Consider the following 57,070-nt stretch of genomic DNA (forward strand, 5'->3'; position numbering starts at 1 on the left):
TGCGATGGTTGCTGCTGAAGACGTACCAACCTTTAAACAACCTGCGGGGCAAATTTGCAAGGCGATTGATCCCCAGCGTTTGACACAGTTAGTTAGAAGTTTTCACGCCACTGGTATAAATCTGAGCTGAGTATACTTTTATCTTCCTTAGATAAATGCCACCGGGTGCCTTGATTTAGCCTTTTCAAAATTCAGTCGACTTGAGTTTTTCAATGGGCAAAGCTTGCACAAAGGCCAGAACTTTGGATAATGCCAGCCCTGTTCTACATTTAGAACGTCCCTGCAATTTCTTAGTCTGGAATTATCATGAGTGAGCAAGATCAAAACCCGGCTCCTGAGGCCCCTCAAGAGCAAGCCGAAGACAAACGACTTCGTAAAATTCGTAGCTTTGTAAAACGAGAAGGTCGTTTAACCAAGCGCCAGGAAAATGCGCTCACCGAGTTTTGGCCAACCTTGGGTCTGGATCATCAGGCCGCAAACTATTCGCTGGCGCAGGTATTTGGTCGCGATGCGAAAACTGTACTCGAAATTGGTTTTGGTATGGGCGCCTCTTTGGTGGAGATGGCGAAGCATGCACCTGAGACTAATTTTATTGGCATTGAAGTGCATCGCCCTGGGGTGGGTGCTTGTTTGGCCGATGCGGTGGATGCGCAGATCGACAATCTGCGGGTCTTTGAACACGATGCAGTAGAAGTTTTAAACGATAGTATTCCAGACAACAGCCTCGATACGGTGCAACTGTTCTTTCCCGATCCTTGGCATAAATCACGTCATCACAAACGGCGCATTGTTCAGCCAGAATTTGTTGAATTGCTGCGTAATAAGCTCAAAATTGGCGGTGTATTTCATATGGCGACCGACTGGCAGCATTACGCCGAGCATATGTTAGAAGTGATGCAGGCGGCGCCAGGCTATCGCAATACTTCTGAAACTAACGATTATGTACCGCGTCCGGATTGGCGTCCCTTAACCAAGTTTGAAAACCGCGGCCATCGTTTAGGCCACGGGGTGTGGGATTTGATCTTCGCTCGCGAAGCCTAAAGCCTAATTTAATCGGTAAAGCAATTCAGTAGGTCGTTTAGAAATAAACGGCCTTTTTTTGTGACCTGCCAGCTGGTGGCATTTTCTTCCAGCAAGGTTTGTTGCTTGGCACTGTCGAGTGCGTTTTCCAACGCGCTTAAACTTAAGCCTGTTAAGTTCACAAACTCGCTTTTCGGGATGGCTTCAAACAGGCGCAGCCGATTTAAGAAGTACTCAAAGGCTAAATCTTGGTTTGCCACTGGCCATTGTTTATAGAGAAATTCCCGCTGCGGATCTAAGTAGCCTTTCGGGTGTTTTAGCTTCTCGGTTCTGAATAAATGCTGAGTCTGCAAATCAGTGATTTTGCCGTGCGCTCCGCAACCAATACCTAAGTAATCGCCAAAGCGCCAGTAGTTGAGGTTGTGTTGTGAGCGATCTCCATCGCGGCAATAGGCCGACACTTCGTATTGTGCATAGCCAGCCTGAGCTAATTGCTGCTGTCCCTGCTCGAAAATATCCCACAACAGATCTTCGTTGGGTAAGGCGGGCGGTCGTGATGCAAAGGCGGTATTGGCCTCAATGGTGAGTTGATACCAGGACAGGTGGCTGGGGCCAAGCGCAAAGGCTTGCTGTAGATCTTGCATCGCTTGCTCAAGGCTTTGCTTAGGCAGGCCATGCATTAAATCGAGGTTGATCCGTTTAAAGCCAGCTTGCTGCGCATATTCGAAGGCCCGCAGCGCCTCTTCGCCGCTGTGGATCCGTCCCAGTTTGCTTAAATGGCTTTGTTGAAAGCTTTGTACGCCAATCGACAAACGATTCACGCCCGCTTGAAAGTAGCCTTTAAAGCGGTCTGCTTCGGCGGTGCCCGGGTTGGCCTCCATGGTGACTTCGGTGTCGGGCTCAAGCTGCAAATGTTGCTTGATTCCCTGCAGCAAGCGCGCAATCGCTTCGGCAGACAGCAGGCTTGGTGTGCCGCCACCAATAAAGATACTGTGTAAGGGGCGCCCTTGTAGTGTGGGGAAACGTGCTAAGTCTTGTTCAAGGTCAGCCAGAAGCGCACTGATGTATGCTGCTTCTGGTAAGTCTTGCTTTAAGCCATGGGAGTTGAAGTCACAATAGGGGCATTTTTGAACACACCAAGGGATGTGAACATACAGACTTAATGGCGGCGCAAGACTTAACATACGCAATGATTAAGCTGTGCTAATAATTCTCTAAGGGCTTGGCCTCGGTGACTTAAGGCGTTTTTCTCTGCCTTGCTGAGCTGGGCGGAGGTGGACTGGTGTTCGGCAACCCAAAATACCGGATCATAACCGAAGCCGCCTTCACCGTGGATCTGCTCGGTGATTTGGCCGCGCCATTTACCATGACAAATCAGCGGGGCTGGGTCATCGGCATGGCGTAAATACACCAATACGCAGTGAAACTCTGCACCGCGTTGCGACTCGGGCACGTCTTTTAGTGCTGCGAGTAATTTTAGTACGTTGTCGTGATCACTGGCGTTGCTGCCAGCATAACGTGAAGAATATAGTCCCGGCGCACCATTAAGATAATCCACTGCTAAACCAGAGTCATCGGCAATAGCGGGTAAACCGGTGATTTTTGCCGCATGGCGAGCTTTAATAATGGCATTTTCTACAAAGGTGGTGCCGGTTTCTTCGGCGTCCACAATGGCAAATTCACTTTGCGCCACAATTTGTTTTTGTAAGGGTTTGAGTAACTCGGAAAGTTCGGCAACTTTACCGGGGTTACCGGTGGCCAAGACAACTTTTTGCATGGGAAACCTTTGTCTGTGTCGATGTGAGCCTAAGTGTAATCGAAGGGCTTGCTTGCCAAAAGCCCTAATCGCCTGCTTGATCGATATTGGCTTATTCTACATAAAATTTATGATTGAATTTAAGCCGCTGCTGTTTAGGGCCTTCACTAATCAAGATCTCAAAGCGAAAGGTTTCCTCGTTGCTAAAACGCAGTTGCGCAAGGTAGTAGACTGAATCGCCTTCACGAACTTCTTGGAATTCTAATTGATTTTGATTGCCAATTAAGTTTTGCGCGGTTCCCGATATTTTGACCGCTAGAGCTGGCTTCCCTTTTGCTTTTGCATCTAACACTGTGATGTTAATTAGGCCTTTGTAGCGACTACGTTCCAGTTGGTACACCTTGGCGACTTCGGCGGGAATAAAAGTGGAGTTTAGGGCCATATAGTGGACTTCATAGTCACCTAACAAGACTTTTTGTTCAGCCTGGCTGGGAAAGGCAAACAGTAGCAGGCTACTGACAAAGCTAAACAATAGATACTTACGCATGATGCTAACCTTTTAAAAAACTTTGGTTTTAGTATAGAAATAAAATGTGGGTCATTGCTTACATTAAGTTGGCAATTATTTCAGGAATAATTTGTGGCGATGTTACTTCAATGGTTTTGTGTCGGCCCAAATCACCGCGAATAATGCTTACTTGCGACTTCGCCACCTTGCATTGCTTGGCAATAAATTTACTCAGGTGCTGGTTGGCTTTACCATCGATAGGGGGGGCCGTAATGGCGATTTTAAGTTCTTCGCCATGTAGACCGACGATGGCATCGCGACTCGCTTTGGGTTGCACGTAAACCTGCAAACGCAGGTTTACGCCTTCCATCGACACTGCTGGCATTTACAGCAGGCTCCAAAGCGGGATCCAACCACTAATCAATAAGTTTAAAAAGTTCAAGGCAACAAACAAGACTAAGACCGAGAGATCGAGTCCGCCGATTGCTGGAATAATCCGGCGAATGGGCGAGAGCATCGGTTCTGTGAGTTGCCCTAGTACATATTCTACCGGGCTACGACCTTGGCTCACCCAACTTAAAATCGCGCGGAGTAGCAGCACCCAAAAGATCATATAACCGGCTTCTTTCAGAGTATTGAGTAGCGCAATTAGTGGCAGTTGCGGCCAGCTAATCCCGCCAGACATTTGCATCAAAAGAGCCCATTTCACTGCGGCAACAAATATTGCCAATAATACTGCTGCCCAATCAACACCAGCAAATCCGGGAATAATTCGACGGATGGGGACCACGATAGGGTTGGTGGCTTTAACAATAAACTGGCTCAATGGGTTATAAAAATCAGCACGAGCCATTTGTAGCCAAACTCGCAGCAATACCACCATCAGGTAGAGGTTGAATACAACTTCAATTAAATAACTAAACGCTTGCATAAGATCCTCTGATTAATTAAAACAAACTTTCCATTTCACGCCCACGCGCAATGGCGGCGTCCATGGCTTGACCGACGATACGCGGTAATTGCTGTTCTTCAAACACGCGAATGGCTTCGGCAGTCGTGCCTCCCTTAGATGTAACATTGGCCCGAAGGGTCGTTAAATCAAGGTCTGGATTAGCCGCTACCAGTTCAGCGCTACCTAAAGCCGATTGTTGCACCAATTGGCGCGCCTGCTCAGGACTAAAACCTAAGTGTTCGGCATGTTGTTGCATGGCTTCCATGAACAAGAAAAAATAAGCAGGTGCACTACCAGCTGCGGCAATAATGTGGTTAATTTGATCTTCTTGTTGTACCCAGCAAGTCTCACCAACCGCTTGCATCAGTTGCTCTGCTGCTGCGCTTTGTTGGGCGCTTACATCGCTAGGAGCATACAGTCCAGTCATGCCTCGGCCCACTAAGGCTGGTGTATTCGGCATGGTTCTTACAATGGCGGTTTTTTCACCGAGTAGGTTTTTTAAACGTGCGATACTGATACCCGCCGCGATGGAGATAAATAGTTTGTTGGATAAATCGCCGCTTTGTTTGGCCAGATCTTCACAAACGACGGCCATGAGCTGTGGTTTTACCGCTAAAACAATTACATCACTTTGGGCGGTGGCTTGTGCATTATTGTCGGTCACTGGTATCGCAAACTCTTGTTGCAGCTTCTGCTGTTGTTCAAGGTTTGGGTCACTGGCGGTGATATTACTTGCGTCGGTGCCATTAGCGATCAGGCCGCCAATTAAACTACTGGCCATGTTGCCGCCACCGATAAACGCAATTCGAACTGTCATGTTGTTGTTCCTTGTTGTTTAGCCACGCTGGCCAAATATAGCACTGCCTATACGTACCATGGTACTGCCATGGTTAATCGCATCTTGCATGTCGCCACTCATGCCCATGGAAAGGGTATCGACACTAGCATATTGCTGCTGTAGTTGAGAAAACTTTTCAGCCATTGCTTTAAATTGTTGGTCTAGTCGCTGATCATTATCGAGTTTCTGCGGAATGGCCATTAAGCCTCGTAAAGTCAAATTGGGTAAGCTGGCAACATAAGCTGCCAACTCATCCACTTGCGTGAGGCTTAGTCCCGATTTTGCCGATTCTTGACTAATATTAACTTGTAAGCACACTTGAAGCGGTGCCATTTTGTTGGGACGTTGTGCATTCAGGCGCTCGGCTATTTTGTCCCGCGCTAGGGTTTGCATCCAGTCGAAGTGTTCTGCAACCAAGCGAGTCTTATTTGATTGTAAGGGGCCAATAAAGTGCCACTCTATCGGATCTTTTAGCCAAGTTTGTTGTCGACTTTGAACGATTTTATCGACGCCTTCTTGGACATAGTTTTCACCAAATAAGCGTTGTCCAGCTTGGTAGGCTGCAGCAATGTCGCTCAGCGGTTTGGTTTTACTGACCGCCAGCAAAGCTACACTATTTGGCGGGCGATGTGCTTGAGCTAACGCTTGCTGAATTTCTTGGTTAACAAATTGAAGTGCTTGGGTAATACTGCTCATAGTCTCAACATCGGGGAAATGAATAAATGGATGTTACTGAATTACTAGCCTTTAGTGTAAAACATAACGCGTCTGATCTACACCTATCTGCGGAATTACCACCAATGATTCGAGTGGATGGGGAAGTCAGAAAGATTAATTTGCCCGCCTTAGAGCATAAACAGGTACATAGTCTAATTTATGACATCATGAATGATAAGCAGCGTAAAGAATATGAGGAAAACTTGGAAATCGATTTTTCCTTTGAAGTTCCCGGTATTGCGCGCTTCAGGGTGAATGCATTTCAACAGAGTAGAGGCTCGGCGGCGGTATTTCGGACGATTCCCTCAGAGGTGCTGACTTTAGACCAGCTGGCTGCCCCCGCAATTTTTAGACAAATTTCTGAACACCCGCGTGGATTAGTGCTGGTGACTGGCCCCACTGGCTCAGGAAAATCAACCACCTTGGCGGCGATGATTGATTATATTAATGAGCAGCGTCATGAACACATTTTAACCATTGAAGACCCCATTGAATTTGTCCATAAAAATAAAAATTGTTTGATTAACCAACGTGAAGTACATCGAGATACCCATAGTTTCACTAATGCCTTACGTTCAGCCCTACGTGAAGATCCAGACATTATTTTAGTCGGTGAATTAAGGGATTTAGAAACCATTCGCTTAGCGCTGACTGCCGCTGAAACTGGGCATTTGGTGTTTGGTACGCTGCATACCACCTCGGCGGCGAAAACCATTGACCGGGTGATTGATGTCTTCCCTGCAGCAGAAAAAGACATGGTTCGCTCGATGTTATCAGAATCTTTAAGGGCGGTCATTGCGCAAACCCTACTGAAAAAACTTGGCGGTGGGCGAGTGGCTGCCCACGAGATTATGGTTGGTATTCCAGCGATTCGGAACTTGATCCGCGAAGACAAGGTGGCACAGATGTATTCGGTGATCCAAACCGGTATGGCCCATGGAATGCAAACTCTTGATCAAAATTTAAAAGAATTAGTCAATCAAGGTTTGGTGGCTTATAACGATGCGAAAGCGAAAGCGGCTGATCCCAATAACTTTTAGGAGCTTCGATGTTACTTGATCAATTATTGCGAGAGATGTCGGAGCGCAAGGCCTCCGATTTATATATATCGGTAGGCGTTCCTCCTAGCGCCAAGATTAGTGGGCGTTTACAGCCGCTCAGTGAACAACCAGTGAAGCCTGAACAGGTAATGGCAATGTTGTCCAGCATTCGGAGTGAGTCGCAGCTGCAGGCATTTCTGCAGGAGCTCGAAGCTAACTTTGCGATTGCTCGTCAAGGTTTGGGTCGTTATCGGGTGAGCGCATTTTTCCAGCGTGAACAGCCGAGTATGGTGATCCGCCGGATTGAAACTGAAATCCCCAGTTTCGAACAGCTACAATTGCCTCCAATTCTGAAGGAAGTTGGCTTGTCAAAACGAGGCTTAATCTTATTTGTAGGGGCAACTGGTGCGGGTAAGTCGACCACCCAAGCCAGTATGATTGATTACCGCAATCATCATTCAAGTGGACATATTTTAACCATTGAAGATCCGGTGGAATTTATGCACAAACACGCTGGCTGCATTGTTAATCAGCGTGAAGTGGGGATCGATACCCCTTCTTTTGAAGAGGCCTTGAAGAACTCTTTGCGTCAGGCGCCGGATGTTATTTTAATCGGTGAAATTCGAACCCGTGAAACCATGGAATTTGCGCTGCAATTCTCCGAAACCGGTCATCTGTGTATGGCGACCTTACATGCCAACAACGCCAACCAAGCTCTGGATAGAATCATGCATTTAGTACCAGAAGAGCGGCATCGGCAATTGTGTTTTGATCTTTCTTTTAACCTGCGAGCGATTGTCGCGCAGCAGCTGGTTCCGGTGAAAGACGGGAGTAGCCGCCGTGGCGTATTTGAAATCTTGTTAAATACGCCGCTAGCTGCCGACATTATTCGCAAGGGTGATATGCATAAACTGAAAGACCTCATGAATCGGTCGCGAGAGCAGGGCATGCTGACCTTCGATCAGAGCCTGTTTGATCTCTATGAAAGTGGCGTAATTGGTTACGCCGAAGCGATTGCGCATGCCGATTCGCCAAATGATTTAAGGTTGATGATTAAATTGCAAGGCAGTGATAAATCTAATAACTTAGACAGCGGAATGTTAGACGGTGTGACCGTCGATTATTAGGACAAAGGAGCATTATGTTAGCGGTTATTTCACCAGCTAAAACCTTAGATTTTAGTTCAGCAGTACCTTGCACTAAAGCCACCCGCCCAGCGATGTTAGCGCATAGCGCAAAGTTGATTGAGGTGGCTCGGCAATTGAGTCCTGCGGAGATTGCTAGTCTAATGAAAATTAGTGATAAGTTGGCGGGGTTAAATGCGGCACGCTTTGCAGAGTGGTCCGCTGATTTACCGGAAGACCTCGCTCGGCAGGCAATTTTTGCCTTTAAAGGTGATGTTTATACTGGTTTAGATGCTTATCGTTTAGATGCGTCGCAACTTGATCATGCGCAGCAGCATCTGCGGATCTTATCTGGCCTATATGGGTGCCTCCGTCCCCTCGATCTGATGATGGCCTACCGTTTGGAAATGGGGATTAAGTTGGCGAATGAGCGTGGTAGTAACTTATACCAGTTCTGGGGAGAGCTAATTACTGAACAGTTAAATTTAGCCCTGGAACAGCAAGCAGATAATGTTTTGCTAAACTTAGCCTCCAACGAGTATTTCAAAGCGGTAAAACTCAAATCACTGAATGCTCGAGTGGTGACCCCTGTATTTAAAGATCAGAAAAATGGTCAGTACAAGATCATTAGTTTTTATGCTAAAAAAGCGCGAGGTTTAATGGCCCGTTATCTGCTGGAACAAAAGCCTAATAATCTCGAGCAACTCTGTGCTTTTAATGCTGATGGTTACTATTTTGATGAAGCGAGTTCCGATGCTAACCATTTAACGTTCTTACGTGATCACGCTTAATTTGCTTTAAACTTAGGGCTTATGTATCGCGAGAGTTTCGGCGTTTTTATTGATTCACTTGTTATCTTGGAAAAGCCCTGCCAATATTGAATATAACTGCCATGAAGAGCAGTTTTTGGTAATAGCTAACTTATTTTTGCTCAAGGTTGTCGACAGAGAAGTCGAAAAAGTCCATATGGAGATAGTATGAAAAATAAGATTGTAGTGGTCATGGCATTGCTGGGTATTGCAACATTGTCAGGTTGTTCGAATGCACCTAAAGGAGATGCTGGGATTATTTGCCCGGCCATTGGTGGCGGTCTTGGTGCCTTGATTGGTGGTGGTGCTGGCGCTGTCGGTGGCGTTATTACTGGGGCGATGTTCTGCGCCAATCCAGATCAAGATGGTGATGGTGTCATTAATAGTCAAGATGAATGTCCAGATACCCCCGCCGGTACTGCGGTTGATGAACGCGGTTGTGCTGCGGTTGAAGAGGCCGTCGTTGAACAAGCTGTTGTAGAAGAAGCTGTGGTTGTAGAACAAGTTGCGGTGGTTGCGGCTGCTGCAGTGTTGATCCCAGAAGGCTGTGAACAATATGTGATGGTTGATGGCGATAAAGTGATGGGCTTCAAACACGTTCTTTTTGGTTTCAATAAAGATAAATATAGCCAAGCAGAGCAAGCTAAAGTGGATTGTATCGCCGATACAATTATGGCTAACGATCTGACGATTGATGCAGTGGGTTACACCGACAGTGTCGGTAATGCCGATTACAATATGGCTTTGAGTCAACGCCGAGCAAATAACGTTGCCGATGCATTGCGAGCCTCAGGGGTAAGCGCCAGTACGACTATCGAGAAAGGTAAAGGGGCTGCGGCACCAGTTGCCAGTAATGCAACTGAAGCTGGCCGTGCAGACAATCGCCGAGTTGAAGTTCGGGTTTATCACTAAGTAACAAGCAACGAAGAGACAATGAAAAGCCACGCATTGCGTGGCTTTTTTGTTGTCGTGGGTTACTTGGCTTTTTTGGCTAGTTTTTTTGCGCGCCCTTTAGCGCGTTTTTTCGCCAATTTTTTATCGACAACGGTTTTTGGTTTTTTCTTTTTCGCCGGGGCCGCAGATATTTTATGAGTGGGGCGTAGACCTTCGATCACTCGACGCTTAATCGGCTCTTCGGTGTAGCGTTCGGCCTTGGCTAAGGCGCTCATGTCATGCGCCTCGACTAAGTTGATCGCTATCCCTTTGCGGCCTGCACGCGCAGTACGTCCTATTCGGTGCACATAAACATCTGGGGTGTGTGGCAAGTCGTAGTTAAATACATGACTAATTTCAGGGACATCAAGTCCGCGTGCTGCAACATCGGTGGCAATCAGGAATTTCACTTCGCCATCACGAAAGGCTTGCATTGCTTGATTACGTTTATCTTGTGCCATTTCACCACGTAAATAGGAAGCTTTAATATCATCACTTTGTAGGCGCTCGGCTAAGGCGTATAAACGTTCTCGGGTTTTTACAAATACCACGCTACGTTCGATGTCTTCATTTAATAGGTAGTGGCGCAATAGTTGGTATTTGTGTTCAGCATCATCACAAAAATGAACAATCTGTTGGATCTTGGCTCGTTCTCTGCGTGGTGGCTCAACTTCGATCTGCTGAGGATTGCTCATTACTTTTTCAGCAAAACGTAGCAGCCCGGCACCTTCTAAGGTGGCGGAAAATAAAGCGGTTTGGCTACGTTCACTGGTGGCGTCGCTGATGGTCTCCATGTCATTAATGAAACCCATGTCTAACATGCGATCAGCTTCATCGAGGATCAAGACTTCAATGGCTTGGCAATCAAATACTTTGTAGGTGATGTATTCCATTAAACGGCCAGGAGTCGCTATCACAATATCAATGTTGCCCTTGAGCTGTTCGGCGTGGACGTCATATTTGACCCCGCCGGTAATATCCATGATGCTTAGTCTGGTATGCGCGGTTGCTTGGCGAGCTTGCTCGGCCACCTGCATTGCGAGTTCTCGGGTCGGAGTTAAAATTAACACTCGACCGGGACCTGCTTTACGGCGCGGATAATCCAGCAGATGCTGAATTGCCGGCAGCAAAAATGCCAAGGTTTTTCCGGTGCCAGTGGGGGCACTGGCTAATACATCTCGACCGTCTAGCATCGCTGGGATGGTTTGTTGTTGGATTGTGGTGGCTTTAGTTAAGCCCATATCTTCAACCGCGTGTAAAATTTGTGGGTCGAGGTCGAGGTCTTCAAAGGTCATTGGAAAATCTACCAGTTTGTGAGGCGCCATCGACTTGAACCAAAAGCGCGGGTCATTTACATTCGCGGCATAGTATAGCGCCAAACTAAGGCAAGCAAGAAGTGATCAATCATAATCAATGTTCGGGTTTCACTTTTAAGCAGTTTCATGTGGCTCATGATCGCTGCGCGATGAAGGTGGGAACCGATGGGATTTTACTCGCGGCATGGCTAACTCTGCCAGCGGAGTGTCGACTGCTCGATGTAGGATGTGGCACTGGCTTAATCAGTTTGATGTTGGCGCAACGTATGCTGGGCAATGTTCAGATTGATGCTATCGACATTGACGCAGCTGCTTGCCAGCAGACTCGACAAAATGTTGCCCATAGTCCTTGGCCAGAAGCGATTCAAGTTTTTCATCAGAGTATGCAACAGTTTAGTTGTGTGCAGCCCTATTCGTTAATTGTATCGAACCCGCCTTATTTCCCCGCTGGACAGGTGTTTGAGCATAAACGTCAGCAAGCTCGGCATGATGGCGACTTGAGCGCAGAGCAGTTTTTTAGCGCGCTCCAGTCATTGTCTGATGTGCAAACTCGAGTTGGCTTAATTTTGCCTTGTACCGAGGCACCACGCTGGTTGACTTGTGCGGCAACCAAAGGCTGGTTGGTTGAGCGTAAGGCAATGGTTCGTTCATTGCCGCATAAGGCACCGATCCGAATGTTGTTATTATTGTCGAAACAGGCTCATATTCTGGCTCATAGTGAACAAATTCTTATCTATCAAGAAGATAAAAATTATAGTCCACAATATGTATCGCTTTGTAGAGATTTCTACCTAAACATGTAGAGTTTTTGGTTATTGCCAGAGATCAAAGTTCACTAATTCAGCTTGATTCACTGCTTTTATGTTTTATTTGCGTAATATATACTCCGCGGTTAATTGAGGATGCAGTGATTAACACGGGGGATACACATGTCCAAAGCACTTGGCTCATGGAACACGATGAGTTTAGGCTTAATGCTTTTTGCTTTCTTTTTAGGGGCCGGAAACTTAATTTTTCCGCCGATGGCCGGCATGTTAGCGGGAGATAATTTGCTGTTATCGATGTTGGGCTTCTTAGTGACAGCTGTAGGGCTTCCCTTGTTAGGTTTGTTAGCGATAGCCAAGGCAGGTGGTGGAATTGTGCAGTTGGGTCGCTACTTGCCAAGTCAAATTGCTAATTTAATCGCGCTCTCGATTTATTTAGTCTTGGTTCCCATGTTCGGGATCCCCCGTACCTGTTTGGTTGCCTATGAACTTGGTTTTGTCCCCCTGGTTGAAAATGCTAGCCAGCTAACGCTGATGGCTTATTCTTTGTTTTATTTTATTGCTGCATTATTTTTTATTTTGCGTCGTGGTGGGTTAATTGACTCGGTTGGTAAAGTGATTACTCCGCTGTTGGTTATTTGTATTGCAGTGATTGGCGTTACGCTATTTAGCCACCCTTTTGCCGAGATAGCGCCAGCCCAGCAGGGCTTTGCCGAAATGCCATTTGGTCAAGGTTTTATCGATGGTTATAACACCATGGATGCGCTTGCCGCTTTGATGTTTGGGGTATTGATGGTCGATGCATTAAATAACAAAGGTGTGACTGATCAACGTCAGCAATTTGGCTATTTGGTGAAAGCCAGCTTGATTGCTGCTTTAGGGCTCTCTCTGTTTTATGTGGTGTTGTTTTACTTAGGGGCTACCGCGACGGGAGTGGCGCCGGGTGCGAACAACGGCGGTGAAATTATTGTTGCCTACGTGAAAGTATTATTTGGTCCTCAAGGCCAATGGTTGTTGGCTGCCGTGGTGAGTCTTGCATGTTTTACTACGGCTATTGGTGGGGTGTCTTCTTTCGCGACTTACCTGAGTGATAATACCAAGATCTCTTATAAATATATTGCAATTATGAGTGTGGCTTGTTGTGCCTTGGTCGCCAATATTGGACTCAATCAGTTATTGCTGGTATCGATCCCCATCTTGATTGGGATCTATCCGGTGGCGGTTGCTTTAATTGCTTTCAACATGCTGGTGACTTGGTTTAAGCGTCCCAAAATGACGGCGAGATTGATGGTTGGGGTCGCGGCATTGTTTGGGCTTCTCGACGCCATTAAAGCGACAGGGGTGAATATGGACGCATTTAATATTCTACCTGGATTTAGCCAAGGATTTGCATGGCTACTGCCTACGCTCGCAGCAGTGATTGTGAGCCTGTTGGTCGGGCCTCAAAAGGAACGGCTTGCGGAAACGGCCTAATACAGCTGTTTGGTGTAACAGGCCACTATGATTGTGGCCGATACCCGAAGTTTGGTTGTAATTTCAAGCGTTCGTCATGCTTTGTGCTTGTGTGGCAATCATGCAAGCCGCTGCAATGCATGTTACTCAAACGATATTAAAATAGTTGCTTAGCGGTCTACCAAAGTACGGAGATAGTCTTGGAAATTGACTTTGCTTTGTCAGTATCTATAAGGTTTGGGTGAGTTTAGTCAGAAACATATCCTAAAATTCGAAGAACAATCATTTGCCCTATTTATTAGAGATAACTCGAGTGAAGTGATTGCTGGTTTAACGGGTGTTATTGTGTCACCTCCATTCAAATCAGGTTTCTTTAGTTGTCTGCTACTTTGAGAAATCACCGCATCGTTAGTCTGCTATTGGCTCAAGTTGAGAGCGAAGCTAAGCGCAGCGATATTCCAAATATTATCATCGATACTTATATATTCTAGGCACCACATTTTACGAGTCATTTGGGTTTGTAGACATAGGGCGCTATACCGATTATTTAGTGAAAGGTGTAGACAAAACTTTTACCAAAAGCGCTTAGAAAACAACTAACGAATCAGCCGATGTTCCTTTCTTTAGTCAATCTGTAATATGCTTTTTACGGACCAAAGCTTGCGACTGTTCTCAAGGTGAATCGCCCCGACAAATTCGCAGGCAGGTTTATTGAGTTATGCTGCCCGAGCATCGGGCAACTGTCGATAGTAGTTTTCTTCGTACTCTGCTGGCGGTATATCACCAATCGAACTCAGCAGCCGTCTGTTGTTGAACCCGTCAACCCAGTCCTGTGTAGCCAGTTCAACCTGCTCCAAAAAAGCCGGGTACTGGTTTATTGAACATAATGGGAAAATCGTAGGAGGAGCTTCACCGCTGCCTGCTGAACCAGATGTATGTGAATTGTAAAAACTGTATTTTTTAGCACCAATAGAGGACATGATTTCACTAAATGAAGGACGGTTCGCACAGCTCTTTAAACAAACCAAAGCGCTCGCTTATCCACCATTAATTTAATGGCTGGCCCTCAGTATATTGTTGATCGGGCCAAGTAAATCACAAGTGGCAGCAACAGCCTCATAAGTTTTGCTTAGCCCTACATGACGGTGCTCGATGTGAGTGCAGTAAGGCCTGGTTAAGCAATGCCTAATTGTTGCAGTTCTTGGCTTAATTGCTGGCACCAGCTGGCAATGCGCTGGTCGCTGAGATCATATTGATTTTCGTCATCTAAAGCTAAACCATAGAAAAACTCTCCATCTTCTGTGAGCGCTTTAGAGACCTCGAACTCATAGCCTTGGTTTGGCCAAAAGCCGATAAAGTTCGCGCCAGAAGGGGCGAGTTGTTCAAACAACATGCCCATGGCATCTAAAAACCATTCGCAGTAACCCACTTGATCACCTAAGCCAAACAGAGCGATGGTTTTATTTTTCAGGTCGAGTGTTTCAAGATTGTCCCAGACGGCTTCCCAATCTTCCTGTAATTCGCCATAATCCCAAGTAGAAATACCCAGAATAAGTACCGAATAATCGCTCATTTTCTGAATATCACAGTCTTTCACATTAAATAGATCCACTTGGTCTTCGCCAAATTCAGCTTGAATTTTTTCGGCGGCCATTTCGGTATAACAAGTAGATGAGCCATAAAAGAGGCCAATACGCATGGGTAAACGTCCTTTCGCGTTGGTTTGCAGCGCGGGCAGTGTAGCAAAAGCTTTCAGCAACACCAATATACTCATTTGCAGATTAGCAATCACAGTGAAGCAATATGCCAAGTAAAAATATTCCTGATAGTTCGACGGTTTATCTAGACCGATTTATTGAGCAGCTATGGTTTGAATATAATTTAGCTGATAATACGCTGCTTTCTTATCGTAACGACCTCCAGCAACTGGCGTTATTTTTGACCAAGCAAGGCCTGTTTCTAGAGCGAGCCTCGGCTTTAGATTTACAAGCATTTATTAGTGCACGGTATGAGCAAGGGCAAAAAGCTAGCTCTGCGGCTCGGCAATTGTCAACCTTGCGCCGTTTTTATCGTTTTTTGTTACAGCAGCAGCTACGCGAGGATGATCCCACCGCACTATTGGTACAGCCAAAGTTGGCTAAGCATCTGCCAGGAACACTCAGTGAGGCCGAGGTGGACCTTTTGTTGGCTCAGCCACAGCTTGATGATCCGATCCAGCATCGAGATTTAGCCATGCTGGAAGTGTTGTATGCCACCGGTTTACGAGTGACTGAATTGGTTGGTCTGCAAATGGAGCAAGTAAGCTTGCGCCAAGGTTTGGTGAGAGTCGTTGGCAAAGGCGGTAAGGAGCGTTTGGTTCCCTTAGGTGAGCAAGCGGTGGACTGTTTAGAAGGTTATTTACGTCAATCACGGCCCTTATTACTTAAAACTGAAAGTGATGTATTGTTCCCTAGTGCGCGAGGCTGTCAGATGACGCGGCAAACCTTTTGGCACCGGATTAAACGTTACGCAGGCTTAGCTGGCATATCCGAGGGTTTATCGCCACATACCCTGCGTCATGCCTTTGCCACTCACTTGCTGAACCATGGTGCAGACCTAAGGGTGGTTCAAATGTTGTTAGGGCACAGTGACCTATCCACCACGCAAATTTATACGCATGTGGCTAACGAGCGTTTACGTTCGGTCTATGATCAGCATCACCCGCGAGCGTGAGCAACAAGTTTGCATTTATTCAATAGAGACGGTAAGTTTTGCAGAGTTTACTCGGTCTGCTACTACAAGTTCTAATTCGGAGAAGATCTAATGAAGTTATCAAAGGCCCTGGTATTGTCGCTAAGCTTACTTGGTTTGAGTGTTAGTCAAGCTTGGAGCAATAGCAGTACTGAAATAAGTGGTGGCGAGCAAAGCAAAGCGCCTAGTCGTGTATCGGCTCAGTTAGATTTGACTAAAATCCAGCAACTGATCGCTGCTCGTCTTGGGGTTAATATTGACTCTATTGCCGAAACCCCCTTGGCGGGAATTTACGAAGTCGTCAGTAGTCAGGGGATTTTTTATGTGAGTCAAGATGGTAACTACTTGTTGCAAGGCAGCTTGTTTGATTTGGTGAATCGAGTCAATTTAACTGACCAAAGTATGTCTGCGGTACGACTTAAGCAGTTAGCCAATTTTGAAGATGATATGATCACCTTTAAGGCTAAAGATGAAAAATATGTGATTACCGTATTTACTGATACCAGCTGTGGTTATTGTCGTAAGTTGCATAGTGAGTTATACACTTATCAAGAGAAAAATCCCGATACCAATAAGATTGAGCAGTTACCGGGTTATACCGATTTAGGCATTACGGTACGTTACTTAGCCTTCCCGCGGGGTGGTTTACAGTCACCTGCTTACCATACGATGCAAAATGTATGGTGTGCCGATGACAAAGCTGCAGCCTTAAGCTCGGCTAAACAAGGGGGGGCGATTGCGCAGGTTTCCTGTAAGGAAGATGTGATTGAGCAATATCACTTAGGTGAGGCTTTTGGTGTTCGTGGGACACCAGCGATGGTATTGCAAGATGGCAGAATGCTACCTGGTTATCGTCCGCCAGCAGCCCTGCTGGAATTATTACAACGTAGCTAAGTATTGTAGGCTCCTTAGGAGCCTTTTTTATGAGTCCTATTTTGCCCCCTATGTAGAGTACAAAATTACGTGTTATTACGTCGTCGAGAGCAGCTAGATAGCCAGGCTTTACCAGCCGAATGGCCTGAATTACTGAAGCAGATTTATTTACGTCGTGGGGTGCGCAGCGCCGCCGATGTGGAGCGCCGAGCTCAGGCATTGTTACCGTTTAAGGGCTTAAACGGTATGAATGAGGCGGTCAAGCTATTGATTGATCACTTAGCCAATGGCCGTAAAATTTTGGTGGTGGGTGATTTTGATGCCGATGGAGCCACTAGTACTGCCTTACTTATGGCTGGCTTACCGTTGTTTGGCTTTCAATCACTGGATTTCATTGTGCCTAATCGCTTTGAATATGGCTATGGTTTAAGCCCTGAAATCGTCGAGCTTGCGGCGGCTAAAGGTGCGCAGCTGATCATTACCGTAGACAACGGTATTTCAAGTATCGCGGGGGTGGATAAGGCGCAAGCTTTGGGGATCCCGGTCTTAATCACCGATCACCATCTACCTGGCGAACATTTGCCAAAGGCTGCGGCCATTGTGAATCCCAATTTATCGGCGTGCGCCTTTCCCAGTAAGAACTTAGCGGGTGTTGGGGTGGCATTTTATTTGTTGATGGCTTTACGCAGTAAGATGCGTGAACTTGATTTATTTACTCAACAAGCGATCGCAGAACCTAATATTGCGAATTTACTCGACTTGGTTGCCTTGGGCACGGTGGCGGATGTGGTGCCACTAGACAGCAATAATCGCATTTTGGTGCATCAAGGTTTACAGCGGATCCGTGCCGGAGTGTGTCGGCCTGGGATCCAAGCCTTAATTGAAGTCTCGGGGCGTAACAAGAGCAACATGGTGGCTAGCGATCTCGGTTTTGCGATTGGTCCGCGTTTAAATGCTGTGGGCCGCTTAGACGACATGAGTTTGGGTATTCATTGTTTGTTGAGTGATGATATTCACCATGCTCGGCAATTAGCGAGTGAAATGGATAGTCTTAATAGTGAGCGTAAAGACATTGAACAAAGTATGCAGCAAGAGGCACAAGTGATTGTTAATCAACTGCGTTTAGATAGTGAGAGCTTACCCAAGGCGCTGTGTTTATATCAGGCTGACTGGCATCAAGGAGTGGTTGGTTTAGTCGCATCACGAATTAAAGAGCAGTATTACCGTCCGGTATTTGCTTTTGCCGATGGTGACAAGGGCGAAGTAAAAGGCTCGGGGCGCTCAGTCGCAGGGGTTCATTTACGTGACTTATTGGAGCGAATTGACACTCAGAATCCGGGCTTGATTAGTAAATTTGGCGGCCATGCAATGGCGGCTGGTTTATCTTTACCTCAGACTCGCTTGGCCGAATTTAAAGCTTGCTTGGAGCAAACCTCTAGCGATTTTGTTGATGAGGATTGTTTAACCCATACTCTATGGAGTGATGGTGAATTGCCAGCTGAATATCAGGTATTGTCGTTTGCCGAGATGCTTCGCGAAGCTGGGCCTTGGGGACAAGGTTTCCCAGAACCGCTATTTGATGGCCATTTCGAACTATGCAGCCAGCGGGTTGTAGGGGAAAAGCACTTGAAGATGAGTGTGAAATTACCTGGAATGTCACAGGAAATTGATGCGATAGCTTTTAATGTGGATCGTAGTGTGTGGCCAAATGCTGCGTTGAAGCAGGTGCAATTAGTTTATAAACTGGATGTAAATGAATTTCGTGGGCGACGTAGTTTGCAGTTGCTGGTCGAGCATTTACAAGCGCTATAGGCTCTGTTTAGAAAGCCTTGAAATGAAAGAAAGAGGAAAACAATGAGTGCAGCGTTAATAGTTATTTGTCCCAGCTGTCAAGCGGGTAATCGTGTTCCTCAAGCACGTATGTCCGAGCAAGCGAAGTGTGGTAAATGTTCTCAGGACTTATTTGCGGGGAAAGCCATTGAGGTCGATGAAGCCGCTTTGGCTCGTCATTTAAAGGGAGACTTACCGGTGCTTGTCGACTTTTGGGCGCCTTGGTGTGGCCCATGTAAGAGTATGGCTCCGGCCTATCAGCAAGCGGCTCAGCAGTTTGCGCATCGAGCTCAGTTTTTGAAAGTGAACACTGAAATATTGCCAGTCTTGGCGCAGCGTTATCAGATCCGCTCTATCCCGACCTTAATTTGTTTTAAAGGTGGTAAATTACTGGCTCAGCAAGCCGGGGCTTTGCCCGCGCAAGCGCTGTCACAATGGATAGAACAGCAGTTGTAAATAGCCAAGCCTGATGATCCCTGTCATAACTTAGTGTGGGGGTTCCGCTTCGGTTTGTCTTTCATTAACATGAGGGTGAGTAGGATCTTACTGGGCACCATTAGTAATAAGCCTGCACCGATGATCCCGGCGATAATTTGTACCCCTTGAACGCCCCTGTCAACACTGATGCTGGTAAACATAGCCAGCGCGACGCCTAACAGTACTAGCGTTAAGCCAAGCCCAATACTGATGTACAATAGCCACTTCCAGTTTGTTTCACTCATCACTTTGTCCTTTTCATCATCAGCTGATTTTATTATTCAGACATAGCTCGCGATTAACCTTGCGTTGGCGCAGTTTATTGGAGATTTTTTGTTACCAGCCTGTTTTATTATTTAGGCTTGGTATCGTTAGCGATTCAGTTGGTATTGGCGCTTCTTATTGAGGCTCAGTGGCGTTTTGTCATACTTCCTTTAGCGACGAGGGTGTCGAGAATAGCGATGTCACCTTGCCATTGGAGTTTGCCGCTGACTCGCCAGAGAGAACCGATGGCTGGTGGCTGGGGGAGGTTCGCCAAGATTTGTAATTCAAGAGCGGAACCATCGGTGGTGATGGCCTTCAAGTCGTAGTGACTGGGAGATGTTTTCCGACTCGCTAGTAGGCGAATATTGCCACGACTCAGCCCTTGAAAAGTCTGGCTCAGGGCCTGTTCTAAGCGGGGGAGCTGAGAGGTTTGAAACGGGCTATCAGGTGACCAGGTGTAGTAACAAAATACACCAATAAATAAGACCATCACCAAAGGTAAGCGTTTATCGATATGTCGGGGATCTTTCGACATTTTGGGGTCCTCGTTGTGATGCTCTAGGTGCAGGCTTAGACTTGCGCCTGATTAACTGAAAGGCTAGTGCCCATTGGTAATTAAAGCTACTTCTCTCAGCGAGGTTAACTTACCCACTAGTGATCCGTTTTGTTCAAAACTTTACGAGCAGTGGAGCAGTTTAGGCTATAAATTATCCAGTTAAGTGGCCTGATATGGGCATCTCATTAAGCCTAATTGTCACTTTGCTGGGATGCTTCTCGATTGCTGGTTAACGAGTTATTACTTCCTAAATGCTAGGTGTGTACATTTAAATTTTATATGCTCATCTAAAAAACCATCTACGGCATTTTGTCACCAATTAATCATCTGCTTTGGGGGGAGCGATTCAGCTATTCATTCTAATCTAAGGGCTTCTTCTGCTATGTTGAAATTTTATGGGCGTTATTTATTTTCTGAAAGAGAACTGCGTCCAGGGCGGGAGCATACTTTGATGGATTTATAACCCAAAGAAGACTCGTGCCCGATAATCGTCGTTCCATCCCGCTTTCTTCAACTTCACTTTGTGACTTGGCGCTCCACAATCGCATTGTTTGAGCATGTTCATCACAAAACGTCTAAATAGAGCTATGTTTTCCACCGCTCCGTCTAAAGTAATGCGAGAGTTATCCTCTTTAAAAACAACATCTAATACGTAATGCTGGCTGTTTTCAATTCGCCAATGCTGACGAATATAGTGGCCTAACAATTTGTGATTCGGTGACATTGAGCTTATGTAATACGAGGTATCTACAGTGCCTTTCCCATTTATCACGCGGTGGTGTTCCACTGCTATGATGCTTCTTACCGTTGGCCATTTCTTTGCTAACTCTTCGGGCAACTTGGCCTTTAGTTGAAAGACGTATCGCTCTTCGCTACGACCATGGTGTTTTTCTTTAATTTCAGTGACGACCTTCTCTTTACCAGCATCAAAGACGGCTTGAAACTGCTCAACAACAGCCGCTCTCAACTTTGGTTGGTTGTTTTTTACTTGAACGACAACATGAGCCTTCTTTTCTGCGATTTTCTCTAGTGTATCGCGCTGACAATGTAGAGCATCAACGGTGACAACACTGCCTTTTACGTTAATAACATCAAGCATTTGGCGCACAACGCTAATCTCGCCGTTCTTGTTCGCTGTCGGTTTCTGACTCAGAACGAGACCTCGTTCAGTATCATAGGCTGTAACCAATTGTAATGCTGTTTTCTTGTTATTTCGGTACGAGCCACGCAGTACTTTTCCGTCAAATGCGATGATGGCTCTGTTTTGACTCGTTCGCTGCTCGTTAATCCACAGAGCTAATGCCTCAAGCAAAGACTCCGCGACAACAGAACGCAAAATGCGTGCAATCGTGTGTCGTCTTGGGATCCCGTGTTCAAATGGTCTATATTTCCTCAGCCAGCCCAACTTCTCTTCTCCATAATATTCAATGTCTTGCCAGCCTTCACATCCTGATGCGATAGCACTGATAACAAGGAAAATCACGTCAATAAGGTCATGCTTTTGATTGATGTCAGATCGAGTATCCTCGACGACTGATAAATGTTCAATTATGTTCAAAATAACTATGTAGCTTAGGGTTTAGAGGTATTAGATCATATCTGTTAACAAAGTGCGATCCCGCCCTGGAACTGCGTCTGCCTTTACTAAAGACTAAGCTATTTATCTGATTTGATAGACTAAATTTAATTTATCCTTGTTTTATTTTTTGTTTTTGCTTTTGTTTTTTTACGTTTTTTGTTTGTTGTTTAAAGTCTTGTGACTTTTATTTTGCCTTCTAAATTTAAACGTTTTTCAGATGAGTTTAAAAGTGGCTCCTAAAAAACCGATGATTAAATTCAAGGTCAATCATTGATTGCGAATCTTCTTGATGAATTAAGTGGTTCATATATTTCATTATATATCAGTATGTTGGGGGTTTTATTGTGGTTATATTAATTGGGGGAGGATTGTTTTTTTATTATGTGATGTAAATCATTTAGACCTTTTTCTCTTAATGATTAATTTATAGGCACCTGTTTTTATCCTTGAGTTTCTCGTTACTTTTTGTTTAGGAATGTTTTATAAAATCATTAGTGTGAAATAGCTCAACATTCCCAAATTGCTCTGTTGATTTCTTACTCACTTTATACAACTATTGATTATCGAAATAACGGTTTGTTTTTTTAGATCCGCTATTTTGTTTTGTGTTTTTTGTGAGTGATAGGTTTTTAGTTCTTGTGGGAGGTTGTATTTAATCCTAAATATATAAGTTTTAAATTGTTTTTTATGTATTTTTATAATGGCTTTAAATCTGTTGGGTGTATTCATTAAAATAAGATCATAAGAAATGATATTATCAAGTTGTAGCATGATGTATATGCAGATTTGTCATTCCTTTACATGAATTTGAATAGGATTTGAGATGATAATGCAAGCGAAGAAATATTCTTTATTTACATTGAAGGCGACAGCGATTGCTGTGTCTTTGTATACAGCGGGGGCTTTAGCCAACGGCGGTTTTGCTACTCAAAATGGTGGAACGACTGGGGGACAAGGTGGTGCGGTTGTTTATGCCAGTACCGGTACCCAAATTCACGAAGCCTTATGTAATCGAGCCTCTAGTGATACGCCTATTATTATTAGAGTTGAGGGCACTATTAATCACGGTAATACCAGTCAAGTATCTGGCGATAGTTGTAATACAGCAGCAGATAAAATTGAACTAAAAGAAGTCAGTAATATTAGTATTATTGGGGTCGGTAGTGGCGCTTTATTTGATGAGCTCGGTATTCATCTACGAGCGGCATCAAACATTATTATTCAAAATGTTCACGTTCGGAATGTTAAAAAATCAGGCTCACCAACCTCTAATGGTGGGGATGCCATTGGTATGGAGAGTAATGTATATAACGTCTGGGTGGATCACGTCACATTAGAGGCCAGCGGCGGAGAAAGTGACGGCTATGATGCCTTATTTGATATGAAAGCCACCACCAAGTATGTCACGCTATCTTACAGTATATTACGCAATTCTGGACGGGGTGGTTTGGTTGGCTCTAGCGATAGTGATGACACCAATGGTCCAGTGACCTTTCATCACAACTATTACCAAAATATTAACTCTCGCACTCCCTTGCTTAGACACGCAACGGCTCACTCTTACAACAATTACTATGATGGTTTAATCTCTTCGGGAATGAATCCTCGAATTGGCGGCCAAATTCGTGCTGAAAATAACTATGTGAAAGATTCTAGCGATCCTTTAGGGACTTTCTATACCAATGATATGGGTTATTGGCAGGTGAGTGGCAATATATGGGACAACGTGAGTTGGTCGTCTGACGATGATAAGTCACACCCCGCTGGACCGAACCCTGTTTCAACCACTTCTATTAGTATTCCGTATAGTTACTTGATGGATGACGCAAGTTGTGTTCCTGCCTTGGTGTTAGCGGCTGCCGGGGCAAATAAAGGCCTGGCTGTGTCTGACGGGAGCTGTTCACCGACGGATCCGACTGACCCAACCGATCCAACTGACCCAACCGATCCGACCGATCCTACGGTTCCTGGTGATGGCGAGAATCTTGCTTTAAACGCTGCCGCAGATGGTAGTTCTAAAGCCAGTGGTACCAGTTACGGTAATGTGATTGATGGTGACACCGCTACCTATTGGGCCCCTTCTGGCTCAACCGGTACCATTAACGTTAAAAATCTAAATACCACTATCAACGCCGTAAGAATTGTTCCATCTTCAGGCACCGAGGGGCGGATTAGTTCTTGGGCATTAGTGAACTATGACACGGGTGAAACTTTGGCAAATGGCGGTACGGTGCCAGATGTAATTACTTTCTCTGACGTCAGCTTGAACAAGCTGAGCTTTGTGATTCAGGCTGCGAGCGCAAGCCCGCAAATCGCCGAGTTTGAAGTTTATAATGGCTATACCAGTGGGGGTTCCGATGGCGGAAGCTCGGTGGTGAATGGTACCGTGAATGGCACCTACAAAATTTCACCATTGCATAGTGCGAAAGCGCTTGATGTTGCCAACTGTGGTAGCAGTAATGGAACGAATGTGCAGCAATTTAGTTGGTTAGCTAACGATTGCCAGAAGTTTGTTATCTCTAACGTGGATGGTATTTGGCATCGTATTTCGCCAGTGAATGCTTCAACGAAAGGGGTAGAAGTGGCTTCTTCTTCAACCAGTGCAGCAGCCAATGTACAACTCTATGATTACTGGGGTGGTGCGAATCAACAGTTCCGCTTCCAAGCTGCAGGTTCAGGTAAATGGAGAATCATTAACCGAAATAGTGAGTTGTGTTTAGATGTGGCGTCTAAGTCAGCGGCTGATGGTGCTAATATCATCCAATATACTTGTAAGGCGGGTGCTGAAAATCAGATGTTTGTTTTAGAGCGTCAGTAATTCTTTAACTTGAGTTTTAGCTTGTGCTTAAAAGCCGCTCTGTGAAATAACAGAGCGGCTTTTTTTGATGTCGCAAATCGACATGGGCGAAACCATCGCGTTTCGGTAACTCCGCGTGTCAGTCAAGGTTTGGCTTGCTTAACTGTCGTCATCTTCACCATCGCTACCTTTTTTAAACATCGATAAATTTAAAGATTGGGGAGTTCCTAGCCAATAGGCGTACTCGGTATGATCGCGTAAGTTATTACCGGTTTGGGCATGCACCAAAATGTTTAAGTCTTGGCGTTGTGCTTCTAACCAAGGAATGAGCTGTTCAAAATGTTGTTCTGAGAAACTAAGCTGGCAACTCCAATGTGGGTGAGGGCCAACTAAGGTTTGATGCACTCTCCCCATTTTAATCGCGCATTTTTGCGCGGCCTGTTGGCATAGCTGTGTCGCAAATTCGAGGCTCGTAGCATCGAAATACACGTGGGCGTGATAATGTTTATGGACATTTTGGGGAAAGTAGGGATTCAAGTTGAGCGATCCTTCGGTGATGAATGACATGATTACATTGTTGTACTAATTGATGAGACTTGCTATATAATTGCTCACTTCGTCGCCAAGGGCGGTGTTGTAACACTAACTAATGAGGTGAACATGAGTCACAAAAACAAACGGGCTAAGCAGCTTGCCCATGCGCATGGCCGAGGCCAGATCAATGATAATGCGCTTAAAGCTTTAGTCACCAGTCCACTGTTTAAAAGCAAAGTGGAGCGGCCTAAAAAGGGTAAAGGTTCATATAACAGAAAGGGGCATCAGCTGAAGGGCGATGCTCCTTTTAACATTTTGACTTGCAACTTACTTAAGCAGTCATCAGTAGGTGTTGCAGTTCTTTAAGTGAATTCACTTCGTGCTTAGGCGCAATCCCTTCAGGTTTAGCATGACCATGTCGGTTCAACCAACAAGTATCAATACCTGCGTTAATCCCGCCTTGAATATCCGAGTGCAGATTGTCCCCCACCATTAAAATAGAGTCTTTTGCAGGATGCTTCATGTGCTTAAAGGCATGATTAAAAATATCAACATGCGGTTTAGCGATACCGACTTGTTCGGAAATAACCAGTGGGAAAAAATAGCTTTTTAAACCAGTGCGTTCTAAACGGATCGTTTGTAAGGCGGTGAACCCGTTGGTGATGATCCCCATTTTGACTTTGCCCGATAAAGCATCTAGAAGTTCTTTGGCTCCCGGTAATAAGCTGCAAATGTCGGCCATGGCATTTAAAAAGGCACTATTTAGTTGTTGTGGATGAAGTCCTAACTTGGCCGCCCATTGGCTAAAGCGCTGCTGCTGGAGTTCGCGAGCGGATATTTTTCCGGCCTGATAGTCGACCCAAAGCGGTAAATTAACGGTTTGATAGTGTTGATAGTCTTGCTCATTAAAGTTAACCCCATAGCGTGAGAACATCAGTCTGAGCCCCGCAAAGGCATCAAAGTTGAATAGCGTTTCATCAGCGTCAAATAGGATCCATTGGTATTTCATTCTCTGCGCACCTTACAACTTAACAGGCGACTTATGCTGGGCTAAGTGACTCATATTGTCAAAAATGTTTTACAGAACAAGGCGATTCAGTTGATGGCTGAGGGGCTTCGACTTCACCAGAAAATCTGCGATTCTTAACGAAGCCTTTAAACCTGCATCCATTGCTGATTTAACTCCGTTTAAGCTGGCCTTATAACTTGCAATTAACCCAAAAAGGAGTACAATTCCGCGGCTTCAATTAGCGGGACTCCCATTTAGGGACCTTAAATTTTTTAACTAGTATGAGGACGATATGGTTACCATTCGTTTGCAACGTGGCGGCGCAAAAAAGCGTCCATTCTATCAAGTAGTTGTTACTGATAGCCGTAATTCACGTGACGGTCGTTTCATTGAAAAATTAGGTTTTTTCAATCCGATTGCTCGTGGTCAAGAAGAGCGTATTCGCTTAGAACAAGACCGCATTGATCACTGGGTTGGCCAAGGCGCTGCGGTTTCTAACCGTGTAGCTAAGCTAATCAAAGATTCAAAAGCAGCATAATTCAGTCTTTTTTAGTGGAGTTAAGATGAGCAATAAAGAACAGCCCATCGTGATAGGTCGCTTAGGTGCCGTTTACGGTATTAAAGGGTGGCTTAAAGTTAACTCGTTCACTGAAGATGCGGAAGCTGTTTTTAACTATCAACCTTGGTTGATAGGTCGTTCTGGTGAGTATACTTCGATTGAAGTGACAGAATGGCGGCGACACAGTAAATCTTTCATCGTGAAGCTTGCGGGCTTTGATGTGAGAGAACAAGCTCAGAGTTTAACCGGGATGGATATTGCGGCTTCGCCGGAGGTTCTACCGGAGCTATCTGATGATGAATATTACTGGCGTGACCTGATGGACATGAAAGTGGTGAATCGCAGTGGCTATGACTTAGGACATGTGACCGATTTAATGGAAACAGGTTCGAATGATGTCTTGGTTGTGAAAGCCAATTTAAAAGATGCCTTTGGCAAAAAGGAACGGTTAATCCCGTTCGTAGAGTCTCAGATAATTGATAACATCGATCGCGAGTCTCAAACTATTACTGTTGATTGGGATCCTAGTTTTTAGGTTCCTTTATGGCTGAGCAGACACCACAGTTGTGGGTGGGAATAGTGAGTCTATTTCCGGAAATGTTTCATGCTATAAGCGAGTACGGTGTGACTGGGCGTGCGGTAAAACGTGGCTTAGTTAAGATTGAGTGTTGGAATCCGCGTGATTTCACTCATGATCGTCATCGTACGGTGGACGACCGGCCTTACGGCGGTGGCCCTGGTATGTTAATGATGGTACAGCCCTTACGGGATGCGATTCATGCTGCTAAACAGGCTGCTGGTGATGGGGTTAAGGTGATCTATATGTCACCGCAAGGGCGTACCTTGAAGCAAGATGGAGTAATGGAGTTAGCTCAACAGCAAAAGCTGATTATAGTTGCGGGTCGCTATGAAGGCATTGATGAACGCTTAATTCAAGCCGAAGTTGATGAAGAATGGTCGATTGGTGATTATGTGTTAAGTGGTGGTGAGCTGCCAGCAATGAATATGATAGACGCCGTCTCGCGGTTAATTCCGGGAGTTTTGGGGGATAAAGCTTCAGCTGAGCAGGATTCATTCTCTGATGGATTGTTGGATTGTCCACATTATACTCGTCCAGAAGTTTTGGATGGGCAGGCGGTACCTCCGGTACTGCTCAGTGGAAACCATAAAAAAATTGAAGAGTGGCGCTACAAACAAGCACTTGGGCGAACCTATTTGAGGCGACCGGAGTTATTGGAGAATCTAGCTCTGACTGACAAGCAAGAAAAGATTCTTGCTGAGTTCATCCAAGAGCAAACGCCCTTGGATAATAAATAAAGATTCAGTTAATTCTAGGAAATAGTAATGAGCAATATTATTAAACAGCTCGAAGAAGAGCAATTGAAGCAAGACGTACCTGCGTTCGCTCCTGGTGACACAGTAGTTGTACAGGTAAAGGTAAAAGAAGGTAATCGTGAGCGTCTACAGGCGTTTGAAGGCGTAGTAATTGCTAAGCGTAACCGTGGTTTACACTCAGCATTTACGGTTCGTAAAATTTCAAACGGTGAAGGCGTTGAGCGTGCATTCCAAACTCATAGCCCGCTAGTTGAGAGTATTACTGTTAAGCGTCGTGGTGACGTTCGTCGTGCTAAACTTTACTACTTACGTGAACTTTCTGGTAAGAAAGCCCGTATTAAAGAAAAGTTGGCGACGAAGTAAGTCTACTTCTTCGAGAAAAAAGCCCGCGTATGCGGGCTTTTTTGTGCGCGAGTCTAGGCGATTTCTAAGACTGAGTTGTCACCACCAACACCACTGTTCTGATAGCTATCTGCGAGCCAATCGTTGTCATAGGTTTCGGTCCCATCAGCTAAGCACAGTTTATATTTAAACTGATAGCTTGCTTGTTGGTCCGTGGGAACATTGACCACGACTTTAAATTTGCCATTTTTGAGTTTGGTTAGCTCTATCGGCTGCCACTCATTAAATTCGGCAATTAAATAGATCTGCGCGGCGTCTTGGGTGGCTTCCTTTTCAATTTCAAAGGTGACCTTTACTTCAGGTTTGGACTTTAGATATTGCTTTTTTAAGGGCATGCTATTCTCCTCCGAGAGATAAAATAAATCCGTATACATTGTGACCAATAGTGATTCTTTCAAAAAAGTGAGAGCTTGGTCAATAGTAGATTGGTTTTTTTAAAGTTGAAAGTATTGTCGAAGGATCTCTTGAGTAAACACAGTTTTAAGGTAATAACCTCGAGGAAGTACTTGAATTAGGCTGCCATTGGGTCCTATGGCGGCAGTTCTTGCCTTGTTATTTGCGGCCTTAGGACGTAATTGTAGTACCTGTCCTTGGCGTGCCGTTATTTGTTCAATTTGGCCGAAGCTAATCATCTCCATTTGCTCTTCCCAATCAGCTTGGAGTTGCTGGTTTTGCTCTGCTGAAGGGCTCCACAAAATTGGGTTTGCGACAATCCGTTGCGGGATAGGGATGCTTCGTTCTGCCAATATGGGGATCCACAATACTCGCGAAAGCTTATTGTAGACATTGCTATGATGCCAAGTCAGCCCTGCCACATTAGTGAGCGGCGTAATACATACATAAGTACTTTCCAGAGGTTTACCTTGTGCATCAATTGGGATCGTTTTTAATTCGATGCCTAGTTCGGGAAAGTCTTGAATCGGCTTGCTGCCAGCGCTTGCCCCTAGGCACCATTCAATCAGTTGACCCCCCCAGCCTTTTTGACGTTTAAAGTTAGCGGGAATGCTAAAGCCTTCACGTAATGCTAATTCACCAAGACTCAGTCCGGCTAAGGATTGGGCGCGAGCGTAGAGTTCGGCTTCACTATTTGGTTTGCTGATCATGGCTTCGTTAACTGTGGGTAAAAGGCTATTGTATAGAAGCTGCGCAGTAAATGCAGCCGCTTATCCAATAGCCATAACTATAGTGTAACTTATTGATTATTAGCGGCTTTATTTTTTCTCTTTGAATCGCTTGGTGGATAGTTAAACGTTATTCATAGCTAATTTAGACTTACAAACAACCTTATCCACATTATCTATGGATAACTATTGTTAATTGTTATTAACTAGTATTTTATACACAGAAAGTCTCTATTTAACTCAGGATGTCTATAATTAAGGCGATCTGATGAGAATAAACACGTTTTATGGAGATGTGTTGGTTTTTTAAACAATTAAAGTTATGAACAGTGCGAATCTAGATAAACTTGAAAAATCATTTCCCATTTTAAATTAAGTTTTTGATTTTTAATGTTATTTTGTATTTTATGTATATTGTTTTTTAGATTTTTATTGTTTGAATATGTTAGTTTTGGGCTTTATCCCAAGTTATACACAGTTTTTCTCACAGATAAATCGAATAACTTTGCTTAAGCGGGTGTTATTACAATTTTGTTCCTTTGTGATAAGCGTATTTGCCGAGCTTGACGATCTGTGAAAGAATCACTTATCTATAGTTTTTAGCTGAAGGTTGTTTCAGTGATTGATGGGGATGGTTATCGCCCCAACGTCGGCATCGTTATTTGTAATCAGCGTGGTCAGGTATTGTGGGCACGTAGATATGGTCAACATTCATGGCAGTTTCCCCAAGGTGGCGTTGATGAAGGGGAATCGGCTGAACAAGCGATGTATCGTGAGTTGCATGAAGAAGTAGGCTTGCTGCCGCAAGATGTAAAAATTTTGGCAACAACCAAACATTGGCTGCGTTATAAATTACCGAAGCGCTTAATTCGTTGGGATAGTCCGCCAGTTTGTATCGGACAAAAACAAAAGTGGTTTTTACTGCGTCTAGTGGGTCAAGAATCTAGTATTAAATTTGATTGTTGTGGACACCCAGAGTTCGATGATTGGCGCTGGGTGAGTTTTTGGTATCCGGTTCGGCAAGTCGTATCATTTAAACGAGAAGTATATCGTCGTGCTCTCAAAGAGTTTGTGATTTCGGCAATGCCTTATCACCGTACAGATAAGGTACCAAATAAAGATAAACGGCGACGTTTTAAGAAACGTAAAGGAGCTTAAGAAGTGTTAGCAGAGTTACGTGCCATTGTTGAACAGGTAAGCAATGCCGATACTCTCGACAGTGCTTTGGCTATTTTAGTTACGAAGATCCGTTATACGATGCAAACCGATTGTTGTTCGGTATATGTCATGGATCATCAACAAAAACGCTTAGTTCTGCGAGCGACAGAAGGCCTAGCCGCCAGCGCTATTGGTAAGGCGGCAATGCCCCTTGGCGAAGGCGTGGTTGGTCAGGTGGCCTTACGCGAAGAGCCGATCAACTTGGCCGATGCTCGGCTTAATCCGCATTTTAAATATCTTCCTGAAACTGCGGAAGAAGGGTTCTTTTCTTTCTTAGGTACGCCGATTACCCATCAGCGTAAGGTACTGGGCGTATTGGTCGTCCAGCAATCAGAGGCGCGAAGCTTTGATCAGAGTGAAGAGTCATTCTTGGTGACTTTGGCGACTCATTTAGCGGGAGTCCTCGCGAATTCTGATCTACACGCGGTGCTTAATGCGCCCTCCAAGAAAAAGAAATGGGCCGAGGCGATTAAGGCTGGTTCCAGTTCGAGTGGTATTGCGATTGCTAAAGCTTGGTTAAACCGTTCAACCGGGGCGCTTGAACAGCAACGGATTGAGCAGTGTGAAGATGTTGATATTGAGTTACAACGTTTTAATGGTGCCTTAGATATTGCTCGGGATGAGTTTCATAGTCTGGCGATTAAATTGTCTGAGCAGTTACCAAAAGACGTCGCGTCAATTTTTGATTTTTATCAACAGATGTTAGCTGACGCTAGCTTGGCCGGAGATATTCGTGCAAAAATAACTCAAGGTTATTATGTCGAATCAGCTTTGCGTTTGGTCGTTGAACACTATGTTAATTTATTTGCCGAGATGAACGACCCCTATTTGAAGGAGCGGGCAATTGACGTTAAAGACGTTGGTTTACGTTTATTACACGCTTTGCAAATGGGACCTAGTGCTGGCTTGTTACCCTCGGAACCCGTGATTGTGGTTGCTGAAGAGGTGACCGCGACAATGTTTGCTCAGGTGCCTCGGCATTTACTCGCTGGCGTCGTGTCGCAACGCGGTGCGGCGAATTCTCATGCTGCTATTCTGGCTCGAGCCTTGGGGGTGCCAGCCTTAATGGGCTTGAGTTTCGATGTGAATAAGTTGCAAGACTGTGAATTATTGCTAGATGGTTATTCGGCGGAGTTATTTGTAGAGCCAGACCAACTCTTAAAAGACGAGTACAATAAGCTTCTTGCCCAAGAAGATCAGCTTAATAGTCTGGTTCAGCAGAAATTGGATAAACCAGCAGTCACTCAAGATGGCTTAGCCATTGAGTTATTAATTAACGCAGGTTTGAGTGCTGACAGCGATATTGCAATTAATGCGGGTGCCGATGGCGTCGGTTTATATCGCACAGAAGTGCCATTTTTGATGCAAGATCGTTTTCCTTCTGAAGAAGAGCAATTTGTTCGTTATCGCGATATCTTAAGCAGTTATCAAGGTAAGAATGTTTGTATGCGTACCCTCGATGTGGGGGGCGATAAACAGTTACCTTATTTCCCTATTGTTGAAGAAAACCCATTTTTGGGATGGCGTGGTATCCGACTGACGTTAGATCACCCTGAAATTTTCTTGGTGCAAGCGAGAGCGATGTTTCGAGCTGCCATCGAATGCGGTAATTTGTCGATCATGTTACCCATGATTAGTAGTTTGAACGAAGTCGATGAGTCTTCTCGTTTGCTGGAACAAGCCTGGGCAGAAGTGGTTGAAGAACTTAGTTTAGAGGAACCGCCAGAACCGCCGAAATATGGGGTGATGTTGGAAGTCCCTTCGGTGTTGTTTTTGTTGCCAGAGTTAGCGCAGCGCGTTGATTTTTGGTCGGTGGGCAGCAATGACCTAACCCAGTATTTATTAGCGGTGGATCGTAATAATACCCGAGTCGCTGAATTGTTTGATACCTTTCATCCGGCGGTCGTGAGAGCGCTGAAGCACATAATTGAACAAGCCAATTTGTATGATGTTCCAGTGAGTTTTTGTGGTGAACTGGCAGGGGACCCTGTGGGCGCTTTATTGGTGCTGGTTCTGGGGTATAGTCGTTTAAGTATGAGTAGTTTTAATCTGGCTAAAATTAAATACATTGTTCGTCATGTGAAGCAGGCCGATTTTGCTCAGTTACAAGAAAAGGTATTGGCGAGTCAAACGGGGTCGGCAATTTACCAGATACTTTATGACTACTTAGATAAGCAACAGTTATCGCAGTTTGTTCGTGTAAGTAAACATTAATGGATAAGCTTGCTTGATACGCTTGTTTCATCTTGTGATTCACTGCAAAATGCCCTTTCTTTATATTCGTTAAATAGAGCTACTTATTGTGTCTACTCCTTTGGTGTTTCCTAAGATTGATCCGATTGCTATTAGTATTGGCCCATTAGACGTGCGTTGGTACGGCTTAATGTACTTACTTGGATTTATGTTTGCGATGTGGTTAGGTAATCGCATGGCTGATAAAGCTGGCAGCGGCTGGACTCGCGCCGAAGTTAGTGATTTGTTATTTTATGGTTTTCTCGGAGTGATTCTTGGCGGACGGGTTGGTTACGTGATGTTTTATCAGTTACCACTATTTTTAGACAACCCACTTTATCTATTTAAAATCTGGGAAGGTGGAATGTCTTTCCACGGCGGTTTACTCGGCGTGATTACCGCGATGTTTTGGTTTGCGCGACATACCAAACGTCATTTCTTTACCGTCTCCGATTTTATCGCGCCTTTGATCCCGTTTGGCTTAGCGACTGGGCGGATCGGCAATTTTTTAAATGGCGAGTTATGGGGACGACCAACTGATATGCCTTGGGGCATGATATTTCCCTCGGGCGGATTAGTCGCTCGTCATCCCTCGCAACTATACGAGTTTGCTCTTGAAGGGATTGCACTACTGCTCATCTTATTGATTTACGCAAAACGTAAGCCACCCATGGGGGCTATTTCTGGAGCATTTCTACTCACTTATGGCTGTTTTCGTTTCACTATAGAGTTTTTCCGTGAGCCCGACAGTCAGCTCGGTTTACTCAGTTTTGGGATGAGCATGGGACAATTGTTATCTCTACCGATGGTGATTGTTGGCGCATTATTTATCACCTGGGCCTATCGACGTCACTCTAATGAGAGCAAAGCATGAAACAGTATTTAGACTTATGTCAACGGATTGTTGAACAGGGAACTTGGGTTGAAAATGAGCGCACCGGTAAGCGTTGTTTGACGGTGATTAATGCTGATCTCGAATATGACGTAGCAAATAATGAATTTCCCCTGGTGACCACTCGTAAGAGCTATTGGAAGGCGGCCATTGCTGAATTGCTCGGCTATATTCGGGGTCTGAATGATGCTGCCGAGTTTAAAGCCTTAGGTACGCCAACTTGGTTAGCCAATGCCAACGAAAATCGGGCATGGTTAAACAACCCTGCTCGCAAAGGCGAAAATGATATGGGGCGAGTATATGGTGTTCAGGGCCGTTCTTGGCTTAAACCCGATGGTGGAGAAGTTGATCAACTGCGTAAGATTGTGGATGACTTAAGCCAGGGGATTGATGATCGCGGTGAGATCTTATCGTTTTACAACCCAGGGGAGTTTCATCTTGGTTGTTTGCGTCCTTGTATGCATACTCATACCTTTTCCTTGCTTGGAGATAATCTTTACTTAACTTCTAGTCAGCGCTCTTGTGATGTGCCTTTAGGACAAAATTTCAATCAAATTCAAGTCTTTACTTTTTTGGCTTTGATGGCGCAGATTACCGGTCACAAACCTGGTAAGGCTTACCATAAGATTGTTAACGCTCACATTTATGAAGACCAACTGGCGTTGATGAAAGAGGTGCAACTGAAGCGGGAGCCCTTTGCGGCTCCAAAGTTGCATATTAATCCGAAGATCAAAACATTGGAAGATTTGGAAACTTGGGTCACTCTTGATGATTTTGAGGTCAGTGGCTATCAGTATCATGACCCTATCGCCTACCCATTTTCGGTGTAATCAGCGACTGCTATTGGTTGTTATATGGGGGCGGCCTTAAGTTTGGCCGCCGCTATTTTTGCAAGTCTCCTTTAAGTCTTTAACCTGCCATCTCGCACCTATTTGAGCGTATGAGCCATTTTAAGCTCTTTTCTCTTTCTGCATTTAATTTTCCTTCTCTTTCGGATCTAGCGCTCAGCTAAATCTCACTCGTCATCTACAGTCAAAATAGATCTTTATGCCGAACATTGCTGTATAAACTACAGTCTATCTTCTTTATTATCGGAAATACCGATGCTTAGGCTCATTAGAAGTGAATATCAATTACTTGCTCGCTGGGTAAAATAACCATTCTTTTTTTTAGTGGGCTGTTATGAAACAATTTATTGATCGTTTTTTAAGATTAGAAGCTGCTGGTGGTATTTTGTTGATGGTGGCTGCGGTATTGGCTTTAGTGATGGCCAATACCGCTTGGTTATCTCCTGTCTATTTCTCTTTTCTCGAGACTCCTTTGCAGCTGAGGATCGCTGAATTAGATATCAATAAACCTTTGCTGTTGTGGATTAATGATGGCTTGATGGCGATTTTTTTCTTAGTCATCGGTTTAGAAGTTAAACGCGAACTCATCGAAGGAGCGCTTTCTTCGAAAGAACAAGCATTGTTGCCAGTGGTTGCTGCGGTTGGTGGCATGCTGGTGCCAGCGGCGATTTATTTAATATTTAATGGCACTGATCCGGAGTTGGCGAAAGGTTGGGCGATCCCTGCGGCAACCGATATTGCTTTTGCCCTAGGGGTCATGGCTTTATTAGGTAAACGTGTTCCAGCGAGCCTAAAAGTATTCCTCTTGGCTCTGGCGATCAGTGATGATCTTGGCGTGATTGTAGTCATCGCACTATTTTATACCAGTGAATTGGCGATTATTCCGGCGCTTTGGGCGTTAGCGGCAAGTGCTGGTTTGTTATTGTTGAATCGTCGAGGTTACGGAGGCTTAAGCGCTTATTTACTGCTCGGCGCTGTGCTTTGGGTGGCGGTATTAAAATCTGGGGTTCATGCGACCTTAGCTGGGGTCATTGTTGGCTTTATGATCCCCTTGAAAGCGAAAACCGGTGGTTCACCGCTAAAGACACTTGAGCATGCCCTACATCCAGCTTCGAGTTTTATTATTGTGCCTATTTTTGCTTTTGCCAACGCAGGTGTCCCTCTCACTGGCATTAGCTTGGCGAGTTTTCAAAGCCCGCTTGCTTTAGGGATTATTCTGGGCTTGTTGGTGGGTAAACCTTTAGGCATATACGTTTGTTGTCGTTTAGCCATCAGGGCTGGTTTTGCAAAGTTGCCCGCTGGTGCGAATAATCAACAGTTATTTGCGACAGCTGTGTTATGTGGAATTGGCTTTACCATGTCAATATTCATTTCCTCACTTGCCTTTAACGGGCAAAGTGAATTGATAGCTTTATCCCGTTTAGCTATATTGTGTGGGTCGGTACTTGCTGCATTGATTGGCTATGGCTTATTACATGGCTCGACTCGTAAAGAAGCTAAAAGTTTGCGCAACTCTGCGCAAACTAGGCTGGGTCAATCATGGGAAAATTCCTCCATTTAGCAAGGGGAAAGGTCATTTAAAATCATCAACGCAATCCCCAGAGGGGATTGCTTTTAGGTCATACATGTCGCATTTAAACTATAACCACCTTTACTATTTTTGGATGACCTGCAAACGAGGGTCGGTGACGGCTGCCGCAGAAGCCTTATTTATTACACCACAAACCGTTACCGGCCAAATTAAACAACTTGAGCAACGTCTTGCTGGGGAATTATTCACTCGGCGCGGTCCGAAAATCACTCGGACCGAGCTAGGTCAGTTGGTTTATAAATATGCTGACCGAATGTTTAGTTTAAGCTACGAAATGCTGGATATTGTGAATTATTCACAACAAGAAAAGTTGTTATTTGAAGTCGGAGTGGCCGATGCATTATCTAAGCGTTTGGCGAGTCGGATCTTATTATCTACGGTGCCGCCTGATGGTGATATTCGTTTACGTTGCGTGGAATCGACTCACGAATTACTGCTGTCGCAACTCGCTGAACATAAGTTGGATGTGATTTTATCCGACTGCGGCTTAGATCATGCGAAGCAAGAGGGGGTACTCAGTAAAAAATTAGGCGAAAGCAGTATTGCTTTTTTCGCCAACGAACCCTTACCTTTGTTGCCTTTTCCAGCCTGTTTAGAGCAGCGTAGCTTGTTATTGCCTGGTCGCCGAAGTGCTTTGGGTCGTAAATTATGGGCTTGGTTTGAGCAATTGGGTTTAAAGGTATCGGTATTGGCTGAATTTGATGATGCCGCGTTAATGAAAGCATTTGGCGAATATACCGATGGTATTTTTATTGCTCCTGCAATTTACACTGGAGATATGTTGGCCAATCCTAATACCCGTTTACTAGGCGTTACCGATGATCTCAAAGAAGAATATCATCTGTTATTTGCCGAACGGATGATTCAACATCCTTCGGTGAGGCGCTTATGTAATACCGATTTTTCGCAGCTGTTTGCCGATGAAAAACATCAACATAGTCTGGATGTAATACAGAGCCTCGGCGGTTAAAATTTAGGTTTTACAAGATAATCCTCTTCTCAAAAAGCAATCTTTACCATTCCTCAAATATAAATGATAGCTTTCGTGATAAATATCAAATTTATCACTAAGTTGTTTGTGTTTATTTGATGTTTGACGAGTTTATCGACTTCGTTGCTTCTTAATTGAAGGTATACCCGCTAGTGTTGCTAAAACTATAAAGTAACGTCGAAGGTTCGCTTACATCTCAAAGCGAATTCCGGTTTATATAATAAGTGTTGGCGTCAAGGCGACTAGCATACTGAATGTTTCTGATAACTCTGCGTAATGGCTTAATCACTTCGCCTGTTCGCTTTTGAGCTGAAGTACAGAAGCCTTGTGGAGTAGAGTCCATCTCAACTTCTACTTCACAAGTGATGCCTTAGGCATCAAATACGCAGGATCCAACCGTTATAGGGCAATTAAATATAATCGGCTTAACGGCCTACAAACCCATGTTTGGCTTCTGCATTTTAATCAGCAAGTAAAGCGTATCGAATAGCTATGTCTATGGCTATGGTGCGGGAAAGGAAGCAAATCATGAAAAAGATGTTCGCCATCACGATGGTGGCAGCGTCGGTCTCTGCGCATGCAGAAATCGCTGCAACTCATATTTACCATAATCACATGCCCAATTTCTGGCCTTATTACGATGTCAGTGAATACGATAATCTTGCGGTCGGGGAGGCGGTTCGCTATGCCTACGACGGTCAAGTGATTAACTTAAAACAAAACCCGCCAGCAAATTATAGTTTTTTTATTCCAAGCTCCGGGGCGCCGATGCCTCATGATGATTTGGTCTCGTATTATCAGCATCATGCTAAAACAGGCGCCTACCTGAGTTGGCCCATGGATACCGCGAAGTCTAATCATGGTAATCATCCACAGAGCCAAACTCATGTCACCATGTCGGCCGCGGTGATCAATAACGTACAAAGTTTTGCCGAGTTGGCTAATTTAGACGGATATAACCTAGGTTGGGGAGCGCATTGGCGAGAGGTTCAAGCGAATACTAAAACCTCAGGCGGTTTTAATGCATTAGATACCATTCACTTCTCTGGTCACCATACAATGGGGCCTTTAGTGGGTAATGAGTACTTTCTAAAAGATTTGATTTATCAAAATGTAACTTTAGCGCAAGATTATTTTCTAGGTGACGCCTTTAAGTCATCGAAAGGTTTCTTCCCGACTGAGCTCGGCTTTTCCGAGCGGATCATCCCAGTGTTAAATAAACTGGGGATTGAATGGTCGGTATTGGGTAATGTGCATTATTCCCGAACCCTACGTGATTATCCCTATTTAAATGATCCGGGGGTCGATACTTTAATTTCTCCACCGAATCGAGCGGACTTACAGAATGAAAGTAATATCGGGGCGTGGACCGAGTTGCACATGTTTAATGAACAGCAAAACACCATTAATAAATTTCCCTTCGCCTCGATCCCTCATTGGGTGCAGTATGTCGATCCTGAAAGCGGTGAGCAATACAAAGTTGCCGGTATTCCGGTTGAACAAGCGAGCTCTTGGGAAGAAGGATATCAGTGTAAAGTGACCGCTGATGTCATTAAACCATTTGTTGATGATGCGGCAAGCTTAGGGCGGACTCAGTTCTTTACCATTGCGCACGATGGTGATAATTCTTCTGGCTGTGCTGGTGATGGAAACACTTGGGCGAATTCGGGGAATGTGACTTATGCGGATACTACGGTTCGAGGTATGGGGGTAGAGGAATATTTGGCCGCGCACCCGATCCCTGCCGAGGATGTGGTACATGTTCAAGATGGCTCGTGGATCGATACTCGAGATTCTTCCGCAGATCCAACTTGGTATCATTGGCATATTCCAATGGGGGTTTGGAAGGGGCAAATGGCGGACTTTAACACCGCCAATGGCACCGACTTTGTCGCCACGCGTGAGCATATGGTCTCACTCGAATTGGGATATCATTATTTAGAACGTAATTTTGCGTTGCTTCAAGCCGCGGAGAACTATGCCAAGACCGCTGAGCAAATTTGGTTGGATAATAACCCTAATTATTGGAGCCCAAGTACCGAACGTGACCATCAAGTGACCTACCCAGGTAATCAATTGAATCCCTGGATGATGTCGTTTCCGCTGAAAGGAGATCCTGCGAACAATTACGCGGGTGGGGCTAATCCTGCGGAGCTAGGCTGGTACTTCTTATTAGCATCGATTGATTCGGGCTTTGGTTATTATGATGAGAATATTGATGATGGGGTGAAACCCACAGTGTCGTTTAATCAATCGCTACACTTCTCTGTTCCCTATGTGGAAGCAAATCTGAGTCAGGATAAAACTGGGCCTTCTTTATGGTGGCCGCAGCGCTACCCTTATAATCCAGGCAGCGCCAACGCGAGTAAGGCCGAGGGTTGGGCGAAGGTTTACGCCGATACTAAATTTGCCATCTATACCTATGGCTACGATGTGAGTGATATTCAAGACATCAAGGTAAAGGTTCGGGTACATAAGGATAAGTGGGCAACGGCCACCGATAAAACCTTTAAATTATACGATCCGAGTGCCCATAGTAGCGATCCAAATGTTGACCCTTCACGGGTTGGCGAGTGGCAGACTTTTGCGATGAGTGAACGGGATTTAAGTGCCGATATCAACGGCGTGAGCTGGCAGCCATCGGGCAAGGAAATATTTGAGGTGGTTCCGGCAGACAAAATCGGCAACATGTACTTCAGCTATATCGAGGACTTTCAAGAGCAGCTACTTGATTACTATATTGAAGCGCGCGATAGCAAAGGTAATATCACGCGTTCGGCTATTCAACAAGTTTATGTTGGCGCGGGTCAGTTCAGTCACGTCGATGGTAAGCTGGTGGAAGATGTCAACGGTAGCGTTGCAGGTGAAGCAATGTTCTTTACCGATGATGTGATTATTGGAGATGCTCGTCCAGTTGCTGATATTGATGCAAGTGATGCAGAGGTCGCACATGGGACAGTGGTTACCCTAAGCGCTGCCGGTTCAACGGATAGTGAAGGCCCTATTGCGAGCTATCTTTGGAGCACTGGTGAAACGACGCCGACAATTACACTCACTCTGAATGAGCGGACTACCATTTCAGTCACCGTGACCGATAGTGTGGGGCAAAAAGCGTCTACCAGTGTGAGCTATCGGATCATTGGACAAACTGTCACTTCCAGCGTGTACTACCAGGACAGCAATGGTTGGGGACAAGTGTGTTTGCATTACAGTATTGATGGCGGATTAACTTGGACAACGGCACCGGGAGTGGCAATGCAAAGTCTTGCTGATAATTGGTATCGCTTAAGCATTGATTTAGACAATGCTGATCAGCTTGAATTTGTCGCGAACAGTTGTAGTGGCGCTTGGGATAATAATGGGGGGGCTAATTACAGTGCAGGTGAAGGTGATTGGCAGGTTGCCGGTGGCGTGATTTTAGCAGGGATCCCCGATGGCGTTGACGGTAATATCGCCCCAGTGGCGGTGATATCTCCTGCTAGCCATACGGTGGCAGTCGGCACCGAGGTGACTTTAAGTGCTGCGGGGTCTAGCGATAGTGACGGAAGCATTAGCAGCTATGCTTGGAGTACTGGTGAAACCAGCCAAAGCATTACACTTACGGTGACTGAAACGCAAACTATTACGCTGACCGTGACCGACGATGCCGGGAAAACGAATACCGCTTCGGTGACCTTAAATGTTGCTGAAAATGTATTGCCAATTGCGGTGATTAGTCCCGCCAGTCAAACCGTGATTGCCGGTAGTGTGGTGACCTTAAGTGCGGCAGGTTCTTTCGATGAAGACGGTCAAGTGCTTAGCTATTTATGGAGCACTGGCGAAACCACCGCGGAGATTGACGTTACTGTTAATCAAAGCATGACGGTCGGGCTTACGGTCACGGATAATGATGAGGGGCAAGCCTCAACAGAAGTGCTCTTGAGTCTTGCGACGGAAAATTTCGCTGCTAATTTTGAGCAACTTTACTTCCGTGGCACTGCGAATGGTTGGCAAAGCTCAGCGATGAGCCTCATCGCGGATCATACTTGGCAAGTATTGGTTGATTTTGATGGCCAAACAGAGCAACGCTTTAAGTTTGATGTTAATGGTGATTGGAGTCAAAACTATGGGGATAACAATAGTGATGGCGTGTTAGAGCAAAGCGGCGGTGATATTTTCACTGCGGTCTCTGGCGTTTATTGGGTTGAAGTGAATGATCAAGAGCTTGCTTATCGCATTGTTGAGCAGAATGTAAATCAAGCACCAACTGCGGTGATCACTGCGTCTGCAACACAAATCGATATTGGTCAAAGCATTAGCTATAGTGCCGCAGCCTCTAGTGACAGTGATGGCAGCATTACCGGTTACTTGTGGAGTAATGGTGCAAATACTGAAACCACGACCATCACTTACGATGCCGTAGGCTCTTATGGGCTTAGCTTAACGGTTACTGACGATGGCGATAAAACCGGTCAAGCGTCGGTGTTCGTGACAGTAGTGGACCCCAATGCCAACTTCGTTGCTAATTTCGAGAACTTGTATTTTCGAGGCACCGCTAATGCTTGGCAAAATACCGCAATGAGCTTAGTCAGAGATAACATCTGGCAAGTGACTATCAGTTTTGATGGGCAAAGCGGACAGCGTTTCAAGTTCGATACGGTTGGAGATTGGTCTTATAACCTCGGTGATAATGAAGCCGATGGTATCCTGGAAGAAGCGGGGGCCGATATTTATACCGATGTTGTTGGCGATTATTTACTGGAATTAGATGATTTGAGTATGACTTATTCGCTCACTGCTTTGTAACGGAGTCGGAACGATAAATGAGCCGCTTTCGAGCGGCTTTTTTATGTTCAATACCGCGGCCATGGCGACTCCATTGCTCGATCCAGCTAGCTGAATTTGGTCATTTCACGTATAGTTTGGATAATTAATATTTTAGAGTTTGCAGATGAATATACAAAATATGCAGAAAAATGCTGAACCAGCATTGAAGCTACTAAAAGCCTTGGCGAATCAGAACCGCTTGATGATTTTGTGTCATTTGTTAGAAGGGGAGTTAACAGTTGGTGAATTAAATCAACGAGTTGAATTAAGCCAATCAGCTTTATCTCAGCATTTAGCTTGGTTAAGAAAAGATCAGTTGGTGATGACTCGTAAAGAATCGCAAACCATTTATTATGCTTTAGCGAGTAAAGAGGCAAAAGCAGTTCTGGTTCAGCTTCATGATTTATACTGTGCGGATTAAGTTTCTTCTTAATTTCACCAATAAAAAAACCGACTTAAAGTCGGTTTTTTTGTTCAAGCACCTTAAATTAAAGTGCGTTGATTTTAGCCACAATGCGGCTCTTATGGCGAGCTGCTTTGTTTTTGCTGATCAAACCTTTAGACGCGTAACGGTCTAGGATAGGTTGAGCAACAGTGTATGCTGCTTGAGCTGCATCTTTATCGCCTGCGTCGATAGCTGCAATAACTTTTTTCAAATTAGTGCGCATCATGGAGCGACGGCTAGCGTTATGTTGACGACGCGTTTCAGCTTGGATAGCGCGTTTTTTAGCTGACTTAGTATTAGCCAAGGTTAACTCCTGAACTTTGTCTTGGAATTATGAATTTAAAGGCCGTGGAATATGCCCGTTTTTCATGTTTATGTCAAACAATTTTTAACCAACTATAAAATCCAAGCAAGTAAAACCTAACTAAACGTTATGGTCGTAGCATCGATCTCTATAGGCGGGTAAACTGTGGCGCGATTCTACCAGCATTTTTAATGTTAGGGCAGAGGAATTTGTATAAATTGGCTACAGGACAGTGCATTGAGTAGAACCTTGTTAAAATCGGGCGCCATTGTGAGCGGTATGACTTTGATTTCTCGGGTGTTAGGTTTGGTTCGTGATGTGGTGATTGCGAATTTGATGGGGGCAGGCGTTGCCGCTGATGTATTTTTCTTTGCGAACAAAATACCAAACTTTTTACGTCGATTATTTGCCGAAGGTGCGTTTGCTCAAGCCTTTGTCCCGGTGCTGACCGAGTACAAACAAAATAATCGTGAAGATGAAGTGCGTTTGTTGATTGCCAAGGTAAGTGGCACGCTAGGTTTAGCGGTTACCATTGTGACTCTATTTGGCATTATTGGCTCGCCATTAATCGCGGCCTTGTTTGGCACGGGATGGTTTATTTCTTGGCTACAAGATGGGCCCGATGCAGCAAAATTTGAATTATCGGCTTTTCTTTTAAAAATTACTTTTCCTTATTTATGGTTTGTCACCTTTACTGGTTTATCTGGGGCCATTTTAAATGCCTTTGGCCGTTTTGCCGTGGCTGCTTTCACTCCCGTGTTATTGAACGTCGCAGTGATTGGTTTTGCGCTTGTTGTGTCTCCGCATCTTGAGCAGCCGGAAATCGGTTTGGCGATGGGGGTCTTTTTTGGTGGTCTGATCCAGTTCTTGTTTCAGCTGCCTTTTTTGTTGAAACTAAATTTATTGAGTAAACCTCAATGGGGCTGGAAGCACCCAGGGGTGACGAAGATCCGAACCTTGATGATCCCTGCTTTATTTGGGGTGTCGGTGAGTCAAATCAACTTGCTATTAGATACCTTGATCGCGAGCTTTTTGGTTACGGGCTCAATCTCATGGTTGTATTACTCCGATCGTTTATTAGAGTTTCCTCTCGGCTTGTTCGGCATTGCTATTGCCACGGTGATCTTACCAAGCTTGTCGCAACGCCATGTGGATAGCGATCCAAAACAGTTTCAGCAAACCATGGATTGGGCTGTACGTATGGTGTGCTTCTTGGGGATTCCGGCAACCGTGGGCATGGCGCTATTGGCACAACCCATTCTACAGGTGTTATTTATGCGTGGTGCCTTTGACCCTCAAGATGTCCTCAACGCATCCTATAGTCTGGTGGCTTATAGTGGTGGCTTACTATTTTTCATGTTGGTTAAAATTTTAGCGCCAGGCTATTACTCCCGACAAGATACTAAAACCCCTGTTAAATATGGCATCATCGCGATGGTCAGTAACATGGGGCTTAATTTGATTTTTGCGATCCCCTACGGATATGTTGGCCTTGCCATTGCGACCGCTTTATCTGCAGTATTGAATGCTAGTCTGTTATATCGAGGTTTACACCTTCAAGGGGTGTATCAGATGAGTCGCGCCAGTGCTTGGTGTATTGCTCGCATTCTCCTTGCATCGATTGTGATGGGGGCTGCGATTGCTTGGTTGTCACCAACAACAGAACAATGGTTTAGCCTCGCTTGGCATAGCAGTATGTTGCATTTGCTCAGCTATATTGGCGTTGCGGTCATCGTATATCTTATTTTACTGTTTGCTTTGGGGATCCGATTAGCTCACCTGAAAAGCAGTTTCGGGGCTGTAACTGGCGGCTAAACAAGCTATAATCCGTCGGTTTTTGATGAAATAGGCGCCGGAATGGAGTTAATTCGCGGTATATGCAATATAAAAGCACGTCATTATGGCTGTGCTTTGAGCATTGGTAATTTTGATGGTGTTCATTTAGGTCACCAGCAAGTCATTAAACGTTTAGTCGAACAGGCTCGCCAGCGAGGTCTGCCCGCTGTGGTGATGATTTTCGAGCCCCAGCCCTTAGAGGTTTTTGCTAAACGCCAAGCGCCCGCTCGAATTAGCCGCTTTCGTGATAAATACCAACAGTTGAAAACGTTGGGTGTAGACCGGCTACTTGTGGTCCGTTTCAATCAAGTATTTGCGGAACTGAGCGCCGATTATTTTGTACGCCAGTTGTTAGTTGAATTGCTGGGTATTCAATACCTTGCTGTTGGCGATGATTTTCGCTTCGGTAAGGCGCGTGCTGGTGATTTTTCGAGCTTACAAGTTGCGGGGCAACGTTACGGTTTTGATGTAACGGCAACTCACTCGTTTTGTATTAATCATCAACGAGTCAGCAGTACTGGTTTACGTCAGTATTTAGCAGAGTCTGATTTTAATACTGTTGGGCAGTTATTAGGACGAAAGTTTAGTTTTAATGGCAAAGTCATTCACGGTCAAAAGTTAGGACGTCAATTGGGGTTTGCCACCGCTAATTTAAAAGTGGCTCGTCATGTATGCCCTATTCACGGGGTATTTGCGGTTAAAGCTTATGTTCAGCAGCTGCCTGAACATCGATTTTCTGGCATTGCTAACATCGGTTGGCGGCCGACTGCAAATGGTAAAGATTTATTGGTAGAGGCCCATTTATTTGAGTTTGATGCCAACCTGTATGGCCAACGTTTAGTGGTTGAGCCGCAGTTGAAAATAAGAGATGAACAAAAATTTGATTCGCTTGACGCACTGAAAGCTCAGGTGAATCTCGATATTAAGCGAGCAAAAGCCTACTATGGCCTTGCAGAGTAACCGACTGGAAAAGTAATTCGATGAGCGACTATAAAGATACTCTTAATCTACCCAATACCGAGTTCCCAATGCGTGGTAATTTGGCAAACCGTGAACCTGCAATGCTAAAGCGTTGGAGTGAAAAGGATCTATACGGCCAAATTAGGCTGGCCAAAAAGGGTAAGAAGAGCTTTATTTTACACGATGGCCCTCCTTACGCGAATGGCAATATTCACTTGGGCCACGCGGTGAATAAGGTGCTAAAAGATATTATCGTGAAATCGAAAACCCTGTCTGATTACGATTCGCCTTATATTCCTGGCTGGGACTGCCATGGTTTGCCTATCGAGTTACAGGTTGAGAAAAAAGTCGGTAAGCCCGGTAAAAAAGTGACGGCAGCCGAGTTTCGTCAAAAATGTCGTGAATATGCCGCTAAACAAATTGATGGTCAGCGTCAGGATTTTATTCGGATGGGGATTCTTGGCGATTGGGCGAACCCTTACCTCACCATGAATTTTGATACCGAAGCGAACATTATTCGTGCCTTGGCAAAAATCATTGACAATGGGCACCTCATGCAAGGCTCTAAACCAGTACATTGGTGTACTGATTGTGGCAGCGCCTTGGCAGAAGCGGAAGTGGAGTACGAAGATAAAAATTCTCCTGCGATTGATGTGCGTTTCGTTGTTGTTGATGAAGCGGCGTTGCTGGCAAAATTTGATCATCCACAAGGTGCCGATGGTGAAGGTCCAATTTCTGCGGTGATTTGGACCACTACGCCTTGGACCTTGCCTGCGAACCGCGCCGTGGCTGTGAATGCACATCTTGAATATGTGCTGGTTCAAATTGAAACCGAGGATGGCAAACAGCGGGTTATTTTGGCGCGTGAGTTAATGGAGCAGTGTGTTGAGCGTTTTGGCGCAATTCACTTTCATGCGCTTGGGTATTGCCAGGGGGCTGCGCTTGAACTGATTCAAGTGAAGCATCCGTTCTACAATTTTGAAGTGCCGATTATTCTCGGCGACCACGTGACCACTGAATCGGGTACTGGTTGTGTACATACCGCTCCTGGCCACGGTCAAGAAGATTTCGCAGTCGGTCAAAAGTATGGCTTAGAAGTTGCGAATCCAGTGGGTGACAATGGTGTGTTTCTTGCCGACACCGAGTTTTTTGCAGGTCAGCATGTATTTAAAGCCAATGACAATGTTGTAGAAAAGCTGAAAGAAACGGGTGCTCTATTACACCATCATGCTTATCGTCATAGTTATCCACATTGTTGGCGCCATAAAACGCCGATTATTTTCCGAGCTACCCCGCAGTGGTTTGTCAGTATGGACCAAAATGGTTTGCGCAAGCAGGCGATGCAAGAAATTAAGAATACTCAATGGATCCCTGATTGGGGCCAGAGTCGCATCGAAAGCATGGTTGAGAATCGTCCCGACTGGTGTATTTCTCGCCAACGTACTTGGGGCGTTCCAATTGCCCTATTTGTGCATCGCGAAACTAACGAGTTGCATCCTCGCGCTGTCGAGTTGATGGAAGAGGTAGCGAAACGCGTTGAACAGAACGGTATTCAGGCTTGGTGGGATTTAGATGCAACTGAATTATTAGGGGATGAAGCGGCTAGTTATCGCAAGGTTGAAGACACTCTGGATGTATGGTTTGACTCTGGCTCTACCCATTCAAGTGTGGTTGCTGCGCGTCAAGAGTTTAATGGCCATGCCGCCGATATGTACCTAGAAGGTTCAGATCAACATCGTGGTTGGTTTCAATCATCATTAATGATTTCGACTGCCATTAATGGGAAAGCACCATACCAACAAGTGTTAACTCACGGTTTTACGGTTGATGCCAACGGTCATAAGTTTTCAAAATCATTGGGGAATGGTGTTGCACCGCAGGACGTATGGAACAAACTTGGTTCTGATATCTTACGCTTGTGGATCGCATCAACTAACTACACTGCAGAAATGAGTGTGTCTGATGAAGTATTTAAACGCAGCGCCGATGCCTATCGACGTATTCGGAATACTTCACGCTTCTTGTTAGCAAATTTAGCTGGTTTTGAACCTGAGCAACATTTGGTCGCTAGTGAAGATATGGTGGCTCTTGACCGCTGGGTGGTGGGGCGTGCCGCTGCAGTTCAACAAGAAATCGTTGAAGCTTACGAGCAATATCAGTTCCATGTGGTGTATCAAAAATTAATGCACTTCTGCTCAATCGAGTTAGGTAGCTTCTACTTAGATATCATTAAAGATCGTCAGTATACTGCTAAATCCGATGGTTTAGCGCGTCGTTCGTGTCAAACCGCCTTGTACCATATCGCGGAGGCATTAACACGCTGGATAGCGCCTATCTTGAGCTTTACTGCCGATGAAATCTGGCAGGCTCTGCCTGGTCAGCGCAACGAATTTGTGTTTACCGAAACTTGGTATCAAGGTTTGAGTTCTTTAGCGCAAGATAGCGCGATGAACGATGATTTTTGGGCGAAGTTAATCACCATTCGTGATGAGGTGAATAAAAACCTTGAACAAGCGCGTCGTGATAAGAAGATCGGTGGCACCTTAGAAGCGAAAGTAAGCCTCTATGTTGATACTGAATTGGCGCAACTATTAAGTTTGCTGGGTGATGAGTTACGCTTTGTATTGTTAACCTCTGAGGTTAGCTTACATACCCTAGAATCTGCTGGTGCAGAAGCCGCGAGCACTGAGTTAGCGAATATGAAAGTGCAGATTGAAGTTGCCGAAGCTGAGAAATGTGAGCGTTGTTGGCACCATCGAGAAGATGTTGGTCAAACAGAGGCTCATCCACATTTGTGCGCACGTTGTGTGAGTAATGTGGCTGGCGAAGGAGAGTCTCGTCACTATGCATAAGCAAGCTGCTATGACTGAAGTTTCAGCGACCGGCTTGCGTTGGCTGTGGTTGAGCGTATTGGTTTTTGCGCTTGACCAAGCCACTAAGTATGCAATCGCAGCTAACTTTAATTTGTATGAGTCGCTGCCAATTACACCGTTTTTCAATTTGGTCTCGGTGCGTAATTACGGTGCAGCTTTTAGTTTTCTCAGTGACGCAGGTGGTTGGCAGCGCTGGTTTTTCACTGCCATAGCGATTGGGGTTAGTGGCCTGTTGCTATGGTGGATGAAGAAAACTTCGGTAGCCCAAAAATGGCAGGCGATTGCTTATGCTCTGGTGCTTGGCGGTGCCGTTGGTAACGTATTTGATCGCTTGGTTTTTGGTTATGTGATCGACTTTCTAGATTTTTATATCGGGAGTTACCATTGGCCATCTTTTAATGTTGCCGATTCAGCCATCTGTGTTGGCGCAGTGCTATTGGTACTTGATAGCCTATTTAGTTCTCATTCTAAGGACACTAAATGATCCAGCAAGGTAGTACGGTTGAGTTGCATTTTGTGTTGAAATTGTCAGATGGCACTATCGCTGAAAGTACTTACAATTATTCCAAACCCGCGCAACTAGTGCTGGGGGATGGTAGCTTAACTGAAGGTTTCGAAACCTGTTTGCTAGGCTTGAAATCAGGGGATAAACGTGAATTTGAACTGCCAGCAGAGCAAGCTTTTGGCCTGAGTAATCCTGATAATATTCAGCACTTTGAACGCAGTAAATTTGGTACCGATGCGCCGGCAGAAGAGGGCAATATCATTGCTTTTGCTCAGCCAGATGGGAGTGAAATTCCAGGAATTATTAGAGCCGTTACTGGTGACTCAGTGACGGTAGATTTTAATCATCCTTTAGCGGGTCATACAGTGATCTTCGAAGTGGAAATTTTGGCGGTTCATTAAGGAACGATAATGGAAATAATCTTAGCCAACCCTCGGGGATTTTGTGCCGGTGTTGACCGGGCCATTTCTATTGTTGAGCGCGCTCTGGAAATGTTTGGTGCGCCAATTTACGTCCGTCATGAAGTTGTGCATAACCGCTATGTTGTGGATGGCTTACGTAAACGAGGCGCAGAATTTGTTGATGAACTGAGTGATGTTCCTGAAGGCAGTATCTGTATCTTTAGTGCACATGGTGTTTCACAACAAGTCCGCGCGGAGGCAAAACGTCGAAACTTAAAGATTTTTGATGCCACCTGCCCGTTGGTTACCAAAGTTCATATGGAAGTTACTCGGGCTAGCCGCAAAGGCATTGAGTGTGTATTGATCGGCCACCAAGGTCACCCTGAAGTGAATGGGACAATGGGGCAGTATAATAACGATGCAGGCGGTATCTATTTGGTGGAAACCGTGGCCTGTGTTGAAAAACTTACAGTAAAAAAACCGACGCATTTATTTTATTGTACTCAAACCACGCTGTCGGTGGATGATACTTCGGCGATTATCGATGCCCTGCGGCTTAAGTTCCCAGCCATTCAAGGACCACGCAAGGATGATATTTGTTATGCGACCCAGAATCGTCAAGACGCGGTAAAAAATCTTGCTGAAAAGTCTGATGTGGTGCTGGTGGTTGGTTCTAAAAATTCGTCTAACTCTAACCGTTTGCGTGAAAAAGCTGAAAAGTCTGGAGCTCAGGCTTACCTTATTGATGGTGTGAGCGATATTAATGCAGCTTGGTTTAAATCTGATAGTCGGGTGGGGGTGACCGCTGGCGCTTCTGCTCCCGAAGTACTGGTACAAGAGGTCGTTGCTGGTTTAAAAGATATGGGAGGGGTTCGTGTTATAGAGAATCCCGGTCGAGAAGAAAACACTATTTTTGAAGTCCCTGCAGAGTTAAGACTGATCTAGTCTAGCGCGTTCAGCATTCTCATATTCTATAAAAAAGAAGGCATGTCCTTCTTTTTTGCGCTATACACTAAATAACTAGGTTGTTAGAGGTTCGCTTCTGGCTGTTGCTCATGGATTCGGAGCGACATAGAGACTTGGCCTATTCGCGGCACGCTGCTATGGCGGCTTTAGGCAAGCGTAATTACACTTCTCGTCATCTAAGTTCAAATTATTGGATGTCGAAGTATGCCATTTGAGGCCGATTACTGAGGGACTTAGGCAAGCGCGATTCTTGGTTATCGTCATTTCAAAGTCGTAAGCTATAGCGGGATCTGCGTGACTGAAATGAGCTCGCTGGTTTTCCTGATTGACTGAATATTGGCACAAAATGGCATTAAGCATCATGGATGGGTCGGTTAAGATGCTACATCAATCATATTCTCGAAACCTCGGTTTTACGCTGATCGAGGTCATCATCACTTCTTTTATTTTGGCCGTGGGTTTACTGGCCGTCGTCGCGATGCAGGCGGTTGCTAAACGTTCTAGTTTCGAATCTCATCAACGTACAGTTGCTATGTTATTAGCTGAAAATTTGGTGGAACGGGTGCGGTTAAATCATTTGGCTTGGCAAGCTAATAATCCAGCTACAGTGACTGTTGGCGAGGGCCAAGTTGCAAGGGTTAAGCCTGCCTGTGCAGAAGACAATGGTTTACTGAGCAACTGTAGTTTTGCTGACCTAGTGAACGATGATTTATATCACTGGGAATATGGTCTTTACGCCAAGTCTGCGGGCGGTAAAGGCGGATTAGTAAAACCTAACGGTTGCGTGCAGCTGAAGGCCGATGGGGAGCTCACGGTGGTGGTTACATGGCAGTCTCGACAATCGTTAGTTGCTTTGAGTCACAGTAATCCTCTTGTTGCTAGCTGCGGCGTGAATGCAGACCAACGTCGCAAAATGGTACTCACTACACGAGTTGGCCTATGAGCCATTCCACTCAACAGGGCTTTACTTTAATTGAATGGTTGATCGCGATTGTGATTGGTTTGTTTTTGACTGCAGGGATCGGGAGTTTTTTGGTTGCCTCGCAGCGTACTACGGAAGCGACCTATCATAGTGAACAAATGATGGATAGTGGCAGAATCGCCACCCATTTAATTACTCGAGATCTAAAAATGGTTGGTTTTTTTGGCGAATATACCGGTAAGCCTATGGTGAGAGGTGCTGGGGTCACTTTAGTTACAAGCGATATTCCGAGTGCTAACGATTGTTTGACTGACTGGGTTGGCGCGACCCCAGAAGGCTCTTTTCCATCGGCTGGAGGGCGTTTTAGTCCTTTGTTTGTTGGTCAAGTGAGTAACAGTAACTCTTTAAGTGGCCAGTATGCTTGTGTGAGTTCGCGTAGCAACTTGGTGCTTGACTCCGATGTTATTGGTATTAAGCGGGTAATTGGCTCTCCAAAGTTAAGCGCCGCAGACTTAAATTCCAAGCGTTATTACTTTGCGGCAAATTCCGCCCAAGCGGAGCTCTTTACTAGTAGCGATCCTTGGCCAAGTGAAGCTGATATGCCGGGGCGGCAAGTTTGGGAATATCAACACTTTGTTTATTACTTAGATGTGAGCGCGCAATCAGGCTTGCCTGTTTTACGCAAGTTGTATCTCCATAATGATAGTGGAATGCAGGCCATCAATGGCCCTTTGGTGGAAGGTATTGAGAGAATGAGGTTATTACTGGGGGTGGATACTGATACCAGTGTAGATGGGGTGATTAATGAATTTATTGCCGCTAGTAACGTGACGTCGCTGCAGTGGAGTGAAGGGCGAGTGATTGGCGCTAAGTTATATTTGTTAGTCCGTTCCTTAACTGAAGATCAAAACTATACTAATAACAATAGTTATGAATTGGGCGATGTTGCTGTTGCTGCTGCAAATGATCATTATCGCCGAACGTTGTTTGAATCGGTCATCTTTTTCAGAAATATGGTGTATTGATGAGTATTCACTTGAAATTGAGGAAACAGTCTGGCGCGGCATTGTTTGTGGCTATGTTGTTTTTGCTGATTTTAAGCTTTTTGGGTGGGGTGTTACTGAGCAGTGCCAATCAAGGTTTAAAAGTCGTTTCAGCGATGGGTGATCGGCTTGGCGCTGAGAATGTATTGGAAGGCGAGATGGATCAGTTGATTATGGCTCCTCGCTTACAAAGTTTAATTGGCTCGATGCCTGCGGCGTCTTCAATGTCTGCATCCAGTGTGGTGCCAGGGGTCGACGGTACCTTGAGTCACACCGTCGACAACGTCTGCTCGAGAAGCATTAATGCTAGCAGCAATAATGCCATTAGCCAATGTCGTTATATTAGAGTTGTGGCGGATAAAAGTTATGGTAAAGGGGCACGGGCAGCAACTTCCTTAGCGGCCGGGATTGAGCAGCCATTGTTGTAAATAACGGCTTAAATATAAGTAGAGGCTGCTGACACATTTTAGGAGAGAGCGAATGAACGGGCGATTAAAAGCGGGACTATTTGCTTGCTTGTGTTCCGCGGCGGTGACGGTTCCGGTATGGGCAGACGATACAGAGTTATTTCTTTTTGATTTTAATAGCCTCAATTCTGCAGATCCTAAAGTTTTAATTATTTTTGATACTTCAGGCAGCATGGCATGGAATATCACGACCCGCCAAGGTTATAACCGCGATAGTCAAGGTAACGAGAGTTACCAAAATTATCCTATTGGAATCAGCTCGCAAAATAGTCTCGATAACGATTTTATTTATTTTACGGTTAATGGCGTCGATGGTTCTTATATTCCGGTTGGCGCCAATGATGATCGCCGCTTTATTTGGGATATTAATAACTGCGCCGCCTCTTATGAAGCATTAGCCAAAAATGGTGTTTTCACTGGGTATTTTCGAGAACACCGTATTCAAGGAGGTAGCGGCTCTTGGGACGATGTTCGGCTAAATAATGGCGCTAATTATACCGTATTGGATTGTATTGATGATTATGAATTAAGCAGCGACCCGAGTGATGGACGTTTACTCGATGCCAATGGAGACCCGCGCTCATTTACTGTAAAGCTCCAAGATGATGCCGGTAATTTTTATGACAAAGTGGTCTCTACCATTAATCCGGGTCAGTACCGGGAAAGCAATAACGCCTATGTTCCCGCTCCACAGGGCCACCCCATTAATGGAGCGGCGCGTAATACCGAAGATTTTTATACTTTAAATAAAGCAGATGCGGAGCGAACCACGAAAGATACCTTCGATGATGGTTACTTGATAACGTTGTATTCAGCTAATTATTTACGTTGGTACCACTATGCAGATTCGACAACGTCAAGACCTCGAATTGAGATAGCCCAAGAAGCAATGGAGAATGCCTTAGATACCATTAATGGGGTTAAGTTTGGATTGATGGTTTTTAATACTACCAATCATGGTGGTCGGATCATTCGTCGTATTCAAGCCTCCGATGATAATCAAGATTTAATCACGAGTATTGTTGAATTGGATGCAAATGGTGGAACCCCCTTGGTTGAAACCTTAATGGAGGCCAAACACTACTTTGCGGGGGAACCGGTGGTATATGGCTTGGAAGGTTCACGTCGAAGCCAAAGAGATACTGCCGCAGAGTCTTCTGGGAGCTATATCTCCCCCTATGATGTGGGCTGTGATGCTTCGATTAGCATTATTTATATTACCGATGGAACGCCGACCGTTGATGATGAAGAAAATGGTAATGTAACCGCCTTGCCAATTAATACCAATAACGTGCAAGGCTGCGATGAGAACGCAAGCACTGTCGCGGATTGTTCTTGGAAAGATCCGGTCGGCTTTGGCACCGGAAATGAAACCAGCTATTTACCGGTATTAGCCAAGTGGATGAACACCAACGATATCAACCCAGACTTAAGCGGTAGGCAGTATGCTAAAATTTCGACCATTGGTTTTGGTGAAGATGTTATTCAAGGCGGCTCAGCAATGCTTATTAAGACCGCTGAAAACGCTCAGGGACGTTTTTACCCCGCAGAGGATGGCGTTGAATTAGAATCAGCCTTTCGCCAAGCCTTGATTGGAATTTATGAAGAAAGCTCTTCCTTAGTCTCTCCGGCAGTAACCAGTAATAACTTTGACCGAACCCGCACCCTGGATCGGGTGTATTACGCGATGTTCAAACCCTCGTTAAGTCCGCGTTGGCGTGGCAATTTAAAAAAATTACAGCTCTCGTCGGCTGGTTATATGAGTGATCAGAACGGAAACCCTGCGATTGGTGCCGATGGTTCAATTATCGATGAAGCAAAGACTTATTGGTCCTCAGTTAAAGATGGCAATAATGTCGAATTAGGTGGTGTATCTGAAAGCCTTGTGAGCAATCAAGCTCGAGTGGTGTATTTTAATCAAAGTGACCGCGGCAATTTTGCTACTTTATCTTCGACTAACCTCACAACCAAAGCAGGCTCCGCTGCAAATTTGGCCAATCATTTGGGCGTGAATGAAGATGCGCTGACTGAGCAAGTAAATTGGATCCTTGGATTGGATGTTGATGATGATGATGGTGATAGCAATACCACCATTCGTAATGACTTGATGGGAGATCCGCTGCACTCTCGTCCGCTCGTGATTAATTATGGCTTGCGCTCTGGTGCAGCCAGTACCAGCGCCGACCCGAATGATATGGATATTCGTATTCTGGTTGGCACCAATGGTGGTGCCTTGCATATGTTTAAAGACTCGGGTGCGACGGTAGCGGAAAGCTGGGCATTTTTTCCTTATGAGCTGTTAGGTCGCCAGCTGGCATTACGTAATAACGTTGCAAGTTCCCAGCATATATACGCTATTGATGGTACCCCAAGCGTTTTTCTAAAGGATGTTGATAATGATGGTAAGTACAGCACTTCGGGAGATCAGGTGCTTGTATTTACCGGTTTACGTCGTGGGGGCGATGCCTATTATGGGATGGATTTAACCGATCCTGATTCACCTAAAATGCTTTGGAGGCTGAATAGTTCTTCAGCTGGTTTGTCGGAGTTAAGTCAAACTTGGTCACAACCGTCAGTCGGTTATGTGCCAGGACATAGCAACCCAGTGGTTATTTTTGGCGGTGGTTATGATGTGAATCAAGATTCGATGAATCCTGTGAGTGACAGCAAAGGAAGAGCGATATTCATCGTTGATGCAATGACTGGTGAACGTGTTTGGAGTTTAACAAATACTGGCGATAGCCGTTTAACACATAGTATTCCAAGTAAGATAGCGACTTTGGATAGTGATGGAGATGGCAAGATTGACCGTCTATATTTTGGCGATATGGGGGGGCGGGTATGGCGAGTCGACTTATACTCAGAGGATCAAAGTAAATGGGAAATGACAGCCTTAGCGAGCATCAGCGATAGCACAACCGTGACCGAAAGACGTAAATTCTTTACTGAGCCAGTCATTGTTCGAACCTATCTTAAAAAACTGACTCAAATCACCACTGGTGAAGGTGCAGAGCAAGTAACCATCACCGACTCACAGCAAATTCCCTACGATGCGGTGTTGATTGGCTCAGGAGACCGGACTAAACCCGTGACCGATAAAGACCCCAATGGTGTGAATAACAAATTTTATATGTTTCGAGATTATAATGTCCAATCGACAGATTTCACTACAGTTTCAGAAAAGCCCACCGCAATTACTTCTGATGAGCTATACAATATTACCAGTGATCCTATCGGTAGTTTAAGTGATGAAGCGGCGATTGAAAATCAGTTGCTCGCTTTGGGCTCTGCCAAAGGTTGGGTTTATGATTTACTCGATGATGGTGAAAAGTCTTTAGGGAGTGCTTTAGTACTTGGAGGAGAAGTTTACTTCACATCCTTTATTCCGGAAACGACAAATTCGGCCACCTGCACCATTCCTACAATTGGTAAAGGCCGAACTTACGCGGTGAGTATGCATATTGGTACTAACGTGAATAACCAGCGATATTATGATGTGGCAAATAAAGTCCCCGATGACTTGATTATTCATTCTGGTGAAGATGAGCAAGGAGAGTCGGTGATTCGCGTATTTGGCGGAGATCCGGGTGAAGACTTGGTGTTTGATGACCAAAATGATGAGCAAGAGCATACCTGTGAAGAGGATGGTGCTTGTAAGGAGGGGTCTCGTCAGGCAAATGTCGATATGAGTCCAAAACAAATTTACTTTTATTTTAATGAGGACTAGATGAGCAGAGCGATGCGAGGGGTCACTTTAATTGAACTGATGATTGCGGTTGCGATTGTGGCTATATTAGCGGCGGTGGCTTACCCTGCTTATACTTCCTTTGTGGCTGAGTCGCGGCGCAATGAGGCGAAGAAAGAACTCAGTACTTTGGCCGTTTTGCAGGAGCAGTATTACGCAGATAATGCGAGTTACGCCAGTAGCTTAGCTGCATTGGGGCTGACTGCTGCTGGAGTTACGACTTATAACTCTGAGAGTGCATATTACACGATAAGCTTAACCGCTTCGGCTGCGGCAAGCACTTATACTGTCAAAGCGACCGCCATAGGTTCTCAGTTGAACGCTGACAGTGATTGTCGAAGCTTTACGATTAATGAGCAAGGGGCTAAAGCCGCAGTGAATGCCTCGGGAAGCTCTAATCCAGAATGTTGGTAGGATGATGAATAGACTATTATGGTTGTTGTTAGTATTGATGTTGCCTATTTCGGTGAGCTCTGCTCAGACGGTAAAGTGTTATATGCAGGGGGAAAAAGGCATTGACCAGGTGATTATTGCCAGTCCCGGTAAACAAAAATCGAAGCCGCAGCCTTCTATGGGGGATATTCGAGCAGATTTGTATCAGCGTTATGTGAATGACCGTAAAACCATAAAAAGGCTGGGTCACTTGCGTACTTTCGAATGTGTTGATTTTAACGATAAATTCAGTTCAGAGCAGGCCAATCGCGCCTTTACAGAATTAAACTATTAAGCT

Annotated in this window: 55 protein-coding genes and 1 pseudogene (1 of these 56 running past the window's edge); 38 read left to right on the plus strand and 18 right to left on the minus strand. The window is 45.1% G+C overall.

The genetic code is table 11. The features are described 5' to 3' along the window. Nucleotides 1-130, plus strand: the 3' end of a protein-coding gene (locus tag ACRRS1_RS04370; RefSeq protein WP_432454359.1) for a P1 family peptidase. 980 nt of this gene lie to the left of the window's left edge; only the last 130 of its 1,110 coding nucleotides appear in the window; the start codon falls outside the window, past its left edge; its stop codon occupies nt 128-130. Nucleotides 131-306: 176 nt separating this feature from the next. Further along, nucleotides 307-1,041: a tRNA (guanosine(46)-N7)-methyltransferase TrmB gene (gene trmB / locus ACRRS1_RS04375; RefSeq protein WP_432454358.1), complete on the plus strand. Its 735-nt coding sequence runs from the start codon at nt 307-309 to the stop codon at nt 1,039-1,041. 8 nt (nt 1,042-1,049) lie between these two features. Here the strand turns inward: trmB and hemW are convergent, their stop codons facing one another. The 7 genes from hemW to ACRRS1_RS04410 all read right to left on the minus strand — a co-directional run bounded on the left by hemW (nt 1,050) and on the right by ACRRS1_RS04410 (nt 5,770). Beyond that, nucleotides 1,050-2,204, minus strand: a complete 1,155-nt coding sequence (gene hemW / locus ACRRS1_RS04380; RefSeq protein ID WP_432461027.1) for a radical SAM family heme chaperone HemW — start codon at nt 2,202-2,204, stop codon at nt 1,050-1,052. Next, complete coding sequence (gene rdgB / locus ACRRS1_RS04385; protein ID WP_432454355.1) at nt 2,198-2,797, minus strand: RdgB/HAM1 family non-canonical purine NTP pyrophosphatase; 600 nt, start codon at nt 2,795-2,797, stop codon at nt 2,198-2,200. The genes hemW and rdgB overlap by 7 nt, the downstream gene beginning before the upstream one ends. 91 nt (nt 2,798-2,888) lie before the next feature. Further along, nucleotides 2,889-3,323 (minus strand): DUF4426 domain-containing protein, encoded by a 435-nt coding sequence (locus ACRRS1_RS04390; protein ID WP_432468300.1) that lies wholly within the window; start codon nt 3,321-3,323, stop codon nt 2,889-2,891. A 58-nt stretch (nt 3,324-3,381) separates the two neighbouring features. Continuing rightward, the gene (gene yggU / locus ACRRS1_RS04395; RefSeq protein WP_432454352.1) at nt 3,382-3,669 is read right to left on the minus strand and encodes a DUF167 family protein YggU; all 288 of its coding nucleotides are present in this window, start codon (nt 3,667-3,669) and stop codon (nt 3,382-3,384) included. Continuing rightward, the gene (locus ACRRS1_RS04400) at nt 3,670-4,215 is read right to left on the minus strand and encodes a YggT family protein (protein WP_432468299.1); all 546 of its coding nucleotides are present in this window, start codon (nt 4,213-4,215) and stop codon (nt 3,670-3,672) included. A gap of 16 nt (nt 4,216-4,231) precedes the next feature. Then, on the minus strand, nt 4,232-5,053 hold the full coding sequence (gene proC / locus ACRRS1_RS04405) for a pyrroline-5-carboxylate reductase (protein WP_432461029.1): 822 nt from the start codon (nt 5,051-5,053) through the stop codon (nt 4,232-4,234). Between the two features lie 18 nt (nt 5,054-5,071). Beyond that, a complete protein-coding gene (locus ACRRS1_RS04410; RefSeq protein ID WP_432454348.1) occupies nt 5,072-5,770 on the minus strand; it encodes a YggS family pyridoxal phosphate-dependent enzyme in 699 nt (232 codons plus the stop codon). 26 nt (nt 5,771-5,796) lie between these two features. Between ACRRS1_RS04410 and ACRRS1_RS04415 the strand changes: the two genes are divergently transcribed. The 4 genes from ACRRS1_RS04415 to ACRRS1_RS04430 all read left to right on the plus strand — a co-directional run bounded on the left by ACRRS1_RS04415 (nt 5,797) and on the right by ACRRS1_RS04430 (nt 9,676). Beyond that, a complete protein-coding gene (locus tag ACRRS1_RS04415; RefSeq protein WP_432454346.1) occupies nt 5,797-6,831 on the plus strand; it encodes a type IV pilus twitching motility protein PilT in 1,035 nt (344 codons plus the stop codon). 8 nt (nt 6,832-6,839) lie between these two features. After that, nucleotides 6,840-7,958, plus strand: a complete 1,119-nt coding sequence (locus ACRRS1_RS04420) for a PilT/PilU family type 4a pilus ATPase (protein WP_432454345.1) — start codon at nt 6,840-6,842, stop codon at nt 7,956-7,958. A gap of 14 nt (nt 7,959-7,972) precedes the next feature. Continuing rightward, the gene (gene yaaA / locus ACRRS1_RS04425; protein ID WP_432454344.1) at nt 7,973-8,746 is read left to right on the plus strand and encodes a peroxide stress protein YaaA; all 774 of its coding nucleotides are present in this window, start codon (nt 7,973-7,975) and stop codon (nt 8,744-8,746) included. A 186-nt stretch (nt 8,747-8,932) separates the two neighbouring features. Further along, the gene (locus ACRRS1_RS04430; RefSeq protein ID WP_432468297.1) at nt 8,933-9,676 is read left to right on the plus strand and encodes an OmpA family protein; all 744 of its coding nucleotides are present in this window, start codon (nt 8,933-8,935) and stop codon (nt 9,674-9,676) included. A 62-nt stretch (nt 9,677-9,738) separates the two neighbouring features. Here the strand turns inward: ACRRS1_RS04430 and srmB are convergent, their stop codons facing one another. Then, a complete protein-coding gene (gene srmB / locus ACRRS1_RS04435; protein WP_432456097.1) occupies nt 9,739-10,992 on the minus strand; it encodes an ATP-dependent RNA helicase SrmB in 1,254 nt (417 codons plus the stop codon). A gap of 101 nt (nt 10,993-11,093) precedes the next feature. Here srmB and ACRRS1_RS04440 point away from each other — a divergent pair, with 101 nt between their 5' ends. Continuing rightward, nucleotides 11,094-11,816 (plus strand): tRNA1(Val) (adenine(37)-N6)-methyltransferase, encoded by a 723-nt coding sequence (locus tag ACRRS1_RS04440; protein WP_432468296.1) that lies wholly within the window; start codon nt 11,094-11,096, stop codon nt 11,814-11,816. Nucleotides 11,817-11,942: 126 nt separating this feature from the next. Continuing rightward, nucleotides 11,943-13,250: a branched-chain amino acid transport system II carrier protein gene (gene brnQ / locus ACRRS1_RS04445; protein WP_432461033.1), complete on the plus strand. Its 1,308-nt coding sequence runs from the start codon at nt 11,943-11,945 to the stop codon at nt 13,248-13,250. A 695-nt stretch (nt 13,251-13,945) separates the two neighbouring features. On the opposite strand, the pseudogene ACRRS1_RS04450 reads toward brnQ, so the two are convergent. Both ACRRS1_RS04450 and fldB read right to left on the minus strand, forming a co-directional pair. After that, a pseudogene (locus ACRRS1_RS04450) lies at nt 13,946-14,083 on the minus strand (IS3 family transposase); the annotation flags it as partial. Nucleotides 14,084-14,403: 320 nt separating this feature from the next. Beyond that, on the minus strand, nt 14,404-14,928 hold the full coding sequence (gene fldB, locus ACRRS1_RS04455; RefSeq protein WP_432456096.1) for a flavodoxin FldB: 525 nt from the start codon (nt 14,926-14,928) through the stop codon (nt 14,404-14,406). 104 nt (nt 14,929-15,032) lie between these two features. On the opposite strand from fldB, the gene xerD reads away from it, so the two are divergent. From xerD to trxC, 4 genes are all read left to right on the plus strand, one after another. After that, nucleotides 15,033-15,941, plus strand: coding sequence for a site-specific tyrosine recombinase XerD (gene xerD, locus ACRRS1_RS04460; protein WP_432461034.1), 909 nt, complete (start codon nt 15,033-15,035; stop codon nt 15,939-15,941). Nucleotides 15,942-16,031: 90 nt separating this feature from the next. Then, nucleotides 16,032-16,853 (plus strand): thioredoxin fold domain-containing protein, encoded by an 822-nt coding sequence (locus tag ACRRS1_RS04465; protein WP_432454337.1) that lies wholly within the window; start codon nt 16,032-16,034, stop codon nt 16,851-16,853. A gap of 69 nt (nt 16,854-16,922) precedes the next feature. Then, nucleotides 16,923-18,644 (plus strand): single-stranded-DNA-specific exonuclease RecJ, encoded by a 1,722-nt coding sequence (recJ, locus tag ACRRS1_RS04470; protein ID WP_432468295.1) that lies wholly within the window; start codon nt 16,923-16,925, stop codon nt 18,642-18,644. 42 nt (nt 18,645-18,686) lie between these two features. Next, nucleotides 18,687-19,118, plus strand: coding sequence for a thioredoxin TrxC (gene trxC, locus ACRRS1_RS04475; RefSeq protein WP_432454334.1), 432 nt, complete (start codon nt 18,687-18,689; stop codon nt 19,116-19,118). Nucleotides 19,119-19,141: 23 nt separating this feature from the next. Here the strand turns inward: trxC and ACRRS1_RS04480 are convergent, their stop codons facing one another. The 3 genes from ACRRS1_RS04480 to ACRRS1_RS04490 all read right to left on the minus strand — a co-directional run bounded on the left by ACRRS1_RS04480 (nt 19,142) and on the right by ACRRS1_RS04490 (nt 21,517). Next, nucleotides 19,142-19,384, minus strand: coding sequence for a hypothetical protein (locus tag ACRRS1_RS04480; RefSeq protein WP_432454333.1), 243 nt, complete (start codon nt 19,382-19,384; stop codon nt 19,142-19,144). Between the two features lie 164 nt (nt 19,385-19,548). Then, nucleotides 19,549-19,938, minus strand: coding sequence for a hypothetical protein (locus ACRRS1_RS04485; RefSeq protein ID WP_432464426.1), 390 nt, complete (start codon nt 19,936-19,938; stop codon nt 19,549-19,551). 478 nt (nt 19,939-20,416) lie between these two features. Beyond that, on the minus strand, nt 20,417-21,517 hold the full coding sequence (locus tag ACRRS1_RS04490; protein ID WP_432468294.1) for an ISAs1 family transposase: 1,101 nt from the start codon (nt 21,515-21,517) through the stop codon (nt 20,417-20,419). Nucleotides 21,518-22,361: 844 nt separating this feature from the next. Here ACRRS1_RS04490 and ACRRS1_RS04495 point away from each other — a divergent pair. After that, nucleotides 22,362-24,356: a pectate lyase family protein gene (locus ACRRS1_RS04495; protein ID WP_432454331.1), complete on the plus strand. Its 1,995-nt coding sequence runs from the start codon at nt 22,362-22,364 to the stop codon at nt 24,354-24,356. A 138-nt stretch (nt 24,357-24,494) separates the two neighbouring features. Here the strand turns inward: ACRRS1_RS04495 and ACRRS1_RS04500 are convergent, their stop codons facing one another. Beyond that, nucleotides 24,495-24,872, minus strand: coding sequence for a DOPA 4,5-dioxygenase family protein (locus tag ACRRS1_RS04500; RefSeq protein WP_432454330.1), 378 nt, complete (start codon nt 24,870-24,872; stop codon nt 24,495-24,497). 123 nt (nt 24,873-24,995) lie between these two features. On the opposite strand from ACRRS1_RS04500, the gene ACRRS1_RS04505 reads away from it, so the two are divergent. Then, nucleotides 24,996-25,235 carry an alternative ribosome-rescue factor A gene (locus ACRRS1_RS04505; protein ID WP_432454329.1) on the plus strand — a complete coding sequence of 80 codons (240 nt, stop codon included), beginning with the start codon at nt 24,996-24,998 and terminating at the stop codon, nt 25,233-25,235. On the opposite strand, the gene yjjG is transcribed toward ACRRS1_RS04505, so the two are convergent. After that, nucleotides 25,201-25,878 carry a pyrimidine 5'-nucleotidase gene (yjjG, locus tag ACRRS1_RS04510; protein ID WP_432454328.1) on the minus strand — a complete coding sequence of 226 codons (678 nt, stop codon included), beginning with the start codon at nt 25,876-25,878 and terminating at the stop codon, nt 25,201-25,203. The two genes, ACRRS1_RS04505 and yjjG, sit on opposite strands and share 35 nt — an antisense overlap. 292 nt (nt 25,879-26,170) lie before the next feature. Here yjjG and rpsP point away from each other — a divergent pair, with 292 nt between their 5' ends. Genes rpsP through rplS form a run of 4 tightly spaced genes read left to right on the plus strand, consistent with a single transcriptional unit; the run spans nt 26,171 to nt 28,135 of the window. Next, a complete protein-coding gene (rpsP, locus tag ACRRS1_RS04515) occupies nt 26,171-26,416 on the plus strand; it encodes a 30S ribosomal protein S16 (protein ID WP_432454327.1) in 246 nt (81 codons plus the stop codon). Between the two features lie 25 nt (nt 26,417-26,441). Next, nucleotides 26,442-26,972 (plus strand): ribosome maturation factor RimM, encoded by a 531-nt coding sequence (gene rimM, locus ACRRS1_RS04520; RefSeq protein WP_432461037.1) that lies wholly within the window; start codon nt 26,442-26,444, stop codon nt 26,970-26,972. Between the two features lie 8 nt (nt 26,973-26,980). Then, nucleotides 26,981-27,754: a tRNA (guanosine(37)-N1)-methyltransferase TrmD gene (trmD, locus tag ACRRS1_RS04525; protein WP_432454323.1), complete on the plus strand. Its 774-nt coding sequence runs from the start codon at nt 26,981-26,983 to the stop codon at nt 27,752-27,754. Nucleotides 27,755-27,781: 27 nt separating this feature from the next. Continuing rightward, on the plus strand, nt 27,782-28,135 hold the full coding sequence (gene rplS, locus ACRRS1_RS04530) for a 50S ribosomal protein L19 (protein WP_432454322.1): 354 nt from the start codon (nt 27,782-27,784) through the stop codon (nt 28,133-28,135). 53 nt (nt 28,136-28,188) lie between these two features. Here rplS and ACRRS1_RS04535 read toward each other — a convergent pair whose 3' ends face one another. Then, nucleotides 28,189-28,509 (minus strand): isoamylase early set domain-containing protein, encoded by a 321-nt coding sequence (locus ACRRS1_RS04535; RefSeq protein ID WP_432454320.1) that lies wholly within the window; start codon nt 28,507-28,509, stop codon nt 28,189-28,191. 99 nt (nt 28,510-28,608) lie between these two features. Beyond that, nucleotides 28,609-29,277: a DNA mismatch repair endonuclease MutH gene (gene mutH, locus ACRRS1_RS04540; protein ID WP_432454318.1), complete on the minus strand. Its 669-nt coding sequence runs from the start codon at nt 29,275-29,277 to the stop codon at nt 28,609-28,611. A 636-nt stretch (nt 29,278-29,913) separates the two neighbouring features. Here mutH and rppH point away from each other — a divergent pair. The 8 genes from rppH (at nt 29,914) to ACRRS1_RS04580 (ending at nt 42,294) form a co-directional block, all read left to right on the plus strand. Beyond that, nucleotides 29,914-30,453, plus strand: a complete 540-nt coding sequence (gene rppH / locus ACRRS1_RS04545) for an RNA pyrophosphohydrolase (protein ID WP_432454316.1) — start codon at nt 29,914-29,916, stop codon at nt 30,451-30,453. Between the two features lie 3 nt (nt 30,454-30,456). Continuing rightward, nucleotides 30,457-32,727, plus strand: a complete 2,271-nt coding sequence (ptsP, locus tag ACRRS1_RS04550) for a phosphoenolpyruvate--protein phosphotransferase (RefSeq protein WP_432454315.1) — start codon at nt 30,457-30,459, stop codon at nt 32,725-32,727. Nucleotides 32,728-32,812: 85 nt separating this feature from the next. After that, nucleotides 32,813-33,619, plus strand: coding sequence for a prolipoprotein diacylglyceryl transferase (lgt, locus tag ACRRS1_RS04555; protein ID WP_432456095.1), 807 nt, complete (start codon nt 32,813-32,815; stop codon nt 33,617-33,619). Then, on the plus strand, nt 33,616-34,467 hold the full coding sequence (locus ACRRS1_RS04560; protein ID WP_432468293.1) for a thymidylate synthase: 852 nt from the start codon (nt 33,616-33,618) through the stop codon (nt 34,465-34,467). The genes lgt and ACRRS1_RS04560 overlap by 4 nt, the downstream gene beginning before the upstream one ends. Before the next feature lie 352 nt (nt 34,468-34,819). Then, nucleotides 34,820-36,046, plus strand: a complete 1,227-nt coding sequence (nhaA, locus tag ACRRS1_RS04565) for a Na+/H+ antiporter NhaA (protein WP_432454312.1) — start codon at nt 34,820-34,822, stop codon at nt 36,044-36,046. A 64-nt stretch (nt 36,047-36,110) separates the two neighbouring features. Continuing rightward, nucleotides 36,111-37,046, plus strand: coding sequence for a transcriptional activator NhaR (gene nhaR / locus ACRRS1_RS04570; protein WP_432454311.1), 936 nt, complete (start codon nt 36,111-36,113; stop codon nt 37,044-37,046). 549 nt (nt 37,047-37,595) lie between these two features. Then, nucleotides 37,596-41,852 (plus strand): PKD domain-containing protein, encoded by a 4,257-nt coding sequence (locus ACRRS1_RS04575; RefSeq protein ID WP_432468292.1) that lies wholly within the window; start codon nt 37,596-37,598, stop codon nt 41,850-41,852. Between the two features lie 145 nt (nt 41,853-41,997). Then, complete coding sequence (locus ACRRS1_RS04580; RefSeq protein ID WP_432454308.1) at nt 41,998-42,294, plus strand: ArsR/SmtB family transcription factor; 297 nt, start codon at nt 41,998-42,000, stop codon at nt 42,292-42,294. 67 nt (nt 42,295-42,361) lie between these two features. Here ACRRS1_RS04580 and rpsT read toward each other — a convergent pair whose 3' ends face one another. Next, nucleotides 42,362-42,622 (minus strand): 30S ribosomal protein S20, encoded by a 261-nt coding sequence (gene rpsT / locus ACRRS1_RS04585; protein ID WP_432454307.1) that lies wholly within the window; start codon nt 42,620-42,622, stop codon nt 42,362-42,364. 237 nt (nt 42,623-42,859) lie between these two features. Here rpsT and murJ point away from each other — a divergent pair, with 237 nt between their 5' ends. From murJ to ACRRS1_RS04645, 12 genes are all read left to right on the plus strand, one after another. After that, a complete protein-coding gene (gene murJ, locus ACRRS1_RS04590; RefSeq protein ID WP_432454306.1) occupies nt 42,860-44,437 on the plus strand; it encodes a murein biosynthesis integral membrane protein MurJ in 1,578 nt (525 codons plus the stop codon). A 42-nt stretch (nt 44,438-44,479) separates the two neighbouring features. Then, nucleotides 44,480-45,418 (plus strand): bifunctional riboflavin kinase/FAD synthetase, encoded by a 939-nt coding sequence (ribF, locus tag ACRRS1_RS04595; RefSeq protein WP_432454305.1) that lies wholly within the window; start codon nt 44,480-44,482, stop codon nt 45,416-45,418. Between the two features lie 20 nt (nt 45,419-45,438). Continuing rightward, a complete protein-coding gene (ileS, locus tag ACRRS1_RS04600; protein ID WP_432461043.1) occupies nt 45,439-48,270 on the plus strand; it encodes an isoleucine--tRNA ligase in 2,832 nt (943 codons plus the stop codon). Beyond that, complete coding sequence (lspA, locus tag ACRRS1_RS04605; protein ID WP_432454303.1) at nt 48,263-48,775, plus strand: signal peptidase II; 513 nt, start codon at nt 48,263-48,265, stop codon at nt 48,773-48,775. The genes ileS and lspA overlap by 8 nt, the downstream gene beginning before the upstream one ends. Then, nucleotides 48,772-49,197 (plus strand): FKBP-type peptidyl-prolyl cis-trans isomerase, encoded by a 426-nt coding sequence (gene fkpB, locus ACRRS1_RS04610; protein WP_432461044.1) that lies wholly within the window; start codon nt 48,772-48,774, stop codon nt 49,195-49,197. The genes lspA and fkpB overlap by 4 nt, the downstream gene beginning before the upstream one ends. 9 nt (nt 49,198-49,206) lie before the next feature. After that, entirely contained in the window at nt 49,207-50,142 is a 936-nt protein-coding gene (gene ispH, locus ACRRS1_RS04615) for a 4-hydroxy-3-methylbut-2-enyl diphosphate reductase (protein WP_432454299.1), read from the plus strand. A 367-nt stretch (nt 50,143-50,509) separates the two neighbouring features. After that, nucleotides 50,510-51,106, plus strand: coding sequence for a type IV pilus modification protein PilV (pilV, locus tag ACRRS1_RS04620; protein WP_432454297.1), 597 nt, complete (start codon nt 50,510-50,512; stop codon nt 51,104-51,106). Beyond that, complete coding sequence (locus ACRRS1_RS04625; protein WP_432454296.1) at nt 51,103-52,110, plus strand: PilW family protein; 1,008 nt, start codon at nt 51,103-51,105, stop codon at nt 52,108-52,110. The genes pilV and ACRRS1_RS04625 overlap by 4 nt, the downstream gene beginning before the upstream one ends. After that, a complete protein-coding gene (locus ACRRS1_RS04630) occupies nt 52,110-52,556 on the plus strand; it encodes a hypothetical protein (protein WP_432454295.1) in 447 nt (148 codons plus the stop codon). The genes ACRRS1_RS04625 and ACRRS1_RS04630 overlap by 1 nt, the downstream gene beginning before the upstream one ends. A gap of 52 nt (nt 52,557-52,608) precedes the next feature. Further along, a complete protein-coding gene (locus ACRRS1_RS04635) occupies nt 52,609-56,322 on the plus strand; it encodes a PilC/PilY family type IV pilus protein (protein ID WP_432461048.1) in 3,714 nt (1,237 codons plus the stop codon). Continuing rightward, the gene (locus ACRRS1_RS04640) at nt 56,323-56,754 is read left to right on the plus strand and encodes a type IV pilin protein (protein ID WP_432454292.1); all 432 of its coding nucleotides are present in this window, start codon (nt 56,323-56,325) and stop codon (nt 56,752-56,754) included. A 1-nt stretch (nt 56,755) separates the two neighbouring features. Beyond that, nucleotides 56,756-57,067, plus strand: coding sequence for a hypothetical protein (locus ACRRS1_RS04645; protein ID WP_432461049.1), 312 nt, complete (start codon nt 56,756-56,758; stop codon nt 57,065-57,067). Nucleotides 57,068-57,070: the final 3 nt, after the last annotated feature.

This window comes from Agarivorans sp. Z349TD_8, from assembly GCF_050870825.2.
In the GTDB taxonomy this organism is placed as follows: domain Bacteria; phylum Pseudomonadota; class Gammaproteobacteria; order Enterobacterales; family Celerinatantimonadaceae; genus Agarivorans.

What these genes read in the sequence shown, in the direction of transcription:
- srmB (WP_432456097.1), bottom strand. Translation starts at nt 10,992, where the DNA reads ATGACCTTTGAAGACCTCGACCTCGACCCACAAATTTTACACGCGGTT.
- fldB (WP_432456096.1), bottom strand. Translation starts at nt 14,928, where the DNA reads ATGCGTATTGGCCTCTTTTATGGCTCATCTACTTGTTATACCGAAATG.
- lspA (WP_432454303.1), top strand. Translation starts at nt 48,263, where the DNA reads ATGCATAAGCAAGCTGCTATGACTGAAGTTTCAGCGACCGGCTTGCGT.
- proC (WP_432461029.1), bottom strand. Translation starts at nt 5,053, where the DNA reads ATGACAGTTCGAATTGCGTTTATCGGTGGCGGCAACATGGCCAGTAGT.
- ACRRS1_RS04580 (WP_432454308.1), top strand. Translation starts at nt 41,998, where the DNA reads ATGAATATACAAAATATGCAGAAAAATGCTGAACCAGCATTGAAGCTA.
- ACRRS1_RS04415 (WP_432454346.1), top strand. Translation starts at nt 5,797, where the DNA reads ATGGATGTTACTGAATTACTAGCCTTTAGTGTAAAACATAACGCGTCT.
- rpsP (WP_432454327.1), top strand. Translation starts at nt 26,171, where the DNA reads ATGGTTACCATTCGTTTGCAACGTGGCGGCGCAAAAAAGCGTCCATTC.
- ispH (WP_432454299.1), top strand. Translation starts at nt 49,207, where the DNA reads ATGGAAATAATCTTAGCCAACCCTCGGGGATTTTGTGCCGGTGTTGAC.
- trxC (WP_432454334.1), top strand. Translation starts at nt 18,687, where the DNA reads ATGAGTGCAGCGTTAATAGTTATTTGTCCCAGCTGTCAAGCGGGTAAT.
- ACRRS1_RS04635 (WP_432461048.1), top strand. Translation starts at nt 52,609, where the DNA reads ATGAACGGGCGATTAAAAGCGGGACTATTTGCTTGCTTGTGTTCCGCG.
- ACRRS1_RS04480 (WP_432454333.1), bottom strand. Translation starts at nt 19,384, where the DNA reads ATGAGTGAAACAAACTGGAAGTGGCTATTGTACATCAGTATTGGGCTT.
- ACRRS1_RS04400 (WP_432468299.1), bottom strand. Translation starts at nt 4,215, where the DNA reads ATGCAAGCGTTTAGTTATTTAATTGAAGTTGTATTCAACCTCTACCTG.
- brnQ (WP_432461033.1), top strand. Translation starts at nt 11,943, where the DNA reads ATGTCCAAAGCACTTGGCTCATGGAACACGATGAGTTTAGGCTTAATG.
- ACRRS1_RS04420 (WP_432454345.1), top strand. Translation starts at nt 6,840, where the DNA reads ATGTTACTTGATCAATTATTGCGAGAGATGTCGGAGCGCAAGGCCTCC.
- mutH (WP_432454318.1), bottom strand. Translation starts at nt 29,277, where the DNA reads ATGATCAGCAAACCAAATAGTGAAGCCGAACTCTACGCTCGCGCCCAA.
- yaaA (WP_432454344.1), top strand. Translation starts at nt 7,973, where the DNA reads ATGTTAGCGGTTATTTCACCAGCTAAAACCTTAGATTTTAGTTCAGCA.
- nhaR (WP_432454311.1), top strand. Translation starts at nt 36,111, where the DNA reads ATGTCGCATTTAAACTATAACCACCTTTACTATTTTTGGATGACCTGC.
- ACRRS1_RS04640 (WP_432454292.1), top strand. Translation starts at nt 56,323, where the DNA reads ATGAGCAGAGCGATGCGAGGGGTCACTTTAATTGAACTGATGATTGCG.
- ACRRS1_RS04625 (WP_432454296.1), top strand. Translation starts at nt 51,103, where the DNA reads ATGAGCCATTCCACTCAACAGGGCTTTACTTTAATTGAATGGTTGATC.
- ACRRS1_RS04485 (WP_432464426.1), bottom strand. Translation starts at nt 19,938, where the DNA reads ATGTCGAAAGATCCCCGACATATCGATAAACGCTTACCTTTGGTGATG.
- ACRRS1_RS04560 (WP_432468293.1), top strand. Translation starts at nt 33,616, where the DNA reads ATGAAACAGTATTTAGACTTATGTCAACGGATTGTTGAACAGGGAACT.
- rdgB (WP_432454355.1), bottom strand. Translation starts at nt 2,797, where the DNA reads ATGCAAAAAGTTGTCTTGGCCACCGGTAACCCCGGTAAAGTTGCCGAA.
- ACRRS1_RS04535 (WP_432454320.1), bottom strand. Translation starts at nt 28,509, where the DNA reads ATGCCCTTAAAAAAGCAATATCTAAAGTCCAAACCTGAAGTAAAGGTC.
- rimM (WP_432461037.1), top strand. Translation starts at nt 26,442, where the DNA reads ATGAGCAATAAAGAACAGCCCATCGTGATAGGTCGCTTAGGTGCCGTT.
- xerD (WP_432461034.1), top strand. Translation starts at nt 15,033, where the DNA reads ATGCCAAGTAAAAATATTCCTGATAGTTCGACGGTTTATCTAGACCGA.
- ACRRS1_RS04430 (WP_432468297.1), top strand. Translation starts at nt 8,933, where the DNA reads ATGAAAAATAAGATTGTAGTGGTCATGGCATTGCTGGGTATTGCAACA.
- ACRRS1_RS04465 (WP_432454337.1), top strand. Translation starts at nt 16,032, where the DNA reads ATGAAGTTATCAAAGGCCCTGGTATTGTCGCTAAGCTTACTTGGTTTG.
- yggU (WP_432454352.1), bottom strand. Translation starts at nt 3,669, where the DNA reads ATGCCAGCAGTGTCGATGGAAGGCGTAAACCTGCGTTTGCAGGTTTAC.
- trmB (WP_432454358.1), top strand. Translation starts at nt 307, where the DNA reads ATGAGTGAGCAAGATCAAAACCCGGCTCCTGAGGCCCCTCAAGAGCAA.
- ACRRS1_RS04645 (WP_432461049.1), top strand. Translation starts at nt 56,756, where the DNA reads ATGATGAATAGACTATTATGGTTGTTGTTAGTATTGATGTTGCCTATT.
- ribF (WP_432454305.1), top strand. Translation starts at nt 44,480, where the DNA reads ATGGAGTTAATTCGCGGTATATGCAATATAAAAGCACGTCATTATGGC.
- ACRRS1_RS04505 (WP_432454329.1), top strand. Translation starts at nt 24,996, where the DNA reads ATGAGTCACAAAAACAAACGGGCTAAGCAGCTTGCCCATGCGCATGGC.
- ACRRS1_RS04575 (WP_432468292.1), top strand. Translation starts at nt 37,596, where the DNA reads ATGAAAAAGATGTTCGCCATCACGATGGTGGCAGCGTCGGTCTCTGCG.
- ACRRS1_RS04390 (WP_432468300.1), bottom strand. Translation starts at nt 3,323, where the DNA reads ATGCGTAAGTATCTATTGTTTAGCTTTGTCAGTAGCCTGCTACTGTTT.
- ACRRS1_RS04495 (WP_432454331.1), top strand. Translation starts at nt 22,362, where the DNA reads ATGATAATGCAAGCGAAGAAATATTCTTTATTTACATTGAAGGCGACA.
- pilV (WP_432454297.1), top strand. Translation starts at nt 50,510, where the DNA reads ATGGCATTAAGCATCATGGATGGGTCGGTTAAGATGCTACATCAATCA.
- nhaA (WP_432454312.1), top strand. Translation starts at nt 34,820, where the DNA reads ATGAAACAATTTATTGATCGTTTTTTAAGATTAGAAGCTGCTGGTGGT.
- yjjG (WP_432454328.1), bottom strand. Translation starts at nt 25,878, where the DNA reads ATGAAATACCAATGGATCCTATTTGACGCTGATGAAACGCTATTCAAC.
- ACRRS1_RS04410 (WP_432454348.1), bottom strand. Translation starts at nt 5,770, where the DNA reads ATGAGCAGTATTACCCAAGCACTTCAATTTGTTAACCAAGAAATTCAG.
- trmD (WP_432454323.1), top strand. Translation starts at nt 26,981, where the DNA reads ATGGCTGAGCAGACACCACAGTTGTGGGTGGGAATAGTGAGTCTATTT.
- rplS (WP_432454322.1), top strand. Translation starts at nt 27,782, where the DNA reads ATGAGCAATATTATTAAACAGCTCGAAGAAGAGCAATTGAAGCAAGAC.
- hemW (WP_432461027.1), bottom strand. Translation starts at nt 2,204, where the DNA reads ATGTTAAGTCTTGCGCCGCCATTAAGTCTGTATGTTCACATCCCTTGG.
- ACRRS1_RS04630 (WP_432454295.1), top strand. Translation starts at nt 52,110, where the DNA reads ATGAGTATTCACTTGAAATTGAGGAAACAGTCTGGCGCGGCATTGTTT.
- ileS (WP_432461043.1), top strand. Translation starts at nt 45,439, where the DNA reads ATGAGCGACTATAAAGATACTCTTAATCTACCCAATACCGAGTTCCCA.
- fkpB (WP_432461044.1), top strand. Translation starts at nt 48,772, where the DNA reads ATGATCCAGCAAGGTAGTACGGTTGAGTTGCATTTTGTGTTGAAATTG.